Origin of the sequence: Staphylococcus felis (assembly GCF_003012915.1) — a bacterium.
Taxonomy (GTDB): domain Bacteria; phylum Bacillota; class Bacilli; order Staphylococcales; family Staphylococcaceae; genus Staphylococcus; species Staphylococcus felis.
Map to the genome: position 1 here is coordinate 692,059 of NZ_CP027770.1, position 57,671 is coordinate 749,729.

At 37.6% G+C, this 57,671-nt stretch carries 50 protein-coding genes (2 of these 50 only partly in view); 39 read left to right on the forward strand and 11 right to left on the reverse strand.

Annotation, left to right across the window (positions count from 1 at the left end):
* The 7 genes from C7J90_RS03355 to C7J90_RS03385 form a co-directional block, all read left to right on the forward strand.
* On the forward strand, positions 1-539 hold the 3' portion of the coding sequence (locus tag C7J90_RS03355) for an extracellular solute-binding protein (protein WP_103208374.1). It extends 1,153 nt beyond the left edge of the window; 539 of the gene's 1,692 nt are visible here — the last part of the coding sequence; its start codon lies off the left edge, out of view; it ends in the stop codon at positions 537-539.
* A 13-nt stretch (positions 540-552) separates the two neighbouring features.
* Positions 553-1,449, forward strand: a complete 897-nt coding sequence (locus tag C7J90_RS03360) for a carbohydrate ABC transporter permease (RefSeq protein WP_103208376.1) — start codon at positions 553-555, stop codon at positions 1,447-1,449.
* A 13-nt stretch (positions 1,450-1,462) separates the two neighbouring features.
* Entirely contained in the window at positions 1,463-2,323 is an 861-nt protein-coding gene (locus tag C7J90_RS03365; RefSeq protein ID WP_103208377.1) for a metallophosphoesterase family protein, read from the forward strand.
* Positions 2,307-3,647 carry an MATE family efflux transporter gene (locus C7J90_RS03370; RefSeq protein WP_103208379.1) on the forward strand — a complete coding sequence of 447 codons (1,341 nt, stop codon included), beginning with the start codon at positions 2,307-2,309 and terminating at the stop codon, positions 3,645-3,647. The genes C7J90_RS03365 and C7J90_RS03370 overlap by 17 nt, the downstream gene beginning before the upstream one ends.
* A complete protein-coding gene (locus tag C7J90_RS03375; RefSeq protein WP_103208381.1) occupies positions 3,640-4,404 on the forward strand; it encodes a DeoR/GlpR family DNA-binding transcription regulator in 765 nt (254 codons plus the stop codon). The genes C7J90_RS03370 and C7J90_RS03375 overlap by 8 nt, the downstream gene beginning before the upstream one ends.
* A gap of 253 nt (positions 4,405-4,657) precedes the next feature.
* Positions 4,658-5,719: an NAD(P)H-binding protein gene (locus C7J90_RS03380; RefSeq protein WP_103208383.1), complete on the forward strand. Its 1,062-nt coding sequence runs from the start codon at positions 4,658-4,660 to the stop codon at positions 5,717-5,719.
* A 354-nt stretch (positions 5,720-6,073) separates the two neighbouring features.
* The gene (locus C7J90_RS03385; protein ID WP_103208385.1) at positions 6,074-6,646 is read left to right on the forward strand and encodes a helix-turn-helix domain-containing protein; all 573 of its coding nucleotides are present in this window, start codon (positions 6,074-6,076) and stop codon (positions 6,644-6,646) included.
* Between the two features lie 110 nt (positions 6,647-6,756).
* Here C7J90_RS03385 and C7J90_RS03390 read toward each other — a convergent pair whose 3' ends face one another.
* Both C7J90_RS03390 and uptA read right to left on the reverse strand, forming a co-directional pair.
* Complete coding sequence (locus C7J90_RS03390) at positions 6,757-7,491, reverse strand: glucose 1-dehydrogenase (RefSeq protein WP_103208387.1); 735 nt, start codon at positions 7,489-7,491, stop codon at positions 6,757-6,759.
* Between the two features lie 179 nt (positions 7,492-7,670).
* Positions 7,671-8,285 (reverse strand): undecaprenyl phosphate transporter UptA, encoded by a 615-nt coding sequence (gene uptA, locus C7J90_RS03395; protein ID WP_103208388.1) that lies wholly within the window; start codon positions 8,283-8,285, stop codon positions 7,671-7,673.
* Positions 8,286-8,452: 167 nt separating this feature from the next.
* Between uptA and rbsR the strand changes: the two genes are divergently transcribed.
* The 6 genes from rbsR to C7J90_RS03425 all read left to right on the forward strand — a co-directional run bounded on the left by rbsR (position 8,453) and on the right by C7J90_RS03425 (position 15,295).
* Positions 8,453-9,445 carry a ribose utilization transcriptional repressor RbsR gene (rbsR, locus tag C7J90_RS03400; RefSeq protein ID WP_103208390.1) on the forward strand — a complete coding sequence of 331 codons (993 nt, stop codon included), beginning with the start codon at positions 8,453-8,455 and terminating at the stop codon, positions 9,443-9,445.
* 135 nt (positions 9,446-9,580) lie between these two features.
* Positions 9,581-10,462 (forward strand): ribose/proton symporter RbsU, encoded by an 882-nt coding sequence (gene rbsU, locus C7J90_RS03405; RefSeq protein WP_103208391.1) that lies wholly within the window; start codon positions 9,581-9,583, stop codon positions 10,460-10,462.
* A gap of 17 nt (positions 10,463-10,479) precedes the next feature.
* A complete protein-coding gene (gene rbsD / locus C7J90_RS03410) occupies positions 10,480-10,884 on the forward strand; it encodes a D-ribose pyranase (protein ID WP_103208393.1) in 405 nt (134 codons plus the stop codon).
* 14 nt (positions 10,885-10,898) lie between these two features.
* A complete protein-coding gene (rbsK, locus tag C7J90_RS03415) occupies positions 10,899-11,816 on the forward strand; it encodes a ribokinase (protein ID WP_103208394.1) in 918 nt (305 codons plus the stop codon).
* Positions 11,817-12,112: 296 nt separating this feature from the next.
* Positions 12,113-14,152 (forward strand): esterase/lipase family protein, encoded by a 2,040-nt coding sequence (locus C7J90_RS03420; protein ID WP_103208396.1) that lies wholly within the window; start codon positions 12,113-12,115, stop codon positions 14,150-14,152.
* Positions 14,153-14,335: 183 nt separating this feature from the next.
* Positions 14,336-15,295 carry a zinc-binding dehydrogenase gene (locus tag C7J90_RS03425; protein WP_103208397.1) on the forward strand — a complete coding sequence of 320 codons (960 nt, stop codon included), beginning with the start codon at positions 14,336-14,338 and terminating at the stop codon, positions 15,293-15,295.
* Positions 15,296-15,702: 407 nt separating this feature from the next.
* Here C7J90_RS03425 and fabG read toward each other — a convergent pair whose 3' ends face one another.
* The gene (gene fabG, locus C7J90_RS03430) at positions 15,703-16,461 is read right to left on the reverse strand and encodes a 3-oxoacyl-ACP reductase FabG (protein ID WP_103208399.1); all 759 of its coding nucleotides are present in this window, start codon (positions 16,459-16,461) and stop codon (positions 15,703-15,705) included.
* A 238-nt stretch (positions 16,462-16,699) separates the two neighbouring features.
* On the opposite strand from fabG, the gene C7J90_RS03435 reads away from it, so the two are divergent.
* The 4 genes from C7J90_RS03435 to C7J90_RS03450 all read left to right on the forward strand — a co-directional run bounded on the left by C7J90_RS03435 (position 16,700) and on the right by C7J90_RS03450 (position 21,293).
* Complete coding sequence (locus C7J90_RS03435) at positions 16,700-17,905, forward strand: PrsW family glutamic-type intramembrane protease (RefSeq protein WP_103208400.1); 1,206 nt, start codon at positions 16,700-16,702, stop codon at positions 17,903-17,905.
* Positions 17,906-17,929: 24 nt separating this feature from the next.
* The gene (locus C7J90_RS03440; RefSeq protein ID WP_103208402.1) at positions 17,930-18,622 is read left to right on the forward strand and encodes a zinc-ribbon domain-containing protein; all 693 of its coding nucleotides are present in this window, start codon (positions 17,930-17,932) and stop codon (positions 18,620-18,622) included.
* Positions 18,623-18,813: 191 nt separating this feature from the next.
* Positions 18,814-19,923, forward strand: coding sequence for an NAD(P)/FAD-dependent oxidoreductase (locus tag C7J90_RS03445; RefSeq protein WP_103208403.1), 1,110 nt, complete (start codon positions 18,814-18,816; stop codon positions 19,921-19,923).
* Complete coding sequence (locus C7J90_RS03450; RefSeq protein WP_103208405.1) at positions 19,917-21,293, forward strand: nucleoside recognition domain-containing protein; 1,377 nt, start codon at positions 19,917-19,919, stop codon at positions 21,291-21,293. Before C7J90_RS03445 ends, C7J90_RS03450 begins: the two co-directional genes overlap by 7 nt.
* 253 nt (positions 21,294-21,546) lie before the next feature.
* Here C7J90_RS03450 and adhE read toward each other — a convergent pair whose 3' ends face one another.
* On the reverse strand, positions 21,547-24,150 hold the full coding sequence (adhE, locus tag C7J90_RS03455) for a bifunctional acetaldehyde-CoA/alcohol dehydrogenase (protein ID WP_103208407.1): 2,604 nt from the start codon (positions 24,148-24,150) through the stop codon (positions 21,547-21,549).
* 283 nt (positions 24,151-24,433) lie between these two features.
* Between adhE and C7J90_RS03460 the strand changes: the two genes are divergently transcribed.
* The 10 genes from C7J90_RS03460 to C7J90_RS03505 all read left to right on the forward strand — a co-directional run bounded on the left by C7J90_RS03460 (position 24,434) and on the right by C7J90_RS03505 (position 37,098).
* On the forward strand, positions 24,434-25,162 hold the full coding sequence (locus tag C7J90_RS03460; protein WP_232618897.1) for a GntR family transcriptional regulator: 729 nt from the start codon (positions 24,434-24,436) through the stop codon (positions 25,160-25,162).
* A gap of 478 nt (positions 25,163-25,640) precedes the next feature.
* Positions 25,641-26,348 (forward strand): purine-nucleoside phosphorylase, encoded by a 708-nt coding sequence (deoD, locus tag C7J90_RS03465; protein ID WP_103209617.1) that lies wholly within the window; start codon positions 25,641-25,643, stop codon positions 26,346-26,348.
* 12 nt (positions 26,349-26,360) lie between these two features.
* On the forward strand, positions 26,361-27,707 hold the full coding sequence (locus C7J90_RS03470) for an MFS transporter (protein ID WP_103209619.1): 1,347 nt from the start codon (positions 26,361-26,363) through the stop codon (positions 27,705-27,707).
* A 14-nt stretch (positions 27,708-27,721) separates the two neighbouring features.
* Positions 27,722-28,384 (forward strand): deoxyribose-phosphate aldolase, encoded by a 663-nt coding sequence (gene deoC, locus C7J90_RS03475; protein ID WP_106465087.1) that lies wholly within the window; start codon positions 27,722-27,724, stop codon positions 28,382-28,384.
* Positions 28,385-28,411: 27 nt separating this feature from the next.
* Positions 28,412-29,590 carry a phosphopentomutase gene (gene deoB / locus C7J90_RS03480; RefSeq protein WP_106465088.1) on the forward strand — a complete coding sequence of 393 codons (1,179 nt, stop codon included), beginning with the start codon at positions 28,412-28,414 and terminating at the stop codon, positions 29,588-29,590.
* A gap of 343 nt (positions 29,591-29,933) precedes the next feature.
* On the forward strand, positions 29,934-31,805 hold the full coding sequence (locus C7J90_RS03485) for a BglG family transcription antiterminator (RefSeq protein ID WP_103209581.1): 1,872 nt from the start codon (positions 29,934-29,936) through the stop codon (positions 31,803-31,805).
* Positions 31,806-31,873: 68 nt separating this feature from the next.
* Positions 31,874-33,817, forward strand: a complete 1,944-nt coding sequence (locus tag C7J90_RS03490; RefSeq protein ID WP_103209579.1) for a fructose-specific PTS transporter subunit EIIC — start codon at positions 31,874-31,876, stop codon at positions 33,815-33,817.
* Positions 33,818-33,830: 13 nt separating this feature from the next.
* On the forward strand, positions 33,831-34,766 hold the full coding sequence (manA, locus tag C7J90_RS03495; RefSeq protein WP_103209577.1) for a mannose-6-phosphate isomerase, class I: 936 nt from the start codon (positions 33,831-33,833) through the stop codon (positions 34,764-34,766).
* Positions 34,767-35,357: 591 nt separating this feature from the next.
* A complete protein-coding gene (locus C7J90_RS03500; RefSeq protein ID WP_103209470.1) occupies positions 35,358-36,299 on the forward strand; it encodes an ABC transporter ATP-binding protein in 942 nt (313 codons plus the stop codon).
* Positions 36,286-37,098 carry an ABC transporter permease subunit gene (locus C7J90_RS03505; protein WP_103209471.1) on the forward strand — a complete coding sequence of 271 codons (813 nt, stop codon included), beginning with the start codon at positions 36,286-36,288 and terminating at the stop codon, positions 37,096-37,098. The genes C7J90_RS03500 and C7J90_RS03505 overlap by 14 nt, the downstream gene beginning before the upstream one ends.
* A 181-nt stretch (positions 37,099-37,279) precedes the next feature.
* On the opposite strand, the gene C7J90_RS03510 is transcribed toward C7J90_RS03505, so the two are convergent.
* Positions 37,280-38,014 carry an NAD-dependent protein deacylase gene (locus C7J90_RS03510; RefSeq protein ID WP_174688355.1) on the reverse strand — a complete coding sequence of 245 codons (735 nt, stop codon included), beginning with the start codon at positions 38,012-38,014 and terminating at the stop codon, positions 37,280-37,282.
* 186 nt (positions 38,015-38,200) lie between these two features.
* Here C7J90_RS03510 and C7J90_RS03515 point away from each other — a divergent pair, with 186 nt between their 5' ends.
* On the forward strand, positions 38,201-38,884 hold the full coding sequence (locus C7J90_RS03515; RefSeq protein WP_103209476.1) for a M15 family metallopeptidase: 684 nt from the start codon (positions 38,201-38,203) through the stop codon (positions 38,882-38,884).
* Positions 38,885-38,897: 13 nt separating this feature from the next.
* Positions 38,898-40,061, forward strand: coding sequence for a DUF1958 domain-containing protein (locus C7J90_RS03520; RefSeq protein WP_158701894.1), 1,164 nt, complete (start codon positions 38,898-38,900; stop codon positions 40,059-40,061).
* Positions 40,062-40,515: 454 nt separating this feature from the next.
* Here the strand turns inward: C7J90_RS03520 and C7J90_RS03525 are convergent, their stop codons facing one another.
* The 5 genes from C7J90_RS03525 to bioD form a co-directional block, all read right to left on the reverse strand.
* Positions 40,516-40,899: a (4Fe-4S)-binding protein gene (locus C7J90_RS03525; protein ID WP_103208416.1), complete on the reverse strand. Its 384-nt coding sequence runs from the start codon at positions 40,897-40,899 to the stop codon at positions 40,516-40,518.
* 111 nt (positions 40,900-41,010) lie between these two features.
* Positions 41,011-41,688, reverse strand: coding sequence for a 6-carboxyhexanoate--CoA ligase (locus C7J90_RS03530; RefSeq protein WP_103208418.1), 678 nt, complete (start codon positions 41,686-41,688; stop codon positions 41,011-41,013).
* Positions 41,681-42,814, reverse strand: a complete 1,134-nt coding sequence (locus C7J90_RS03535; protein ID WP_103208420.1) for an aminotransferase class I/II-fold pyridoxal phosphate-dependent enzyme — start codon at positions 42,812-42,814, stop codon at positions 41,681-41,683. The genes C7J90_RS03530 and C7J90_RS03535 overlap by 8 nt, the downstream gene beginning before the upstream one ends.
* Before the next feature lie 14 nt (positions 42,815-42,828).
* On the reverse strand, positions 42,829-44,196 hold the full coding sequence (bioA, locus tag C7J90_RS03540) for an adenosylmethionine--8-amino-7-oxononanoate transaminase (RefSeq protein ID WP_103208422.1): 1,368 nt from the start codon (positions 44,194-44,196) through the stop codon (positions 42,829-42,831).
* Positions 44,189-44,863 carry a dethiobiotin synthase gene (gene bioD / locus C7J90_RS03545; protein ID WP_103208424.1) on the reverse strand — a complete coding sequence of 225 codons (675 nt, stop codon included), beginning with the start codon at positions 44,861-44,863 and terminating at the stop codon, positions 44,189-44,191. Before bioD ends, bioA begins: the two co-directional genes overlap by 8 nt.
* Positions 44,864-45,093: 230 nt before the next feature.
* On the opposite strand from bioD, the gene C7J90_RS03550 reads away from it, so the two are divergent.
* The 9 genes from C7J90_RS03550 to C7J90_RS03590 all read left to right on the forward strand — a co-directional run bounded on the left by C7J90_RS03550 (position 45,094) and on the right by C7J90_RS03590 (position 55,405).
* The gene (locus tag C7J90_RS03550) at positions 45,094-46,632 is read left to right on the forward strand and encodes a bifunctional metallophosphatase/5'-nucleotidase (RefSeq protein ID WP_103208426.1); all 1,539 of its coding nucleotides are present in this window, start codon (positions 45,094-45,096) and stop codon (positions 46,630-46,632) included.
* A 512-nt stretch (positions 46,633-47,144) separates the two neighbouring features.
* Entirely contained in the window at positions 47,145-48,326 is a 1,182-nt protein-coding gene (locus C7J90_RS03555; RefSeq protein ID WP_103208427.1) for a betaine/proline/choline family ABC transporter ATP-binding protein, read from the forward strand.
* Positions 48,323-48,958: an ABC transporter permease gene (locus tag C7J90_RS03560; protein ID WP_103208429.1), complete on the forward strand. Its 636-nt coding sequence runs from the start codon at positions 48,323-48,325 to the stop codon at positions 48,956-48,958. The genes C7J90_RS03555 and C7J90_RS03560 overlap by 4 nt, the downstream gene beginning before the upstream one ends.
* A 16-nt stretch (positions 48,959-48,974) precedes the next feature.
* The gene (locus C7J90_RS03565; RefSeq protein WP_103208431.1) at positions 48,975-49,934 is read left to right on the forward strand and encodes an osmoprotectant ABC transporter substrate-binding protein; all 960 of its coding nucleotides are present in this window, start codon (positions 48,975-48,977) and stop codon (positions 49,932-49,934) included.
* Positions 49,931-50,599 carry an ABC transporter permease gene (locus C7J90_RS03570; RefSeq protein WP_103208433.1) on the forward strand — a complete coding sequence of 223 codons (669 nt, stop codon included), beginning with the start codon at positions 49,931-49,933 and terminating at the stop codon, positions 50,597-50,599. Before C7J90_RS03565 ends, C7J90_RS03570 begins: the two co-directional genes overlap by 4 nt.
* A 13-nt stretch (positions 50,600-50,612) precedes the next feature.
* The gene (locus C7J90_RS03575; protein ID WP_103208434.1) at positions 50,613-51,371 is read left to right on the forward strand and encodes an alpha/beta hydrolase; all 759 of its coding nucleotides are present in this window, start codon (positions 50,613-50,615) and stop codon (positions 51,369-51,371) included.
* A gap of 248 nt (positions 51,372-51,619) precedes the next feature.
* A complete protein-coding gene (ptsG, locus tag C7J90_RS03580; protein WP_103208436.1) occupies positions 51,620-53,686 on the forward strand; it encodes a glucose-specific PTS transporter subunit IIBC in 2,067 nt (688 codons plus the stop codon).
* 754 nt (positions 53,687-54,440) lie between these two features.
* A complete protein-coding gene (locus tag C7J90_RS03585; protein WP_103208705.1) occupies positions 54,441-55,052 on the forward strand; it encodes a LysE/ArgO family amino acid transporter in 612 nt (203 codons plus the stop codon).
* Positions 55,053-55,204: 152 nt separating this feature from the next.
* Complete coding sequence (locus C7J90_RS03590; protein WP_103208704.1) at positions 55,205-55,405, forward strand: cold-shock protein; 201 nt, start codon at positions 55,205-55,207, stop codon at positions 55,403-55,405.
* A 334-nt stretch (positions 55,406-55,739) separates the two neighbouring features.
* Here the strand turns inward: C7J90_RS03590 and C7J90_RS03595 are convergent, their stop codons facing one another.
* Positions 55,740-57,098 carry a dihydrolipoyl dehydrogenase family protein gene (locus C7J90_RS03595; protein ID WP_103208702.1) on the reverse strand — a complete coding sequence of 453 codons (1,359 nt, stop codon included), beginning with the start codon at positions 57,096-57,098 and terminating at the stop codon, positions 55,740-55,742.
* 332 nt (positions 57,099-57,430) lie between these two features.
* Between C7J90_RS03595 and C7J90_RS03600 the strand changes: the two genes are divergently transcribed.
* Positions 57,431-57,671: the start of an ABC transporter substrate-binding protein gene (locus tag C7J90_RS03600; protein ID WP_158701895.1), read on the forward strand. Its footprint extends 686 nt past the window's final position; the window shows 241 of its 927 coding nt (coding positions 1-241); its start codon is at positions 57,431-57,433; the stop codon falls past the right edge of the window.

Here is a 57,671-nt window from a genome sequence, read left to right on the forward strand (position 1 = left end):
GAAAATTACTAGGCCAGTACGGTATTGAAGGTCGAGACTATACGTTAGATCAATCGGGCAATCCTATTGTCAAACAAGAAGTTCTAAAAGAAATTGAAGAAAACCCAGATCAAGCGAAAAAGAGAGGATTCCGAGGGGCTGGGTCGTACTGGGCGGACCATCTCGGTCTAACAGATATTGATAATAAGGCAGATTTTGGTGAGAGAGAGTACGGTGATAACGTCCGTAAACAACAAGGTGAAACAAATCCTGAAAAAATGGCAGATGCATGGCACTATGATGAGAAGTTAAAAGACGCAAAAGTGATTGATGGCCTAACTGTCAAATCCTTCCTACAGAAATTCGAACGAGGCGAAGATTTAGAAATCGCATTAGATGAGTATGATGAAGCGATGCAACGTGCTTATTATGCCAAGTCAGATCACGAGTCGAAACACATATTAGACGATGCGAAAAAGAAATTAGATCAAGCGGGGTTACCAGAATTTGAAAAAATGATTGATCAAAACATTAAAGATGGCGAAAAAATTAGATTCTAAAGGATGAAAAGCGATGAAAATCAAGCAAGATATGAGTAGTGTAGTGATTCGCACTATTTCCTGGGTAATAATTATATTTCTGACGTTAACCATTCTTTTGCCGATGTTTCATATTATTGCGCTCGCTTTTAATAGTGGCGCTGATGCCCAAAGAGGGGGCATCACTTTTTGGCCGAGGCAGTTTTCATTAGATAATTTTAAAGAAATTTTTAGACAAGGGACGATATTAAATGCCTTATGGATTAGCTTAGGCAAAACGATTCTTGGCACTATTTTAAGTGTGATATTAACTGCCATGGCGGCTTACGCGTTAACGATTAAGACACTTCCTTTTCGAAGAGTAATCACATTTGGTCTTGTGTTTACGATGTTATTTAGTGCAGGCGTTGTTCCATTATATATTTTGCTTCATCAACTCAGTCTGACGGATACGTTTTGGGTGTATATCATTCCATCACTGTATAGTGTTTATCATATTTTAATTATGCGCACATTCTTCAATCAAATCCCGAATAGTGTGATTGAGGCAGCACGTATCGATGGCTGTAATGATTGGCAAATTTTTTGGAAAATTATCTTACCCATGAGCAAACCTGTTATTGCGACTATTACGCTATTTAATGCGGTAAGTCAGTGGAATGATTGGTTTACAGGGGCATTTTTTGTGAGAAATCCACAGCTAAAACCGTTAGCTACTGTTTTACAAGATATGTTAACAAGTCAGGAGTCGATATCGCATGCATTGAAACAAAAGGCGGGCGCCTATCAAATGATTGAACGTATGACTATTACGGGTGATTCGCTGCAAATGGCGATGATTGTGTTATTGATTATACCTGTTTTGTTTTTATTCCCATTTGTACAAAAGCACTTTGTCAAAGGGGTTAACATTGGTTCTACTAAAGAGTAAAGGAGCGTTCACGATGTCATCATTCAAAATCATGCAGTTGACAGATTTACATTTAGGTCCAAATCATGACGAAAAAGATCAACAAACCTACCAATTGTTAGAGCAGCTCATCACAACATACCAGCCGGACTTGTGTCTACTGACAGGCGATCAAATATGGTCTCAAGGTGTGTTGGATTCAGATCGTGTCTATCGGGAGTTATTTCAATTTTTGAATCAATTCAATACGACGATAGCGACAACATTTGGTAATCATGATACAGAAAATCAGTTTCGTCGTAGTGACTTAAGAGCGATTGAAAAAGAGGTGGCAACGCATTATGTAGATAAAAAACATGCCAAAATCATTGATGATAAAGAGGCTTATGTCATAGAAATTTATCAAAATCAAAATTTAACGCATCTCATTTATGTGATTGATGGTGGAGACTATAGTGAGTCAGCTATAGGAGATTATGCCTACATCCACCCTGGACACGTTGCGTGGATTGAAGAGGTTGAATCAAGTTATCGTCAAAAGGGTATCGTTTTGCCAGGTCATAATGTGTTGTTTACACACATCCCTATCCCAGAATACCAAGCTATTGAGCATGTTCAAAACTTTCATGGTATCTATCAGGAAACAATTGGTTGTGCTCAGGTCAACTCAGGCTTATTTGCGCAAATGTTGCATACTGGAGGAATAGAGGCCATGTTTTGTGGTCATGATCACGATAATGACTTCGGTATCAATCATTATGGCATTGATTTAAATTATGGACGTGTGAGTGGATTTAATTGTTATGGAGAGATACAGAGAGGGGCACGATTAATTGAGTTAATACCGAATCAACCTTACCGTACAAAGATTGTTGAATATGATCAACGTTTCTAAAGTACGTTTCAATCAAATTTACGTGCCGATTTTAATTGAGCAGCTTTTTATGATGTTGATGAATCAAGCAGACGTGATGATGTTAAGTGCTTATGATACAAAAGCGATTGCAGTGTCTGGGATTAGTACACAAATGATGACAGTATTGACCTTTTTAATTACGATTGTGCATGTCGGCGTGTCGATTCGACTTGTTCATCAAAAAGAGCACGAAGTCCACGCTATCAAGTCAGAAGTATATCATAGCGTAACTTTGAATATCGTTCTTTCGATAGGTGTATGTATCGTCGCGATGATGAGTTATCATTGGATACTCCTATTTATGCAAGTACCATCATCTATCTTTGACCTGACTTATCAATTTGGCATGATATTTTTAGTTGGATTTACGATGACGACGACACAAATGCTTGTTGGAAGTTTATTAAGGATTTTAGGTCTTGCTCATATTGCAGCGATGACAACAGTTGGCATTAATATCATCAATGTCATATTGAATGGTAGTATTTTATTTATCTTTACAAACTGGTTTGAGTCACCTATTTTAGCTGTGGCCATCGCAACGCTGTTCAGTCGCTTTATAGGATTGATGTATGGCAGCTATCATTTAATCAAAAAGTATCAACCTCGATTGAGCTATTTTAAGTTAAAGCGGTATATGAGCCACAAAGTCATTGTACTCGGTTTGCCTGGCGCAGGTGAACAAATCTCATACAACGTGGCTCAGACGATAATGACAGCCTTTCTCATCATCATGGGGACAGAAGTAATAGCAGCTAAATCACTCACAGTTGCTCTGAGTAATCTTTCATTTTGTGTGGCAATGGCATACAGTTTGGCTAGTCAAATTTATTTAGGCAAGTTCATCGCACGGAGAAAGTTTAATATTTTGAGTCATCATGTGTACAGAGGGTTACGTCAAAATATATTACGTTCGGTGCTCATTATGAGTATAGTCGTCATAGGATTTGTTATTGCAGGACGCTATATTACAAGTGGTGAAGAGGTCTATCATTTAACGCTGTTTTACTTATGTTTGTTTGTAGGGTTAGAACCGATACGTGCGATGAATAATTATATGGTAGATTTATTGAATGTTGCAGGGGATGTACGCTATCCAGTTTTAATTAATGTAGTCACTACATGGTGCTTGCTTATTCCATTATCATACTTGACTGCTTTTACGTTGGGATGGGGGTATATCGGTATGATATTAATGAATATGATTGAGGAGGGTATACGGTTTATATTGATGATGCGCAGATGGCAGCAAGGCATATGGAAATCTAAGTTAACGCAGATAGGGGTTCGTTTGGATGTATAAAAAGAAATCAAGGTTAGATGTTATCTGTCAACGTGTGGCAAATCACGGAAAAGTGTGTGTGAATGATTTGGCAGTATACTTTGAAGTCACACCTGAAACCATACGCAAAGATTTAGAGCTATTAGAAGCAGATAAAAAAATCACACGTGTTCATGGAGGTGCGGTGAAATACAATTATCTCAATAAAGAGCAATCATTTAGTCATAAATGGCAAAAGCAAGCACATGTCAAAGAACGATTAGCTAAACGTGCAGCACAATTCATACATAATGCGGAAATAATCGCTTTGGATGGTGGTACGACAGTGGGCCGTATACCTAAATATTTAAATCATCTTTCGAATTGTACCTTTGTTACGCATTCATGGATGACTATGATGGAATTGAATAAAGCGGTAGAAGAACAGCGCATTGAGGCAGAAATTATGATGCTACCAGGCAAGGCGAATACGGAACAAGACGTCGTACGAGGGCCTTTGACCAATCAACTACTTCAATCATTTAAATTTGATAAAGCTTTCTTATCTTGTGGTGCTTTTGACACAACACACGTATATGAATATGACTTGGAAGAAGCATTAGTGAGTCGTACCATGATGCAACAAAGTGCCGAAACGTTATTAGTCACAGACAGTACAAAACGTGATAATACAGCCTCATTTGTGATTGATTCATTACAGGAGATAGATTACATCATTACAGATTATGCTAAACCAGAAATAATCGAGTTTGATCCTTCCCATTGGCTACAAATGTGAATTCCTTAAAAATGATGATAAAGAGAAGCAGTAATGAAAAAACGTTATACCGTGATATGGACAAATCCTCTTTAATCAAAAATGCCAAATCCAAGTCCCGTCTGACGCTCTCCTAACATGCTTAGCAATATAACAAGCGCTTTTCTGATATGATTAAGGTAAAATAAAAAATGAATTGAGATGAATGTGGATAAAGATGAGTGCAGGGAGATAGGTTTGTGCTCATTTTTTTGACAAATGGAGAGGTGACATCATGCAAAAAGTCTTATTAACAGGGGCTTCGGGCTATATCGGCGGTCATTTAATAGAAAAGTTAAAAACGGACTATGACGTGATTGCCATATCGAGAAATATAGAGAATAAAAAGAATGAGCGTAACGTGACATGGAAATCAGCAGATCTTTTTGATTTGAATAAGATTACTGAAGTGATGAGAGATATTGACATTGCGATATACCTTGTACACCCAATGATGTCATCTGCTAAGTTAACACAAGCTAAATTTGAAGACATGGATGCACTACTGGCTGATAATTTTGGGCGTGCGGCACAGAAAAATAACGTCAAGCACATCGTATTTTTAAATGGTTTGATTCCTGAATCTGACAACGTATCCATACATTTGCGTAATCGTTTAGAATGTGAAGCTATTCTAGGTTCATATGGCGTGCCAGTGCGTACATTACAGGCTGGGCGTATTATTGGTGGGGCTATTGACTTTAAAGAGAGCATTCGTAGTGCGTTTAAAAAGGAAAAAAAAGTATCAAAACATACTATTAAAGATGTTAGAGCCATTTCTCGTGTAACATTTCCGAATGACATGACAATGTCGAATTTAGTGGAGGTCTATGCTAAATTCTTGAATAATATGACCCTCCATGTCATCAATTGTCATTTGGATGATAATCATTTTACGATTACAGTACCTTTTTTAAATAAAGAGTTGTTGTTACTCCAAAAAGATCATGCCGTTTCAGATTATGATTATGTCTTATACCGTATTGTGGGTGGTGACCTTGCGCGTAATTCTAGTAGAGGTAATGCAAGACTCGAATTTAGACGACTACCGGATAGTGACGAATGTATTATTGCATTACAAGAATATGAGCCGACACTCCCTTGGTGGGTGTATAAACACACTCAAGCCAAAGTGCACGAAACCGTTATGAACTTATTTGCGTGCAAACTTCAAATGAGGTATCACAGTCAAGGAAACTATACCGTGAAAAAGTTAATTGTTCCTGCCTTTGTTGTAATGGGTGTGATTTTACTCAAAAAGAAGTGGCGCAAAAAAGCTATGTCTAATGTAGAATGATAAAAGTTTAATAACACAAAATAAGGCGACGAAAGACAAAGCATTTCGTCGTCTTATTTGATACTATAGGCATTGCAGTGTCATTTTATAACAAACTGAACAGCAAGCAACCGGTACTTGAACTAAAGAGTCTCCAGAGAATATAAAAGAATTTAAGACAGACGTCAGACTCACCAATCAAATATCGACAGATAGAGCGATGCCTATGTGATCTCAATGGGCAGTTTCAGTCCTTATTTTGGTTTCATTCGCTACTATAAAAACTTTTATAGAGCTTTATGACAGTATTATAAAGACATTCGATTGTAACGTACATCTTGTTAAGTTAGGTTAAAAGTGAAGGAGCTGTTGGAAATGGATGTAGGACAACAAATTAAACGATATAGGACAGAATGTGAACTGTCTCAAGCAGAATTGGCAGAGAAAATATATGTATCATCTCAAACCATTTCAAATTGGGAAAATGAGAGAAGTTGTCCCGATTTGCATCATTTGATTGTCCTAAGTGCATTGTTCCAAGTTTCTTTAGATCAACTTGTTAAAGGAGATGTAGAGGATATGAAAAATGCAGTCGATCAAAGCAATATGGATAAGTACGGGTGGCTGATGTGTCTATTTATAGCTTTAGCAGCAATATCAACGGGGCCTGCATTAAAATATAGTGAAGGCTGGTTTGGTTTACTAGTGCCAGTCATCCTTTGGGCCATTTCAATGCATTATGCATTGAAAATTGAGCGTATTAAAAAGAAACATGATGTCCAAACATATAGAGAAATTCTAGATTATATGGAAAATGGTAAGAAAACAATTCAAACACCGAGAAATAAAAAGAAGTATGTGGCTGAGAAATTTTTGATTGTAGTGGGATTTGGCGTTGTTGTAATGGCAATCGTATTTATAAGTACGTGGATATTCAGCATGATTTAATATAATACAAAAGTTAAAATACTTATGCGAGAATGCGCATACTATCCCAAAAAAGATGGACGATTGTCAGAGGTTCTTATATGAACACTGAAAATCGTCCATCTTTGAGTTTATAGAGCTGTCATGCCACCATCGATGACGAACTCTGATCCTGTTGAATAAGAGGCCTCATCTGAAGCAAGGAAACATACGAGATTTGACACTTCTTCAGGTTGTGCAATACGTCTCATTGGAATCGTCTTTTTAAATGCATTCACTGCTTCTTTCACGCTATCTTCTTCAAGCATGGGTGTTTGGATGACGCCGGGATGAACAGAATTGACGCGAATATTGTAGGGAGAAAGTTCACGTGCAGCTGCTTTGGTCATCCCTCGTACCGCAAACTTAGTATCAGTATAACCGATTGCACCACCGACAAGTCCATTCATGGAAGAAATATTAATGATTGAACCTAGTTCTTGTTGTTTCATGATTGGAGAGACGACCTTGATACCTAAAAATACAGAAACTTGGTTAATATTGACAATCTTCATATAGTCTTCTAGGGAAACGTCGTCAATTGATTTGTGATAAGTTATACCGGCATTATTGATTAATACATCGATACGTTCAAAGCGTGACATTACAGTATCAACGACGTGCTGCCAATCTGACGCTTTTGATACATCATGTTGAATAAACAGTACATCCTCGCCTAAAGATTGGGCTGTCACTTGGCCTACGGATTCGTTAATATCTGTAATTACTACCTTAGCTCCCTCACTGAGTGCCCTTTCAGCATGAAGTTTCCCCATGCCTTGTGCACCTCCTGTGATGATCACAACTTTATCTGTTAATCTTTTCATCTAAAACACACCTTTCTGTACCTTTACAAACAATGTCAATGATAGACCTTTATGTTAAGAAATGCGAATGATGCGTTTGTGACACAGGTGGCTCATCCTATTAAATATTAAAAATAGGGATAAGAATAATATGGTGCATGGGGTGACACATTGATTCTTAATGGTGTGTGTCTGAATATCTATTTGACATGACGTCTTTTCCTGAAAATGAGACGATATACAAAATATAATAATGCGATAAATATAACTATATACATGATGTAGGCGTATGTGTGTAGTCCTGTCATCAGTGTATCAAAGCTATCACTCAATAAGCGTCCTAATAAGATTAGGGCAAAATTCCAAATAGTTGTACCAAGCAATGACAAAACAATAAATTGGACGACATTCATCTTATTAATACCTGCTGGAATCGTAATCAGTACACGAAGGACAGGGATAAAGCGGCATAATAACACTGCCCATGCGCCGTATCGCTTAAACCAGTCATTTGCGCGTTTGACATCTTTACCTTTCAATTTGAGCCATTTACCTTGTCTATCAACAAAGCGATAAATACGCTCTTCATGAATCAGACGACATACATAGTACAAAATCAATAAACCGATAAATGAGGCAATAGTTGAAATGATAAATAAAATAGGGATAGAAAGCCCCGATTTCACAGACATTAAGCCAGCAAATGTCAGAATGATTTCAGAAGGGACAACAGGTAAGACATTTTCTAGTAAAATCAAAATGAAAATAGCCATATATCCCCAACGGCTAATCAAATCAGTAATTATTTGTTCCATATCTAAATGTATGCTCCTTTATAAACATTTGGATTGTAGTGGATGATAGTATGACTGAGATAAGTATAGTTTACCACGATACGCTTTAATAAATTATATTTAAGTCTCCATCACTTATACATTCAATTTAAGAGGTGTTATGATGAAATGAAAAAGGGGGAGTGACGGTGAAAAAAGTTTCAATCAAAGATGTAGCACAAGCGGCTGGCGTCTCGCTTACAACGGTGTCTCTTATATTAAATGGTCATCAAAGAAGATTTCCGCAAAAGACGATAGATCGTGTGATAGCGACAAAGGATGCGCTAGGATATATCCCAAATCAAAATGCACAACAATTACGCAAAAATTACATTAAGTTGATTGGGGTATTGATTCCAAGTTTAACGCATCCTTTTTTCTCAGCTATGATTCAAAGTATGGCACAACATAAGCGAGATGATGTCGATTTATTCTTTTTAAGTACACCTGAAGCAGAAATAGAGGATAATATTAAACATTTAGTTGCAAAGGGGATGGATGGCCTTGTGATTGCACGATTCATTCATGAACCAGAAGAGATGGACGCCTATTTGAAGAAGCACCATGTGCCGTATGTTGTCCTTGATCAAAGTGAAGATAATGACTTTACGGATATGATACGTACAGATGAATTCGCAGGGGGACGTCTTGCAGCAGAGCATTTAATCCAACGCGGTCATCAAAATCTTGTCATCGTTCACCCTGAACCGATGATGTCCAATATGCAAGAACGCGTCAAAGGATTTGAGCAATATTGTAAAGAGCAGAATATTGTAAAGCCTATTAAAATTGCGACATCATTATCGATGCATGGCGGGAAAAAGATTGCGCAAGAGCTAATCAACAGTAAAGCCACTGCAGCATTTGCTATTAATGACGAGATGGCAATCGGTATGATGCGTGGTCTAGCAGAAAAGGGGATACGTGTTCCGGACAACTTTTCAATTATCGGGTATGATAATATTGATATCGCTCAATTTATGACGCCAGCGTTAACGACTGTAGCACAGCCTATTGAAGATATCGGTGAGAGGGCATTACAGCTCATTATGAAAAAAATAGAAAAGCCCCTATCAAATGTCGAAAAATTGATACTACCTAATTCGCTTGTTATACGGGAAACAACGCAGTTCTTGAAATGATATGAATTGCATCACGAAGGGCTTTATTGTGGCTATAATGTGAAAGCGTATACAAATTTAGCAAAAAATGCTAGTATGATGTTTGGTAAAAGGTTTTACCAAAATTAAATTCAAATAGAGATAGAGGTGTTCACCATGAATATTGTTGCACTCCTAGTGGGATTAGGTCCGCTTTTAGGTTGGGGACTCTTTCCTACAGTTGCTTCTAAATTTGGAGGGAAACCCGTACATCAGATTATCGGTACAACACTTGGAACATTAATCTTTGCATGTGTTTTTGCAGTATTGACCGCACAGCATTTTCCGACAGGGATGAATTTGATGTTCTCCTTATTATCAGGTGCGGGCTGGTGTTTCGGACAGATATTAACATTTAAGGCATTTACCTTGATCGGTTCATCTAAAGCGATGCCTGTAACGACAGCATTCCAATTGCTTGGTGCGTCATTATGGGGTGTGTTTGCATTAGGGAACTGGCCAGGACTTACAAATAAAATTATTGGTTTCACAGCACTGTTTGTAATTTTAATCGGTGCACGTATGACAGTATGGAGTGAAAAGAAATTAAGCCAAGATAGCGATAAACTAAAAAAAGCTGTAGTGATTTTATTAATTGGTGAGATTGGCTACTGGCTGTATTCAGCAGCACCACAAGCGACTGATATTGGAGGTAAAGCGGCATTCTTACCTCAAGCTATGGGGATGGTTATCGTTGCAGTTATCTACGGATGCTTCTTTTTGAAGAAAGACAATCCATTTACACAAAAAGTCACGTGGCTACAAATCATTTCAGGCTTTTTCTTTGCTTTTGCAGCGTTGACTTATTTAATATCAGCACAACCTGATATGAATGGGCTTGCGACGGGGTTTGTTCTTTCGCAAACGTCAGTGGTACTTGCGACATTAACGGGAATTTATTTCTTAAACCAACGTAAAACATCAAAAGAAATGGTCGTTACAATGATTGGATTAGTACTGATTCTAGTCGCAGCAACCGTGACGGTCTTCATCAGATAAATAGGGAGGTCTTGATAATGAAAAAAACACGAGTCCTAAATAGTCATATTTCAAAAGCGATTGCAACGATTGGACATTTTGATTTGTTGACGATTAACGATGCGGGTATGCCTATTCCAAACGATGATCGTCGTATGGATTTGGCTATTACGAAAGAATTGCCACGATTTATCGATGTCCTCGAAGTTGTTTTGTCTGAAATGGAAATTCAAAAGGTATATTTAGCTGAAGAAATCAAGTCCAACAATCCAACACAACTTCAACAAATCAAGAATTTGTTAGATGAAAATGTAGAAATCGCCTACATACCACATTCAGAAATGAAAACGTATTTAAGTCACCCACTTAATAAAGGCAATATTCGTACTGGTGAAGTGACACCATTTTCAAATATTATCTTAGAATCTAATGTTACTTTTTAAAGGAGGCGTTCATCATGACACAAAAGGTAGTCATATTAGGATCAACGAATGTCGATCGTTTCTTGTCCGTCGACCGCTATGCTAAGCCTGGTGAGACATTACATGTCGATCAAGGACAACAAAACTATGGCGGTGGGAAAGGGGCTAACCAAGCAATTGCTACAGCGCGGATGAAAGCTGATACTACATTCATCTCCAAAGTAGGACAGGACGGGATTGCTGACTTTATGTTTGAAGGATTTGCAGAAGCTGGGCTTAACACTGACTATGTCTTAAAGTCAGATACAGCTGATACAGGACAAGCATTTATTACTGTCGATGCAAAAGGGAACAATATGATTTATGTGTATGGCGGTGCGAATATGACGATGACCTCAGAAGATGTTGAAAAAGCAGCATCTGTAATTGCAGAAGCGGATTACATCGTTGCACAACTCGAAGTGCCAGTGCCAGCCATCATACGTGCCTTTGAAATTGCCCGTGAACATGGTGTAACGACAATTTTGAATCCAGCACCTGCAAGTACGTTATCAGAGGAATTGTTGACGTTGATTGATGTTATCATTCCAAATGAATTTGAATCAGAAATTTTGTCAGGGATACCTGTTGAAGATGAGCCATCGATGAAAAAGAATGTAGACTACTTCTTGAACTTAGGTGTCAAAGTAGTGTTAATTACTCTTGGTAAGCGAGGAACGTACTATGCAACGAAAGAGACATCAGGTCTTGTTGAGGCATACCGTGTTAAAGTCGTCGATACGACAGCAGCTGGCGACACCTTTATCGGTGCATTCGTCAGTCGTTTTGATATAGCAGCGATGAATATTGAAGAAGCGATAGACTTTGCAAACAAAGCAGCATCCTATACAGTTCAAAAGTCAGGCGCACAAATCTCAATACCTTGGTTAGATGAAGTGGAGTCAAAAGAGTAAAAGGGCAAACCTTCATATTGCTTTTGAGCATATTCATAATAGTAACATTTGAAACTGACGGTTTGACAACTTTGGTAATTCATTTTGTCAAACCGTTTCATTTTTGTATAAGCATATAACGCTCTTTAAGTCGTAGTATCTTCTTCTAAATATCAGTTGGGTATCGTTAAGTGTTGTTAAAGTATTATATTGCAACATTTAGGAATATAATAAATTAAGTTAAGAAAAAAAGAACTAATTATTTTAAAGTTTGTTAGCATAAAAATTGAAATTAAAACTTTATAAGGAGGATTTTTATGCTAGATTTTAGAAAGAAATTAACGGTATTTACTTCGGTAACAATTACGTCTCTTGCATTTTTATCATTTACACATACATCCTCAGTCTTTGCAGATGAAGCGACTGACTCAGCTGTCGTTCAACCTCAAAAATCCCAAGCACCTACTACAGAATCTCAAAATACAGAAAGTGATAATATTTCAACGCAAATGCCTCAAGACATGGCTACAGAAAATACAGAATCTTCATCAGAAAACATTGAGGCAGCAGTGGAAGCAACTCCAGTAGAAGAAAATGAAGCAACGGAAGAAGAAACAGCGACAGAAGGTAACGAAGCAACGGAAGAAGAAACAGCGACAGAAGGTAACGAAGCAACAGAAGAAGAAACAACAACAGAAGAAAACGAAGCAACGGAAGAAGAAACAACAACAGAAGGTAACGAAGCAACGGAAGAAGACACAACAACAGAAGAAAATGAAGCAACGGAAGAAGACACAGCAACAGAAGGTAACGAAGCAACGGAAGAAGAAACAGCGACAGAAGGTAACGAAGCAACGGAAGAAGAAACAGCGACAGAAAGTAACGAAGCAACAGAAGAAGAAACAGCGACAGAAGGTAACGAAGCAACAGAAGAAGAAACAACAACAGAAAATAACGAAGCAACGGAAGAAGAAACAACAACAGAAAATAACGAAGCAACAGAAGAAGAGACATCGACAGAAGATAATGAAGCAACAGAAGAAGAAACAACAACAGAAAATAACAAAATGTCAGAAGAAGTAAAAAAAGAGGACAAGGAAGCAAAAGCTGAGCCTAAAACAGGTGAAAAGTCATTACTTCATGATGAAAAGCCAACAGTTCCTAAAGGGAATCAAGGCCACCCAAAACCGACAAAGTATCCTACGATTTTAGTCCATGGATTTGCTGGTTTCCCTGATGAAAAGAAACCTTTCTTCTTCCCATCTTATTGGGGTGGTAACAAAGTGGATCTAGATAAGGAACTCAAAAAACAAGGTTATGATGTACGCGAGGCAGGTATGAGTGCATTCGGTAGTGACTATGATCGTGCTGTTGAGTTGTACTACTATATTAAAGGTGGACGCGTTGACTATGGTGCATATCACGCTCAAAAATATGGTCATGAAAGATATGGTGAAACGTTCAAAGGTATCTACCCTGAATGGGAACCAGGTAAAAAAGTTCATTTAATTGGACATAGTTTAGGTGGACAAACAATTCAAGTGTTAGAAGACATGCTACGTAATGGTGTACAAGAAGAAATTGATTATCAAAAACAACATGGTGGTACAATTGCACCACTTTTCCAAGGAAACTTTGACAATATGGTAGCGTCTGTTACGAGTGTTGCGACACCTCATAATGGTACATATATCTCAGACAAACTGGGTAACAGACCAATTGTTCGTAAGTTATTCACAGATATTGTGAAATATGCAAGCAATAAACATGCATCTATTGACTATGGTTACGGTATCTGGGGATTAAAACAACGTGATGATGAAACATACTTACAATATTTACGTCGCGTACGAGATAGCAAAGTATGGCAAACAGAAGATAGTGGTTTCTATGATGGATCGTTAGAAGGGTCTAAACGTATTAACGATAGATTAACATTAAGTGATGATGTGGCGTATACATCTATTACAGGTAGAGATACACATTCAACATTATCAGGTAACCAACGTCCAAACTTACACATGTTTGCACCATTCAAAATTCTTTCTAACTTAAACGGTCACCAACAACCAGATAGTTGGAAGATTAATGATGGTCCAGTACCGCTTGGTTCAGGTTTATATCCATACAACAAACCGCACTATGATACAACATTTGACGGCACTCCTAAATTAGGACAATGGGGTGTGATGCCAACACTTAATAACTGGGATCACATGGACTTTGTAGGATGGGATGTTCTAGACACAAGAATTAAACCAGACATGGTATTACATTTCTATGAAGACATTATGAACTACCTATCAAGTGTTGAACAAGTACAAGAACAAAAGGAAAAAGCAAAAGCAAGTGCGTAAATGATAACTCAATAATATATCGTTTGAGACACCATTCTTAGGATACTTCGGGTTCTTGGAGGGTGTCTCATTTTTTTGATTTGTGTGCTCAATACGTATCGCTTTTCTTTAAACGAAGTGCCTATTAAGATAATGATAAGCAACGTTGTCATTGTTCAAATCATGTTAATGAGGAGTGAGAGTATGAAAGCTGTCGTTATAAGTGAAGCTGGATCAGCTCAAAATTTAGAATATCGTGATGTACCAACACCAAAAGTGAAAAAAGGTTGGTCACTTGTAAAAGTGAAAGGGTTCGGCATTAATCATTCTGAAATCTTTACGAGAGAAGGTCAGTCCCCCTCTGTTGTCTTTCCAAGGATTTTAGGAATTGAGTGTGTAGGTGTGATTGAACAAACGACTGATGCGTTACGTTTACCTATAGGACAAAAGGTTGTGTCAATAATGGGTGAAATGGGTCGAGCGTTTGATGGTAGTTACGCTGAGTATGTCCTTTTACCTAACGACCAAATTTATCCTATTGAAACAAAGCTAGAGTGGGATGTATTAGCAAGTATTCCAGAGACGTATTATACAGCATATGGCTCTTTTCGCTCTTTAGATATTACAGATAAGGATGAGGTTTTAGTTAGAGGGGCAACGAGTAGTTTAGGGATTGCCTTTATGAAAATTGTGAAAGGACTTTACCCGTCAGTAACTGTAACAGGGACAACAAGACGTTTACATAAAGCGGAAAGATTACGTCAGCAAGGATTTGATGACGTTATAGTAGACCAAGACGGAAAGCTCCAAACCAATAAAGTTTATACGAAAATTATTGACTTAGTTGGGCCAAAGTCAATTAAAAATTCAATTTCGCATTTAGCACAGTACGGAACAATTTGTAGTGTAGGTCAATTGGGAAATGAATGGTACTTGAATACATTTGACCCTATTATTGAGTTGAGAGGTTTTAAAAAACTTACATCCTTTTATTCTGGAGATGTTGATATTCAATTGTTGAATCATATCATTCGGTTAATTGAAAAAGGTCATATTTCAAATGTAGGTCCTGTTAAAGTGTTTGGATTAAATCAAATCGTTGAAGCACATGAATATGTCGAAAATGAACAAGAAAGTTTTGGTAAAGTTGTCGTTATACCATAAGATAAACATTAGAATTTGATAGTGGATGCTATAGGATGCCGTTGAGCCGGTCTCTTAAAGCATCCATTTTTGTATTGTATGAAGCCAAAACTTTAGAAAGTCATTAAAAAATTTTTAATAAAGTGTACATTGAAAAAAAGAAAAATGCTTCATTTTAATTGTGTTACAACGTGTGCAGTAATTCTTTTAGAAGTATGTTCGAATTATCGAGATGAACATCAAACTAGGTAGCCACTACCAACAACAAGTTAAAATCAATCAATTATCATCTCACATGACCCCTATGTGATACAATATTTTGACGGACAAATGATAGATTTGGATATCAAAAAATAGCATTATTTTAAAAGCTGTCTCGAATGAAAATGAATGTTTTCAAACGAGACAGCTTTTTTATAGTAACGTAATTAGTCTTTGATTGCATCTGGTTCTTCAGGTAAGAGTTGTCCGCCATCAATGACAAGACTTTGACCTGTAATAAACTTTGATGCAGGTGATGCAAAGAAAGCAACAGCAAAGCCGATATCAGCAGGTTCACCTAATTCATGTGTAGGTATAATCTTACGCGTACCTGCTAAGTAAGATTCTCCTTGTGCTTTTAAGCCTTCTGTTAAAACGTTGCCTGGCTGAACGGCATTAATCGTAATACCATATTTAGCATATTCAAGTGCTGCACTTCGCATAAAGCCGAGTTGTCCAGCTTTTGTTGCACCATAATGTGCCCAACCTGGATAGCCCGTAATGGGACCAGTCACAGAGGACGTTATAATCACACGACCATAGCGTTGTTTTTTCATATATTTTAAAACAGCTTGAGTGACGAAAAACATCCCTTTAAGATTGATATTTTGTATTTGATCCCAATCATCTTCTGTTAGATTTTCAATCTCAATTTGAGGATAGATGCCTGTATTTGACGCGAGAATATCAATTTTGCCATGCGTATGAACGATTTGATCGACAACATCATGCACGTTCTTTTGATCTGATACATCTAGAGGATAAAATGCACCACCTAATGCTTTAGCCGTTTGTGTGCCATTTTGTTCGTCGATGTCCCCGATGATTACTTTAGCACCTGCTTTTGCCAAAGATTCTGCAATCCCTTTTCCAATTCCATTTGCGCCACCAGTTATCAGTGCAATTTGATGAGATAAATCAATCATATGTTATCTGCTCCTTTCAGTTCTTATCATTATTTATATGCCCTTATTTAACAAATGTGTAACGTACCATTTAAAACAAAAATGAAAATAATGTGAATGTTTGATGTATAGTATGTATTGACGGCAATTCGCGCTAATGATTATTAAAATAAAAAATATTTTTGATAGTGAAATGGAGAGTGTAGTTGAAGTATAATACTATTGTTATAGAGTTGTTTAAAGGATAGGGGAGAAACATATGGTATGTAGTCAATGTGGTCGTACAGTGCATGATCATGATCGATTTTGCATGTATTGTGGTCATGCGTTAACGAATAATAAAACATCTGTAGAAAGTCGAATGAAAGAAGATTCTCATATTGAAGAGATACGAGACGAGAAGCAATCGAAAAGAAGTGCTGTTAATCATGTTAATTTAAAGCACGAAGCCAAAACATTATTTGATCATACGACGAAATCTATAGGTAAGTTTGCTGGCAGTGAAGAAGTACTGAATTTGAATTTAAAAGATATGTTTTCAGAAGTATTTAAGTTTCATTCTAGAGATGAATCCGAAGAAATATTTATAGCGGGAACGAAAAAAACAACGCCTCTGTTGGAAGAAGTATCTGAAGAGTGGGGAAAACCTTGGTTATTTTCAAGAGTATTCGTGGCGTTTGCTATTACATTTTTGGCTTTATGGATATTAAGCAGTACATTTGAGAATGAGTTGGCGATACCGGGCTTAATATTTATAGGTGCGCTAACAGTTCCGCTCACAGGCCTCATATTTTTCTTTGAATCTAATGCTTTTAAGAACATGAGTTTATTTGAAGTTTTAAAAATGTTTTTTGTAGGTGGCGTGATATCTTTAATAAGTACCATGATATTGTATCACTTTGTCACATTTAGTAAGGACTATTATGATTATGGTGCAATGACCGTGTTTGATGCGCTGATGGTAGGATTAGTAGAGGAAATGGGTAAGGCACTGATTATTATCTATTTTGTAAACAAAAATAAAACGTATAAGATTTTAAATGGGCTGTTGATTGGTGGCGCTATCGGTGCAGGCTTTGCTATGTTTGAGTCGGCAGGATACATCTTAACATTCTCTCTTAACTATGATGAATCTATTATTAATTTAGTCTTTTTAAGGGCGTGGACAGCTATTGGAACACATTTAGTATGGTCAGCGATTATAGGTGCGGCTATTGTAATTGCAAAAGAACATAACAACTTTGGCTTTCGTAATGCTGTTGATAAACGTTTCTTATTTTTCTTTTTGTCATCAGTGATTTTACATAGCTTTTGGGATACATCGATTACTTTTTTTGGAAGTGATAATGCGAAGTTTATACTATTAAGTGTGACGGCATGGTTACTTATTTTTATATTGATGAAGGCAGGATTGAAGCAAGTTAATATTCTGCAAGAAGAAGCGCGACAAATGAAAGAAATATAATGTTTGCTGAAGGAGGATATGACAATGAAATATTGTAGTCAATGTGGCCATCCTTTGCGTGAAAATCAAAATTTTTGTCATCAATGCGGTCAACGTGTAAGACAATCGAATCATCAACTATCGAATATGAGCAGAACAGAACAGCATTATCAGAAAGTTGTGGCGAAGGAAAATAAAAGTAAGCTCCCTTTGATATTGTTGAGTATATGTACTTTTATTGTCTTGATACTTGGACTGTTGTTCGGAGTGTATCAATTATTAGGCAAAAATGATGTTCCTATTACAAACCAAAAATCAACGACCTCATCTTATGAGACACCGACAATCAATGTTTTATCGGCACAATTTAGTGCGCAATTTATGCATCAAGATCGCCGAAATGGATATGATGGGGTCCAACTAGGTATGAGTCGCAATCAAATTGAGAGTGATTATGGTGAACCGGAAGAAACGCTTCACATTGCAGGTGTGTCAGCTGAAAAATATGGAGACATCGCCGTGAATTATGAAAATGATAGGGTGCATCGTTATTTTGTAGTACCAGAAAATACAAGTGTTTATCAGTATGAGAATTATCATGGTACGCCTACGATGAAAGCCGATGAAGGTGGACTCATTTATGATGATCAACCCAATAATGACTTTACAATTAAAGTATATGTAGACGAAAAGGGTCAAGTTATCGGTATTGAAAATGTAAATCAAATTGATCGTTAATATGTGAGAGGTTATACAGATTTAGGTCTAAGTTAGGGCAACATAGCGCCTACGACAACCTAGTTTGTAATAACCTCTTTTTGATATGTTTGAGGCATGCTTTGACACTACATTTCCATTGAAACCTTAGGACAATAGCGTTATAATTATAAATCGTAATTATTACGTTTTATAAAGAGAGGATGTTTCATATGGAACAACATCATCGCATTGTAATTATTGGGGCTGGTGCTGCGGGCATTGGGATGGCTGTTACGTTGAAGACTTTGAATGTTGAAGATGTCCTTGTGATTGAGCGCGGAACGATTGGCCATTCATTTAAGCAATGGCCTCAAACGACACGAACAATTACGCCATCATTCACATCGAATGGATTTGGTATGCCAGATATGAATGCCATTTCAATGGATACGTCACCTGCATTTACATTTAATACTGAACATTTGTCAGGCGAGACTTATGCTGAATATTTAGAGGTTGTAGCAAAGCATTACGGGCTGCATATTTCGACTCAAACTGAAGTGGAAAGTGTGTCGTGGGTAGATGCGTCGTATGAAATCAAAACATCACAAGGTACAGTGATTGCAGATTATATCTTTGTGGCGACTGGTGATTATGCTTTTCCGCATAGACCTTTAGAGCATGGGCTTCACTATAGCGAGATTACAGACTTTAGTCAGCTTGAGGGAGATGCGTTTGTCATTATAGGAGGAAATGAGAGTGCTTTTGACGCGGCCATTCATCTTGCTAAAAAAGGTGCTGATGTATCGATTTATACGACATCGACTGGACTGAAGCAATCAGATGCAGATCCAAGTATACGATTGTCACCATATACACGACAACGACTAGCAGAAGCGGTTAAAGAGGGGGCTCACATTGAGATGAATGTGCATTATAAAGCCATCGCCACACGACGTTCTGAGTCAGGATATGAGATTTTGTTTGAAGATGGAAAAGTCGTCCATACCGAAACACAACCGATTCTTGCGACTGGTTTTGATGTGACACAAAATCCACTCGTACAACAGTTATTCACGGTGCGTCATAATGAAGTGCTGTTATCGGACTTAGACGAATCGACACGTTATCCTAATGTTTTTATGATAGGGGCAACGGTGCGTCATGAATCAGCCATACTGTGTTATATTTACAAATTTAGAGCACGATTTGCAGTTCTTGCACGAGAAATCATTGAACGAGAAGGGCTTCCTTTAGACGCATCAATTATTCAAGAATTTAAAAATAATCACATGTATCTTGACGATTATAGTTGTTGTGAAGTGGATTGCTCATGTTAGAAGTGATATTTGATGTCAAAACTGGTGATATGTCAGAGATTCCGGAGACACCGCATCAATTTAAGTTAAAAAACGTCAAAAAATTGACGAATAGTCAGTATCGATTACTGAGACAATATATTATGAAATATCAACTTGATTTATCATTACAACAAAGTGTGTCGTCAACAAAAGATAAAAGTCAAAGGTTATCACAATGTTTATCGCAATTTGTCTCTGAAAGTCTAAATCATATCCCGCGTAAAAGAGAGACATTACTTGGATGGCTGATTATTTTAGTGATGTTTGCGTTACCGATTTATATTGCATATCATTTTTCAGATTGGTTGCAATCCCACATTGCTATGCCAGTATTAAGTGGGATTTCTAAAGGGTCGTTATTTCACATTGAATGGCTACACCACATTTTCTTTGGAGATTATGGCGTGATGTCATTAGGGACATATTCTTTAGTCTGGGCGTTACCAGTTGTAGTGCTGATCAGTTGTGCTACAGCATTGATTGAACACACACATGTTAAAGACTATGTTATCTGGTCTATTGAGCCTTCTATGAAACGCATTGGTCTTGAAGCTATTGATATTGTACCGGTATTAGAGGGATTTGGATGTAATGCAGCTGCTGTTGTACAAGCCGATCATCAATGTCATATCTGTACAAAAGAGAGATGTATGAGTTTGATTAGTTTTGGGTCATCCTGTAGTTATCAGATTGGGGCAACGTTATCGATTATGAATACAGCACATGTGTCATGGCTGTTTATGCCTTATTTGTTGATGGTGTTTTTAGGAGGCATTTTGCATAATTATCTATGGCAAAGTAGGATGAGAAGTATAAGGCTAGTAAGTCAGTCTGAAATGCACTTTTATGTGACTCAACCGCCTGCTCATATTGTGCGGCCGCTTCAATGGCCATCTTGGCAAAAATTAGGTCAGCAAATCACTGACCAAATTAAAATGTTCTTATATCAAGCGATGCCCATTTTTATCGGTATTTGTCTCATTGTGAGTCTACTATCATTGACGCCACTATTAATCACGTTATCACAAGTATTTACACCTATTTTAATGTTACTGCATATCCCAACCGAACTTTCACCAGGGATTTTGTTCTCAATGATTCGTAAAGACGGTATGCTCTTGTTTAATGTTCAAAATGGGCAGGTACTACAATCCCTTTCGACAATACAAGTTTTAGCACTTGTATTTTTGAGTTCGACTTTTACTGCGTGTTCCGTGACAATCACAATGATGATACGACGACTAGGGTTAAAAGAAGGGGCTAAAATAGTTGGCAAACAAATGGTGACATCATTATGTTGTTTAATTGTATTAGCGATGATAGTGGGAGTAAGTCGTATGTTCTTTTAAACTTTCAATATACCGTTTGAGGTATTTTACCTTAAAGTTTCGCCTGACGGATTGAATGCACGCATACTTAAAAAATCAACCGAGCATGCTATCGTTGTCATGCTCGGTTTTGATATTTTGATTAGAAGTGAATGGTTATAGTTCAATCAAAGGTGTTTCACAAGTAGGATTCTCGACAGAATATCATGACTCGGCAAAATTTGGGGAACAATTTTGCTCGTCATTCCATTCTGCTTGAATCCTGACCACTTGTTCAACAACCTTGATAGTCATATGCTGTTTGGATGATGTTTTTAAGTTCACTGATGAGGGGTTCTTTTGGGTTGGCTGTTGTACATTGGTCTTCATATGCTAATTCTGCCATTCGGTCGATTGTGTTGTTAAGGACTGCTTCTGTGACACCTTGAGATTTCAAGTTCATCTCGATACCTACAGAGCGACCGAGTTCATAGACTGCTGTTGCTAAAGCTTCGACAAGTTCTTCTGTTGTGTTGCCTTTTAATCCTAAGTAACGCGCGATGTCTGCATAATCTGTATGTGCTCTGAAAAATTCGTATTTAGGAAACAATGCATGTTTTTGTGGATCTTTTGCATTATAGCGAATAACATGTGGTAACAATATGGCATTTGTACGTCCGTGTGGAATACCGTATTCGCCACCAATTTTATGTGCGATAGAATGTGAAATACCTAAGAACGCATTGGCAAAAGCCATACCAGCCATTGTTGAAGCGTTATGCATTTTTTCACGAGATACAGCATCACCTTGTTCGACAGATTGGTTTAAATAATCAAATGTAAGCTTAATTGCTTGAAGGCTAAGGCCACGCGTATAATCTGAAGCCATCACTGATACATAAGATTCAATAGCGTGAGTTAATACGTCCATACCTGTATCAGCTGTAACACTTTTAGGAACACTCATCACAAACTGTGGGTCAACAATTGCGATATCAGGTGTTAAGGCATAATCTGCTAGCGGGTATTTTACATGTGTTTCGCTATCTGTAATTACTGCGAAAGGTGTTACTTCTGAACCTGTTCCAGATGTTGTTGGAATACAGATAAATGTCGCATTTTCGGGTTTGCCAATTTTGTAAGTCCGTTTACGAATATCTAAGAATTTTTGTTTAGCGCCAAAGAATGATGTTTCAGGGTGCTCAAAAAACATCCACATTGCTTTTGCGGCATCCATTGCAGAACCACCGCCTAACGCAATAATCGTATCTGGTTGGAAGTCAACAATCATTTCCAATCCTTTATAAACAGTGTTTGTTGATGGGTTTGGTTCTACGTCACTAAATACTTTAATTTGTGGTTGCTTATGGCGTCGTCTTAATACACTTTCAACGCGTTCAGCGTATCCAAATTCGACCATACCTGGGTCACAAATGAGCATGACTCGTTCTACTTTTTCCATTTCTGTTAAATAAAGTAATGCATTTTGTTCAAAATATACTTTGGGTGGAAGTTTGAACCATTGCATATTATTACGACGACGCGCAATGGTTTTGATATTGATAAGATCTGTAGCTGACACGTTATGTGATACAGAGTTTTTACCGTAAGAACCGCACCCTAATGTTAACGATGGAATTAATTCATTGTACATATCACCAATACCTCCAGCAGCTGATGGTGTGTTTACAAGAATACGACACGCTTTCATTCTTAATCCAAATTGTTGTTGCAATTGTGTATCTTCTGTATGAATGACTGCAGTATGTCCAAGACCACCTAAATCAAGCATACCTTCACATAATGTAAGCGCATCTTCTGTTGATTTGGCTTTAACCATCGCTAAGACGGGTGATAATTTTTCGCGAGAGAGCGGGTAATCTTTACCGACACCTTCTAATTCAGCAATTAGCAATTTTGTACCATTTGGGACTTTAATATTGGCCATTTCAGCGATTTCCATTGCAGATCGTCCAACGATATCTGGGCGCACTGCGTATTTATCTTCATTCATAACGGCATTTTCAAGGCGTTCAAGTTCTTTAGCTGAGACGATATAACATTGATGCGCTTTGAATGCTTGTTTGACTTCGCTATATATTGCTTTGTCAACGATAACAGCTTGTTCCGAAGCACAAATCATACCATTATCAAATGTTTTAGATGCGATTACATCATTGACTGCGCGTTTGATATGTGCTGTTTTTTCGATATACGACGGTACGTTACCAGGGCCAACGCCAAGTGCAGGCTTACCTGTCGAATAAGCTGACTTCACCATTCCAGAACCACCTGTTGCAAGAACCAATGCGATATCTTTATGATTCATCAATTGTTTAGTCGCTTCGACTGAAGGGTGTTCAATCCATTGAATCGCATGAGCAGGAGCACCAGCACGAATCGCTGCTTGTAAAACCACTTCAGCAGCTGCTTTTGATGATTGTTGTGCACTTGGGTGAAAAGCGAAAATAATAGGGTTTCCTGTTTTGATAGCAATCAGCGCCTTAAAAATAGTCGTTGATGTTGGGTTTGTTGTAGGTGTGACACCACAAATCACGCCAACAGGTTCAGCGACATAAGTTAATCCTTTTTGAGTATCTTCACCGATGACACCAACTGTTTTGTTGTCTTTAATCGCATTCCAAATATATTCAGATGCATATAGATTTTTGATCGCTTTGTCTTCATAAACACCGCGACCTGTCTCTTCATAGGCATGTTTAGCGAGAGACATGTGATGATCTACCGCTGCCATACTCATTTCATGTACAATACGGTCTATTTCTTCTTGAGATTTTGTTGCGAGGGCTTTCAGGGCAATTTGTCCATTGGTAGCGAGTGTGTTAATCATTTCTAAAACGTTAACTTCTTGAGACTTTTTTTCTAAAACAGATGACATAATGCATACCTCCAACCATTTGTGATTTTTTTCACAATCAGTATAGTATAATTTATGAGGAAGGTAAAGTAATTTTGGTAGCCTTTTGAATCAATTGCGTCTAAATCGTGAACAAAATCATCCGAGGCTTTGATGTCAAAGCATTTTGAAAAAGGAGCGTTTTAGAATTAAGATTCGGATAGGATACTGTTAGCGTTTATTGTATGATAGTAGAAGATAATGTTATGCATCCACTTTTCGGTGTATGAACGATTTTGAATTAAGAATGATGGGAGGTTGTTTTGTGACTCAATCACAGCCCAAATTTTTAAATATTTATAATACATTATATAAAGAAATACAGCTAGGGAAATTTCCGGGAGGGGCCGCATTGCCGACTGAAAAAGTGTTGTGTGAACGCTTTGGTGTGAGTCGCATGACTTTGCGTCAAGCAATTAAGTTACTCGTAGAAGATGGTGTAGTCGAAAGTGTTCGGGGAAAAGGGCATTTCGTGATTTCAAAGTTACATGAACGTCACGCTTCAAGTGTAACGACTTTAGCGCATCCGTTATATCAAATGGCGCGCTTTCCTATGACTCTTCAATCCGTGAATTATCGAGTTGATTTGGAGAGCGACTATACAAATTATTTATTTCCACACCATCCATCTGCTGTGATTGCAATGGAACGCTATTATGCGCGAGATGATAACTCAAACGCCGATGCTTTATGTTTTACATTTATTCCATTAAATGTCATCGATACTTTTGGTATTAAGACTCAAAATGAAACGGAAATGATTACATTTGTAGAAGAAACGGTCTATCAACATGCATATCAATCAGACTTGAAGTATGCTATCACACACAATCCACACTTTAAGCATGATAAGAATGTTTTTGATGGAGGTCAGCAATGTTGGCTTGTAATGGAGTCCCTCTATAGTAATCATGACAGCCCAATTATCATTAATAAATGGTACCTCCCACAAGATAATGCAGAAATTAAAGTAACACGAATTCGTGACAATTAAAATAATTCCATCATTGAAGGAGATGGGACATAAATATCTCAGTAATCGAGGCTGGGCCATAATCCCAAAATATAGCGTAGAGATGATTCATGATTGAATCATCTCTACGCTTTTCCTTTATCAATCATTCGTATTGTTTGGCTCGCATTTCCTAGGGGGATGGGTCGAGCCCCAGTCTCGACGCTCATCCTATTCCCTCAGGCGTCTCGCCAACAATACGTCGTTTATGCATGTCATGATTCACTGTTATACTTTAAAAAATAAGGACTGAGATATTTATGTCCCAGTCCCCTTTTAGCGTTATTTATTTTAAGCGTTATATCCTAGCCTCTTTTTTGACGGTAAAGATGTATCTTTTAGAAGAAAAAGTTCTTAAAGATGTCATAAATCATGGATTGAAAGCGTTATCTTTTTGTTGTAATATATAAGTGGTTAGACAATTAGACAAATAACTATACAACATAGGGAGGTTGTTAAGATGAAAACAACACCACATATTAAACCAATGAATAACGTCGAGATTGCAGAAACGGTATTATTACCGGGTGATCCGTTGCGTGCCAAATTTATAGCGGAGACGTATTTGGAAGATGTACAACAATTTAACACAGTTCGTAATATGTTTGGTTATACTGGGACGTATCGCGGGCAGAAAGTATCAGTGATGGGTTCGGGTATGGGTATCCCTTCTATAGGTATCTATTCATATGAATTAATTCATACATTTGGGTGCAAGAAGCTGATTCGCGTTGGCTCTTGTGGCGCGATGCAAGACGATATCCAACTGTATGATGTGATTATTGCTCAAGGTGCTTCAACAGACTCAAATTATGTTCAGCAATATCGCTTACCAGGTCATTTTGCGCCTATCGCTTCATACCATTTATTAGAAAAAGCAGTAGACAAAGCGCGTGAAAAAGGCGTTTCATATCATGTAGGTAACATTTTATCGAGTGATATTTTCTATAATGCAGATAGCACAGCAACAGAGCGCTGGATGCGTATGGGTATTTTAGGTGTAGAAATGGAATCAGCAGCATTATATATGAATGCGATATATGGTGGGGTTGAAGCATTAGGTGTCTTTACAGTGAGTGACCATTTAATACATGATCAATCAACAAGTCCAGAAGAGAGAGAACGTGCATTTACAGATATGATTGAAATTGCACTTTCACTTGTGTAGGAGTGAGGATGTATGGCGTATGCAAAAGTAAAAAGAGCAGTGCCGATTTTACTATTTTTATTCGTGTTTAGTTTAGTTATTGACAATTCGTTTAAGCTGATTTCAGTTGCGATTGCAGATGATTTAAACATATCTGTGACGACAGTGAGTTGGCAAGCAACATTAGCAGGTCTTGTCATTGGGATTGGGGCAGTTGTCTATGCCTCTTTATCAGATGCAATTAGTATTCGAACGTTATTTATTTATGGTGTCTTTTTAATCATTATAGGTTCATTGATTGGCTATATTTTTCAACAACAGTTTGCACTTGTTTTAGCAGGACGCATTATCCAAACTGCAGGACTTGCTGCAGCCGAAACGTTGTATGTGATTTATGTGGCAAAGTATCTATCTAAAGAGGATCAAAAAACGTATCTCGGATTGAGTACGAGTAGTTATTCCCTTTCACTCGTTATCGGTACGTTGTCTGGCGGATTTATTTCAACATATCTGCATTGGACAAATATGTTTTTAATTGCATTGATTGTCGTATTTACTTTGCCGTTTCTCTTTAAGCTATTGCCTAAAGAAAATGGAACACACAAAGCACACCTCGACTTTATAGGTTTGGTGTTAGTTGCGACTATCGCGACAACAGTGATGTTGTTTATTACAAACTTTAATTGGCTTTATTTAATCGGTGCATTCGTTGCGATAATGGTATTTGCACTTTATATCAAAAATGCGAAGAGACCGTTAGTTGATAAGACATTCTTTCAAAATAAGCGTTATGCGTCGTTTTTATTTATCGTATTTGTGATGTATGCGATTCAGTTAGGTTATATTTTTACATTTCCATTTATTATGGAACAGATTTATCATTTTAAATTAGACGTGACGTCTTTATTACTAGTGCCGGGTTATATCGTTGCAGTGATTGTAGGTGCGCTAAGTGGTAAAATTGGGAACGTTTTGAATTCAAAACAAGCGATTATCACAGCGATATGTCTTATTATAATCAGTCTGTTTTTACCTGCATTAACAGTAGGTCAAAATGTGAGCATTTTTGTCATTTCTATGATTTTATTTGCAGGTAGCTTTGCTTTAATGTATGCACCATTGTTAAACGAAACGATACGTACAATTGATATGCATATGACGGGTGTAGCAATTGGTTTTTATAATTTAATTATTAACGTAGCGGTGTCGGTAGGTATTGCAATAGCAGCAGCACTTATTGATTATCAACCGCTTAATTTCCCGGGTAATACTGCCCTTGCAACACATTTCGGTGTCATTTTAAGTCTACTAGGAGTGATGAGTATAATCGGTTTAATTCTGTTCCTCATCCTGAATCGATGGACGCAATCAAATACTTAAAGGAGTTATTTATGATGAATTATGAAAAATATATAGATCATACACTTTTAAAACCAGAAACAACGCGTGATCAAATCGATCGTATTATTGAAGAAGCGAAAACATATCACTTTAAATCAGTGTGTGTCAACCCTACTCATGTTGAATATGCTGCCCAACAATTAGAAGGGTCTGACGTTTTAGTGTGTACGGTTATTGGCTTCCCACTCGGAGCGTCAACAACTGAAACGAAAGCATTCGAAACACGTGACGCAATCGCAAAAGGTGCAGATGAGATTGATATGGTGATCAACATCGGCGCATTAAAAGACGGGCGTGATGACGATGTGCAACGTGATATTGAAGCTGTAGTTGAAGCGGCTCAAGGTCACACAGTCAAAGTCATTATCGAAACAGTTTTATTAACAGATGAGGAGAAAGTGAAAGCGTCAGAACTTTCAAAAGCAGCAGGGGCGCACTTTGTGAAAACATCTACAGGCTTCGCTGGTGGTGGCGCAACACCTGAAGATGTGAAGCTCATGAAAGATACTGTAGGGGATGCATTAGAAGTGAAAGCATCAGGTGGCGTTCGAAACTTAGATGACTTTAAAGCAATGCTCGATGCAGGTGCTACGCGTGTAGGCGCAAGTGCAGGTGTACAGATTATGCAAGGATTAGAAGCAGACACAGACTATTAATGACTCGGCGAAGAGGAGTGAAGGAGTATGGCAAGACCATTTCAACGTATTCATATCATCGTAATGGACTCAGTCGGCATCGGTGAAGCACCAGATGCCAAAGACTTTAACGACGAAGGTTCACATACGCTCAAACATACATTAGAAGGCTTCAATCAAACGTTACCCGCGTTAGAACGTTTAGGCTTAGGTAATATTGATGATCTACCAGTGGTCAAGCGTGTTGAAGACCCACAAGCGTACTATACAAAACTGAGCGAAGCGTCAGTAGGTAAAGATACGATGACAGGACATTGGGAAATAATGGGACTGAATATTCACAAGCCATTCAAAGTTTATCCGAATGGCTTCCCAGATGAACTTATCGAACAAATTGAATCGGTGACAGGACGCAAAGTAGTCGCTAACCGTCCAGCATCAGGCACACAAATTATCGATGAGTGGGGCGAGCATCAGATGAAAACAGGCGATTTGATCGTCTATACATCGGCGGATCCAGTTTTACAAATTGCAGCACATGAAGATATTATTCCACTCGAAGAACTGTATGATATTTGTGAAAAAGTACGTGAGATGACAAAAGATCCGAAATATTTGATCGGTCGGATTATTGCACGACCATACGTCGGGGAGCCTGGCAATTTTACCCGCACAAGCAACCGTCATGACTATGCGCTAAAGCCATTCGGCAAAACAGTGATGAACACATTAAAAGATGAAGGCTACGATGTGATTGCGATCGGTAAAATTAATGACATCTTTGATGGAGAAGGCGTGACACAAGCGGTTCGTACGAAGAATAATATGGACGGCATGGATCAACTCATGAAAGTCGTTGAGCAAGACTTTACAGGGATGAGCTTTTTAAATCTCGTTGATTTCGATGCGTTGTATGGACATCGTCGTGACAAACCAGGGTATGCGCAAGCCATTAAAGACTTTGATGAGCGCTTACCGGACTTGCTTGAAGCATTGCATGAAGATGACTTACTCATCATTACAGCTGATCACGGTAACGATCCAACAGCAGAAGGAACAGATCATACACGTGAGTACATTCCAGTCTTAATGTACAGTCCAAAATTCAACGGAGGTCAAGCGCTGGAAGGTGATACGACCTTTAGTTCGATCGGTGCGACCATTGCGGACAACTTTGGCGTAACATTACCTGACTATGGCCGCAGTTATTTAAAAGCATTAAAATAACATAGCTTGACTATAAGAGATTAGGGTTCAGAGCTCTAATCTCTTTTTATGTGATAAGCGCAAACACATGCACAATTTGAAGAAGTATCCTATAGTTACGAAGAATGCGGATGACGCAACATATTGAAAAGGATTGTTTTGGTGAATAAGGCGATTGATGCGATTAAAATGGGTTTATTACTGTGTTGGTGTATTTGGCTATGCGATAAATCTATTCTGTAATTTTGGAGCTAGTCGTTTATTTTTATTTGGAAATGCCAAAAAATGGAAGTGTACGCTTAATGCAAATTGTATATATTGTATAATATAGGCGTCTATATATGAATGAAGTGAGGTGAGTTTTATGATTGGAAGACAAATACAACTGGTTCAATTTTTTTTAAAACAACAAAGTGCCTATTTAACGTCTGATGAAATTTCGAAAAAACTTCAAGTTTCAAACCGTACAGCGCGCAGTGATATTCAAGTGATTAATCAATTGTTTTTAAAAGATGTAATCGTGAGTGTACCTGCGAAAGGATACCAATTCAATCTGAAGCGATATGATATTGAAACGATAGCATCCCAGTTAGAACATCATCTTCAGCGAGATGCAAAGTTATTAGTTGCAGTAGGTTATCATTTGTTGATGTCAAATGAGGTCAGTACCATTCAAGACATCGTACAGCACTTTAACTTCACTAAAAAAGAAGCCATGGACTATGTAGAACGAATTCAAGCTTGGTGTGAAACATTTCATATTAAATTGATGATAAAGCAACGAAAGGGGATTGTGGTAGAGGGAAGTAAGACTCACCTCACTAATGCGATTTTGCATTTGAATCAATTGGCCGGAGACTCACATCATGTGGAGACGCTGATTTTGAATGAGTTACCTAAAGCCCATGTCCAAACGATAAGACACCTTTTAAAACAGCAATTAGATGAATATGACATGAGATATGCATCGATACAAATAGAACAGTTACTGATACATTTAATTTTACTCATCAAACGTCCACAACAAAAGGGCGATACGTTATTTATCAATACGAAAGCGAAACAAATTGCACATGATGTCATCCAAGCAGTGAATACGAAATTAGGCTATCATCTCACTGAAGACACTGTGACGTTGTTTTCATTTTTAATAGGGTATCATTTTAATCAGTTTGATTTAGGCTTCCAGAAGCATTTTATTGAAAGTTATGTCAATCGATTAATTGAAGATGTTGAAAAAAGAGTAGAGATGTCGTTTTCACACGATGCACTATTACAAGAAAATCTGTATTCGCATTTTAGTCGAACATATTTGAGAGTTACACAGTCTATGTCTTTAATGAATCCTTTAACACAAGATATTAAAGCAAGGTATCCATTTTTGTTTAATATGATTTATGAATCGATTCAACATTTGGCACAATATACAGAAATTGTTTTGTCAGAAGATGAGATCGCTTTTTTAACGATACACTTTCAAGCAGCGGTTGAACGATTTGATGTTCAAACGGTGCGCGTTGCGATTGGGTGTTATTACGGATTAGGTGTATCCCAATTGTTAGAAACGAAAATAGCACAAATGAATCAAAATATTCGAGTGGTTGATACGTTTAAGTATAATGAGATAAAGCACTATGATTGGAATCACATCGATGTTTTAATTACGACACATGATGTGGAAAGGGATTCTATCCCAAGTCATGTTGACGTCTTAAAAGTATCACCATTTTTTTCAGAGGAAGATCAACAGCGATTGTTGGAGAGATTACGCAATCAACTTCAAAAGCATAAAGGTTATGAGATAGATCGGGTGAAGTTACATGTTGTTTCAACTGATGAGTCATTCAGGCGTTTGTCAGATGTTTTTGAAATGGCACAAGACATTTTAAATACGTATCAAGCGATTCATACATCTTATATGGAGACAGCGCTTGAGCGTGAACGTATGGCGTCAACGTATATTGGTCAAGGCATCGCAATTCCACATGGTGACCCTGATAAAGTGGCGCAATCCTATGTCTTGATATTTAGGAGCAGGAGAGGGATTTATTGGAAAACAGATAGAGCGCATCTTATTATTTTTCTTGCTATTGCAGATACAGAAATACAACAAACGCGTCATATTATGCAAACTATTGCAAAGATGGATAAACAAGACGTCGAGTCCTTTTTAGAAATGGATGATCATCAATTCGAAAAACATATGTCAAACCTGTTAAGAGATAATTGCCACTAGTAGCGGTAATTATCTTTTTTTATTACATTTGAAAGCGATTACAATGAAGGTGAGGAGTGTGAGAAAACATGAAAATAGTAGCAGTAACGTCTTGTCCAAACGGAATTGCACATACGTATATGGCTCAAGAAAAACTTGAGCAAGCTGCACAAAAGTTGGGAGTCACTATTAAAGTTGAAACGCAAGGTGGTGTCGGCGCTGAGAATGTTTTAACTGCAAAAGATATAAAAGAGGCAGATGGGGTCATCATTGCAGCCGACCGTCAAGTGGATCTGTCACGTTTTGATGAAAAACGGCTTATCAACGTCAATGTGCGAGAAGGGATTCATCATCCTGAGACATTAATTCAACGTATCATCGATCAAGATGCGTCAATTTATCATTCAAAAAATGTAAGTAAAGAGACACGCACTGAAGAAGCGCAAAAAAGTGGTATACAAATGGTCTATCAACATTTGATGAATGGTGTATCATTTATGGTCCCCTTTATCGTTGTAGGTGGATTGCTGATTGCCATTGCCTTAACGCTTGGTGGAGAACCGACAGAACAAGGTTTAAAAATTGCAGATGGCACATTCTGGAAGTCTATTGAAGATATCGGAGCGTTGTCATTTAGTTTTATGGTGCCGATTTTAGCAGGCTATATTGCCTATAGTATAGCAGACAAACCGGGACTTGTACCTGGTATGATTGGAGGAGCTATTGCCGCAGATGGCAGCTTTTACGGGAGTGAAGCTGGTGCCGGATTTTTAGGTGGTATTGTAGCAGGATTTATCGCAGGTTATGTTGCAAAATGGATTAAAAATGTCAAAGTGCCTAAAGCGATGGCGCCGATTATGCCTATCATCATTATTCCTATTTTAGCTTCTTTAGTTATAGGATTGATTTTTATATTTATTATTGGAGGTCCTATATCAAGTATTTTCGTTGCGTTAACAGCGTGGCTTAAAGGAATGCAAGGTGCTAATATTGTGATTTTAGCGCTGATTATTGGGGCTATGATAGCCTTTGATATGGGTGGGCCAGTGAACAAGGTTGCATTTTTATTTGGTGCAGCACTTATTGCAGAAGGAAATTATGCCGTTATGGGAATGGTTGCAGTTGCAGTATGTACGCCGCCTATTGGATTAGGGATTGCTACAATGATTCAGAAGCGTAAATTTAATGTATCCGAACAAGAGATGGGAAAAGCCTCATTTACGATGGGATTGTTTGGGATTACTGAAGGGGCAATACCATTTGCTGCACAAGACCCACTACGTATCATTCCAGCCAATATGATTGGTGCGATGGTTGCAGCAGTGATAGCAGCATTGTCAGGTGTCGGTGATCGAGTGGCACATGGAGGTCCGATTGTAGCTGTACTAGGTGGTATTGATCAAGTGCTATGGTTCTTTGTTGCAGTCATAGTAGGTAGTTTGGTTACAACAGCAACAGTCCTGTTATTCAAAAAGACAGCGCCTACTGCAGTGATACAAGGTATAGGAGGTCAAAAGTTAGCAACAGATGAGATGGAAGAGACAGGTCAAACACATTCTGAAACAGTGTCGTCTCAAGTAGAAAGAAAAACAGATGACGTTTTTCACCTTGAAACCATTGAATTAATAGAAAAGCCAATGAATCGAGATGAGGCGATTGATCATTTATTACATCAACTTGAAACACATCGCTACATTAGAGATTTCAATACAGTCAAATCAGCTATTTTAAAACGTGAAGCAGAGTCTACAACAGCGATTGGTATGAATGTTGCAATCCCCCATGCCAAGTCAGATACAGTCACAGAACCCGTTGTAGCAGTATTACAAAACAAAATAGGTGTCAATTGGGAGAGTTTAGATGGTACAGCACCTCAAATCATCTTTTTAATTGCTGTACCAACCAAAAGTAACGACACACATTTAAAACTATTACAACGATTATCGCGTCAATTAATGGATGATGCGACACGAGAAAACTTGATAACAGCTGATTCTAAAGACGATATTTATGACATATTAAAAGAAATATAAAGGATGATCGCAAATGGTATTATTTTTAAAACCAGTCTTTCAAGAACGAATATGGGGAGGTACAGCACTACGTCAATTTGGCTATGATATTCCAAATGAAAGAACAGGAGAGTGTTGGGCGATATCAGCACATCCTAATGGCCCTAACATTATAGAAAATGGTCCACATCAAGGTGAAACATTGGATGTGGTTTGGCACAAAGACCGAGCTTTATTTGGCAATGATGCACGTGAAGCATTCCCCTTATTGACGAAAATTTTAGATGCCAATGACAAACTTTCTGTACAAGTTCATCCGGATGATGACTATGCACGTAAACATGAAGGTGAATATGGCAAAACTGAGTGTTGGTACATTTTAGATGCGAAAGAAGATGCGGAGATTATCTATGGGGTGAATGTTGAGCATTATGATGATTTGAATCGTTTGATTGACTCAAATCGATTTGATGATTTATTTAAGAAAGTCAAAGTAAAAACAGGGGACTTTTTCTATGTACCCGCCGGCACTGTGCATGCTATTGGAGAAGGGATACTCATCCTTGAAACACAACAATCTTCAGATACTACTTATCGTATTTATGATTACGATCGAACAGATCAAAATGGGAAAAAGCGTGAATTACATTTAGCACAGAGTAAGGACGTCATTGATATAAAGACCTCGAATCCCAACACTCAACCCGTACATGACAGACGTGACGGACATCGTCATACGCAATTTGTATCGAATGCCTTTTTTACGGTGGAAAAGTGGGAGATTGATGGACAACTTGATTTTGAAAAGCCGCATGATTATTGTTTGGTGTCAGTTATTGAAGGAACAGGTCGTTTAATTGTGAATGGCAACATATATGAAGTGAATAAAGGGCGTCACTTTATATTAACGACTGATGATCAAGATATACAATTTGAAGGCACACTGACTTGTATCGTGAGCTATTCTTAGTTCAAAGCGTATTGGGATAGCATAGCAACAAACTCAACAATCTTGATAGACGGTGTTTCGCATGCAGAGTTTTCGGCATAACTTCGCAATTCTTCAAAATTTGAGGAACAATTTTTTGAATTGCTCGAGTTATGCTCAAACTCTAAGCGCAAGCTCAACAACCTTGATAGACGGTGTTTCGATTGCTGACTTCTCAACAGAACTACACAGCTACACAAAATTTTGAGGGTTGGTTCTTGAACTTGTCTTGTGGGAAGTGATAAACGGTGTCCCAAAAGCAGGATTTTCGGCAGAACACCATAGCTCAGCAAAATTAAAAAACAATTTTGTTCGCTATGAGGTTCTGCTCAAATCCTAAGCGCTTTTGTCCCAACCTCCACACTCAACAACCTTTTTTCCCTTTCCTCGATGTAATGAGGAAGGGGATTTTTGACTACTATAGTATATTAAAATGTTACTGATATACACTTATGGTTGTGCGAGTGGCTCAAAAAGAAGATATGTTATAATGAAAGCGATTTATATATGAATTAAGATATATCGATTTAACGTAGGATAAACACATCAAAATAAACTGTAAAGGGTGGTAAGATGATTGCCAAGGTTACACATTTACATAAAACGTTAAATGGTCGAGAGATTATTAAAGATATTTCTTTTACACTCGAAAAGGGGACGATTCATGCGATTTTAGGGCCTAATGGTGTAGGTAAAACGACCACAATACGGTTGTTAACAGGGTTACTAAAGCCTTCTGAGGGTGCGATACAAGTGTTTGATATGGAAACGACAGATCCCCATTTCGACGGTATTCGCCAGTATATTGGTGTTCAAAATGATGGGAACCTTTATGAAAGTTTAACGATACGAGAGAACTTAGAGATATGGGCACAATTTTACAACATGACAAAAATGGATAGCGAAAACCGTATGAATGAGTTGTTGGCGCACTTTAATCTATTGGATCGAAAAGAGAGTAAGGTCGGATCATTGAGTAAAGGGATGAAACAAAAAGTTGCGATTATTCGAGCGTTGTTACATCACCCACAGCTATTAATTTTAGACGAGCCTACATCTGGATTGGATCCATCTGCTTCAGAGGATTTGATTGCCATTTTGCAACATTTTGTAAAGCATGAAGGCATGACTATTTTTATGTGTACGCATCAATTACAAGGTTTGGAACAGATTGCAGATCATCTATTGATTATGTATGATGGGCGCTTCATTGCGTCAGGTCAAGCGTCGGGATTACTAAGAGAAGAATGGCCTGAGACGTCATTTGATATACGTACAGTCGATGCACATGCGACATTAAAAGTGATGAAAGAAAAGTTAGCCATTGATGCTCAATTGCATAGTGAGGACGGCCAATTGGTACGTGCTACAGTACCAGAACGGGGAATGATTTCACGTGTGATTGAAGCGCTTGTGCAACACCATATCGATATTATAACGGTGACAGAAGTGAAGCATACGATTAAAGAACTATATTTTAAAAAAATAGGAGAGGTTCAAAATGCTAAAGCTTAGAAATGTCATGACCATTGTTAGAAAAGATTTGCTCGAAGCGAAAAATGATCAAGGTGCACTCGTCTCAATTATTGTTGTTCCTTTCATTTTGGCTGTAATGCTTCCAATACTCGTCGTTCTAGGAGGTACAAGTCATGTACTTGTTCATTTAATTGGAGGTCTAAATGCATTTATCGAGCAACTTCCAAAACAAGCTTTACCATCAGGTTTGAGTCGTAATGATGCGATTGGGTATGCCATTTTGATGTATTTCTTTGTTCCATTTTTCTTACTTATTCCAGTGATGATTGCAACTATTTTAGCGAGCTCGAGCTTTACAGGTGAAAAAGAGCGTAAGACTATTGAAGGCTTATTGTATACGCCGATTACCAACCAAGAGTTAATGCTCGGCAAAATATTAGCTTCAGCTATTCCGTCTATACTCGTGACTTGGATTGCGATGCTTGTTTACGGTATTATTGTCGATATTTATAGTGTAAATGTAATGAATCAAATTATTTTTCCTAACTTCAACTGGATTGTAATCGCAGTTTGCATCATTCCGTTAATTACATTTTTAGCTATTTCACTAATAGTCTCTATTTCACACCGGGTGAAAACGAGTAAATCAGCACAATCTATTTCAGTGTTGCTAATTTTGCCCATTATGGGTTTTTTAACTTCACAATCGAGTGGGATTTTTTTATTCGGCATCAATGTCTCCCTTATTTTAGTCGTCGTGCTTATTATCATTGATATACTCGTATATATGTTTATCGTCAAAACGTTTAATCGAGATGTATTTATCACTCGAACGTAATAGCGTGAAGTGAAAAGGGGTTCACAGTTGCAACGTTTGTTGTATTTTCAATTGAATGATGGGGAAACATGGGGGATCAATATAGGATTTTCGACAGAACTTGGCGAATCTTCAGTATGCAAAGCAAATTGAATCGCTTGAGTTCTGTTGAGAATCCTTATTTGTATCATTTATTTGAAATTTATGATTTGTCATTAAGTGCTTCAATGACTGCCACCATATCATCATGAATGACTAAATCAGCTTGATGATCATAAGGTGTCGGTGTTTGATTGATGATGACTAAGTTTTGACCGTTAAAGTTAGAAATCAAGCCAGCTGCGGGTTGGACAACAAGTGAAGACCCAAGTACGACTAGTGTATCAGCATTCGTTATTTTATACAGTGCATTCATAATTGTACCTTGATCTAGCATCTCGCCATATAGAACGATATCTGGTCGAATAGGGCTATTACAATTGTCGCAGCGATAAAGTTTTCGTTTAATAACTTCAGCTTTAGTATACGTTTGCGCACAATCTAAACAATAAAAGCGATTTAACGTACCATGTAATTCGTCTACATTGAGACTTCCTGCATCTGAATGTAAGCCATCAATATTTTGGGTGACAACACCGAGAGAACGGCCTTCATTTTCAAGGTGTGCAATCCACTGATGGACAGGATTAGGTTTTTTATCTGCAAATAATAGATATTGGTGGCAAAAATCCATAAAACCTTTTGGGTCAACATTTAAGTAATCGGAACTTAAAATATATTCAGGTGAATAGCCACTTTTTGAAATTTCGTCATTGAGACCTCCAACAGAACGGAAATCTGGAATGCCACTTGCTACAGATATACCAGCGCCAGTAAAAAAGGTTATACGTTCTGATGATTCGATGATGTTTTTGAGTTGTTGAATATTATGATTCAAAACGCTCACTCCATTTGAAAATAATGAGAAGTATTAATATGATATATACTATTATTTTAGGTTTTAAGTACGTTTTACGCAAATACCTTAAAATGATGTCATTTATTAATTAATAATCACTTCAGAAAAGCGGTGCTACATTTGATACACTATGATATATATAGTCGAATTGAAGGTGGAATTGTAATGTATCGAAAAGTGATTATTACTATAGGTTTATGCTTTCTACTAGGAGGGTGTTTGGGAGATAATAGAGATAGTCATGTGCCAACAGATCGCTATGATGGGGAAGTACAAAAGAATAAAAAGCATGTAAAAAAAGTGGCTAAGGGTGTGACATATATTGATGGTATACTTATAGTCAATAAACAAATTGAACTTCCAAAAACGTTCAATCCTGGTGAAAACCAGACCGCAAAAAGTGCGTTACAAACGCTTTTGAAGGATGCTAATCAAGAAGGATATCATTTATCAATGGCAAGCGGTTATAGAAGTTATGAATTACAAGAACAGCTGTTTAATGATTATGTTGAACGAGATGGCAAAGCGAAAGCAATGACATATAGTGCGCTTCCTGGTCATTCTGAGCACCAATCTGGATTGGCCTTTGATATTGTTTCTGAAAATACGGACACCAATTTTACTGAAGCATTTGGAGAAACTGAAGCGGGTCAGTGGATAGAAAGGCATGCGTCTGACTACGGCTTTATCATTCGTTATCCAAAAGGGAAGTCGGATATCACAGGATACCAATACGAACCTTGGCATCTGAGATATGTAGGTCAATCCGTTGCGCAAAAAATAAAGTACGACAATACAACGCTAGAAGAGTATTTAGGTTTATATGCTAATACATCAAAAGATGAATAAGGAGGTGTTTGATATGAAGTCTAAATTAATCAATATCCTTGCGATTGGCATAATGATTTTGATGATTATTTCTCCTGATAGCGAGGGGGCACAGGCGTCTAGCTTGGACAGAGAAATCAACACTATATTAAACAAACAAAAGCTAGAATCAGTAATGATTACAACGCAATCTGGTCAAATTTTGTATCAGCACTGTCCAGACTTTGAAACGGATCCCGCCTCTTTGACTAAAATGATGACCATTTATTTAACATTAGATGCGGTCAAAGCAAACAAAATCAAACTGAATGATAGGATTAAAATTACGCCGACTTACGAAAAAATCTCTACAATGCCATCACTATCCAATATACCTTTACACACGGGTCAATCGTATACCGTTGAGCAGCTCATTTTACAAACGTTATTAGAATCTAGTAATGTAGCCACTCTGATTTTGGGTGATTATATTGCGGGAGCATCATCAGATTTCACGAATCAAATGAATACAAAAGCGAAACATATAGGGATGACACATACATATTTTGTAAATCCAACAGGTGCAAGCAATGCATTGCTTCAAAATTTTGCGCCATCTCATTACAATCCAAAAGGGCGTACACATACAACAGCAGCAGATATGTCACAATTAGTGCATCACTTAATTGAAGTACATCCAGAAGTATTAAAATATAGCTCTATAACGACAGATAAACAGTATGGACAAAAGCTTAAGAACAAAAATCAATCGCTCAAAGGACAACCTCATGCATTAAGAGGAACGGATGGGCTTAAAACAGGTACAAGTGATAAAGGGTATAGTTTGGCTTTAACGAGGAAGGTCAATCATTTACGTTTGAATGAAATTGTACTGAATGTGCAGCCGTATTCAAGTGAGAAAGCTAAACAAAACTTATATCATATCGCAAATCAGGCGATGATAAAGGCATATGAACAATATGAATATCGAAAAGTCATCTCAAAAGGAAAGCAAGAAATTAATGGAAAACTGTATGATGTCAAAAAAGACTTATATGACGTCGTACCTAAAGGTGAAAAGTTAAAATATATTGTGACAGATGACAATAAAGTACATGTTGACTACCGTCGTACATTTATCAAAAATACAACCGCTCCGAGTGTGACAGTTGAAAAGAAAAATATAATTGAAGCCTTTTTTTATCGATTCAATCATTAAGGTATCAAATAAGACTTTGCTTGAGAAAGAACCATTTTTGAATTGTACGAGTGATGCTCGAAGTCAAAGCGTAAACGCAACAACCTTGTGATAGACGGTGTTTCGCAAGTAGGATTCTCGACAGAATATCATGACTCGGCAAAATTTGGGGAACAATTTTGCTCGTCATTCCATTCTGCTTGAATCCTGAGCACTTGTTCAACAACCTTGATAGACGGTGTTTCGCATGCAGAGTTTTCGGCATAACTTCGCAATTCTTCAAAATTTGAGGAACAATTTTTTGAATTGCTCGAGTTATGCTCAAACTCTAAGCGCAAGCTCAACAACCTTGATGAACGGTGTTTCGCAAGTAGGATTCTCGACAGAATGTCATGACTCGGCAAAATTTGGGGAACAATTTTGCTCGTCATTCCATTCTGCTTGAATCCTGACCACTTGCTCAACAACCTTGTTTTCAATTGTTTTTGGTGTAAAATGGGTATTCTTTTGTGTTTGCATCTCCTTTTAAGATGGCGCGATTGACGTAAATGGTCTCATCGTTCCACTTAATGGTTGCTTCACCACGTAAATAGATTTGATTGTCGTCTCCTATTGTCACTTCGGTGTGATCATGGTGTTCGTTTGGGGCGCCGTCTTTTCGATTATAGGTTAAAGCGCCACTTGGACATAGTTCGACTACACGTGCAATTGTATCAGCATCTGATTGGCTTGGGTCTACCCATGGTCGTTTGCTTGTATCAAAAACTGAAGGTAAATTTTTAACACATTCAGCTGCGTGGATGCATCGTTTCGGTTCAAAGAATACATCAATATCGTTACCAGTGTATTGTTTAGCCAAAGTTCTCAATCCTCCTTAATCAACTGTATCTCAAAAATAGCACAACAATTTGTTTTTAAAAAGAATTGTGAACTGGTATAAAAAATAAATCTAAATCCATCAAGTGTAAAGTTAAGGGTTATATATAATTCGCTTCGGTGTCTTCTCTAAAAACGCAATATAGCTGTCTAAATGAATGGTGTCATCTACAAAAATAATACGTCCACCCTCACGACTGTTATTGGCTTTCATATGATGCAAACGATGATAGCCAAGAGGGGTGGCATAATAACCTGTTGTATATGATAAGTCATCTGAAATACATAGCTCGCCTTTGACATGTGAATGATGACTAATGCATGTCGCAATTGCAAGCGCATCTTGGACTCGTTCACTTAACGCTGAGGTGCTATGATTTTCAAATGCAAAGTGTGTGACTCTAACGCCTCGCTCTTTTGTAGAGTCTAAGCGACGACCTGTCTTAGCACATAATATAATGGCCCCACGGTAATTGATCTCATTTTGAATATAATGGCGCCCTTTGTTAAGTGCTGCACGAGAGACACCACTTTGTTGAATGAGCGTATTCAACGTGTGATTTTCGTATATATTAAGTGCATTGAGTGTTTGAATAGGTTGTGTGACTTTTTCAATTTTTAAATTTAAAAAATCGACCTCACCATTTTCGTGAAAAAATCCTTTTTTGAAATAGTTTTGAATAGTTTTTTCAATATCTTTCATATCACATATCGTTTCAGCACCACTAATGTGAGAAGTGTTTTGACTAGATCGCATTTTAACACTATACATATTTGACCTCCTTCATCGTATCAATCATTGCTTTAAACAATGTATCGATATCATCTTTGTCATGAAAATAGGACAAGGAAATACGGAGTGTGGGGTTCTGAACAGTTGGGTAACGTAAGTAACTGACGAATAACTTTTGATTATAGAGTCTACGATAAATGCGCTCGGCGTCATGCAGCGACTCAAAAACGATATTTTTAATGGGTGACATGGAAATCGACTGATTCGGAAAATATATTTGAAGTTGTCGATTAAAGTAATCACTCAATCCGAAGAGCTTCTTCCGTCTTGTGTCGGCGTGTTGTATATATTCAAATCGATGTTGGATAAAGTATAGTTGATATGTTGGTAGGCCACTCGTATAAATGAGTGATCGTCCTTTATTAATGATGAGTTCCTTGACTGTATGACTACATAATATAGCGCCGCCATGTGCACCCCAAGCTTTTGATAAGCTTGAGGTCACTATGTCAATCTCAGTGTAGTGTTCTAAAGTATGAAGTCCTAAACCATGTGAGTCATCAATAATCAACCATGCATCATAACGTTTTTTGAGTTCGATTAAGCGCTGAAGGTTGGCTATACTGCCATCTGTTGAAAAAATACTATCTGAAACAATGACTTTAGGCATGTCAACACATTGATACAGTGCTAAGTGTTCTTCTAGTTCGTCATAATCTAGGTGTTTGAATATCACTTTTTCGATACTGCTTAGTTTGATGCCATCAATCAAACTGGCGTGATTCTTTTGATCTGAAAATACTAAGATATTTTGGTCTTTGAGGCTATTAAATACTGCCAAATTGGCGTCGTAACCACTATTTAATAAGATGCACGCTTCAAAGCCTAGCCATTGACTGATACGAGATTCTAACGAGTGATAGACACTAGAATTGCCACTAATAAGTCTAGAACTAGAGAGATGATGACCATATTGATTAAGAAATCTAGCATAATCTTGAGGGTCAAAATCGAGTTGCCCAAGCCCTAAATAATCATTTGATGTAAAATTAATATAATGTTGCCCTTCGATTGTCAGCCATTTACCAGAGATGGATTCGATATTAATCAATTGACGATATAATCCTTTTTCTTTTAAATCTGTCAAAGTTTGCTCTAAATTCATATTGTCAATCTCCCTTATCGATTTGAGTGATTCTTGTCTAAAACGTCTTTTAAAGCGCGTTTGAAAATTTTAACCATCTTTTTAATTTCCTTATTTGACATACTTAGTACTGGAACGAAAGTAATGACATTTTCTAAATTTCGAATCATCAGTCCATAATCTTTACAAAGACGAATAATGCCTTCAACTGTAGGGATGTCTAATGGTGTTTTCGACTCTTGGTCTTGAACGAGTTCAACGCCGAACATTAAGCCGCGCCCTCTGACGTCACCAACATTGGGATGTCCTTTAAGTTCAGAAAGTTTTGTCTCAAGAGTGCGGGAAGTCTTCTGGATGTGTGGTAGCAGTCTGTCCTCTTCATATAAGCGAATATTTTCCAGCGCTACTGAACACACAATTTGGTTTCCTGTATAAGTATGACCATGGAAAAAGGTGTTCACACCATGTGAATCACTTAGGAAAGCATTGTAAATTTCTTGAGATGTGAGTGTCGCTGCTAAAGGTAAATAGCCACCTGTAATGGCTTTGCCGAGGCACATAATATCTGGCTGAACATCCTCGTGTTGGCATGCAAACATCTCACCCGTTCGCCCGAATCCAACTGCGACTTCATCACAAATAAGTAAAACATTGTACTTTCGACATAATTGTTCTACTGCTTTTAAAAAGCCAGGCGGGTGCACGAACAATCCTGTTGCACCTTGAATGAGTGGCTCTAATATAAAGCCTGCCACCTCATCATTTTGTTCTGATAAAATCGTTTCAATACGCTCTAAAATATGAGCAAGCATCTCTTTTTCGTCTTTATAATGACTACGGTAAAGCGAAGGACTTTCAAGTTGAATGTTTTCAAAGATTAAGTGTTTGAAAATTTTATGAAATGTATCGATGCCTCCTACACTGACAGCGCCAATCGTATCTCCATGGTATCCATGTTTCAGTGTCAAAAACTTATTTTTATGCGCATATTTTTGAGGGTTAATATTTTTCCAATATTGATATGCCATCTTAATCGCAATCTCCACAGAGGCACTACCTGTATCTGAGTAAAATACCTTCTGTAAACGATCCGGTGTTATTTGAATCAGTTTTTCTGCTAATTCAATTGAAGGGATATTTGAAGACCCTAGTAGCGTTGAGTGTGCGATTTGATTCAGTTGTTTGTGAATCGCTTTATTGAGCTTTTTGTTTCGGTGTCCGTGAACATTGACCCATAAAGAAGCATAGCCGTCCAAGTATTTGTTGCCCTTCGTGTCATAGAGGTAACTACCGCGTCCTTTTTCGATGATAATAGGTTCATCTTTCGTATAAACACCCATTTGTGTGAATGGATGCCACACGTATGTATGATCTTTTTTGGTTAATTGTTGTGTTTTACTCATGATTTTGTCCTCCTAATATCTGTTGAATAAACGTATTTGAAAAATCTTCAGGCTTGCCCTCTTTTTTAAATGTAAAGACGGGTTCATTTGTAAATTTTTCAATTGTCGTGTGATTGTCTTGTTCCAGTGCAGTATTCGTAAATTGATTCATCAAAAGTATGTGTGGGGGTAGGTTCATATGTTTTAAATAGTGATGGTGAACGATAGCATCACTAATTGCGCCAAGTTGAGATGGCAAGACACTGATGACCTTGTCCGCTGTATCTTTGATGAGATCGGTGGTCATATAAAAGTGTGATTCATATTCGTAAATCGGCACCGCAATCCCACCAGCCCCTTCAATCAACACGAAATCAAATGTCCTATCAAGTAGTGCCAAACGGTTTAACACTTTGTTGATATCAAAGGGTTGGTCCGGCTCTCTCTTAAACGCGAGATGGGGTGATACAGGATCTTTGAAGGTATAAAGGGATGTGAGTTGATACGTCAACTGACATTCATTGCGATATACTTCTAAATCAGGATAGGTACCATCTGGAAGCATCTCTGTTTGAAAGGGTTTGAAAATACAGACGTTATATCCTTCACTTGTTAAACGCTTGAATAAGTTCTGAGTGACGTAGGTTTTCCCTATATCTGTATTGGTACTTGTTATAAATAATTTCATCATAGACCATCCTTGCATCATAAAAATTATCACTTTCTGTATTAATGATAAGGGCAAGGGGTTATCATTGTAAACCATTATAATCTATAAGTTTACAATATGTTTATTAGTGCGATAAGCTGTATTTGTAATGTGAATTGCAAAGGGGTTAAAAGATTTATATTAAGGTTTAACAGAAGTTAAAAAATGTTTACTATAAATATAAGGGTAGATAAGTTAGGGGGATTATGATGACAGAGATATGTATATTAGAAATTAGTGATGTGCATGGCTATTGGTATCCAACAGATTACCGTAAACGTCACCAAGATATGCCAATGGGATTGTTTCAATTACAATCATTACTGAATCAAGAAAAAGCGAATCATCCTCATACGTTGCTTGTGGATAATGGTGATTTTATACAGGGGTCGCCGTTATGTTATTATTTAGCGCGCATGAAAGATTATCAGACCTTCACTGATATATACAATCGAATAGGTATAGATGTCGGTGTATTAGGCAATCACGAATTTAACTATGGATTAAGTTATTTGGAAAACATCATCAATGGGCTGAATTATCCGGTGCTCTCTGCGAATATCCTTAAAGGCAATCAGCCATTTACAGGAGATGGTGTTGCTTGGTTTGAATTTGAAGGTGTATCACTAGCTGTGATTGGCTTGACAACTTCAAACATTCCGATATGGGAAAAGCCAGAATATATTGAAGGGCTAACTTTTAATGATGCTGTGAAGACACTTGAAGAGCGTTTGTCTAAAGTGACAAAACAAGCAGACGTTATTGTGGTAAGCTACCATGGTGGCTTTGAAAAAGATTTGCAAACAGGAGAAGCGACAGAAGCGTTAACGGGTGAAAATGTGGGATATGAGCTGCTGACACAATTTCCTGAAATCGATGTGTTACTCACAGGACATCAACATCGCCGAATTGCGACAACGATGAATGGAACGGCGGTTATACAGCCCGGTGCTAAAGGAAGTACGTATGGCAAGGTGATACTTGATTATCATTCTGAGACAGAAAAGGTCTCAATACGTCAAACGACTTTAGTTGATGTGCCAGAGTCTATGCCTGAAGTAGTATTGTCGCAAGAGGATATGGCGTTAAAGCATAAAGTTGAAGACTGGTTAGAAGAGCGCATTGCCTATGTGGAAACGTCGATGATTGTGAACGATCCTTTTGAAGCACGTCGTTCACCCCACCCGTTTACCAATTTACTCAATTTGATTCAAATGGATTTGAGTGGCGCAGAGATTAGTTGTACAGCATTATTTGATAGTGGGAACGGATTTGAAGGAGACGTGACAATGCGAGATGTGATTGCTAATTATCCATTTCCTAATACTTTTAACGTTTTAGCGTTGACGGGTCAAGATATTAAAGATGCTTTAGAGGTGAATGCAACTTATTTTGAAGTTGTAGACGGTCAATTAACGGTTGCCAAACCATTTTTAGAACCTAAGCCTCAACATTACAACTACGATATATACAGTGGGATTACATATCATTATGATATTTCAAAGCCTATCCATCAACGCGTGGTTGAACTTAAATATCGAGGACAACCCATGAAAATGGATGACACCTTTCATGTTGTTATGAATAACTATAGAGCAGGTGGTGGCGGAGGGTACTCGATGTTTTCAGCAGATAAAATCATTAAGGATATTCCTGTCGAAGGGGCTCAAATGATAATAGATTATTTCAAAGCGCATCCGTATCTTGAAGTTCCAAATGTAACAGATTTTCAAGTGAAGTATTCATAATCGAATCAGCATGATGGATAGAGGATCCATTACCGGTATGCTAAATTTTTAATTAAAAGGACACCGTTGATTTGGCATTGCAGACGATGTCGGTATTATTTTGATTGGTTTAGTGTTGATATAAAAGTAAGATGATTTGTACCCATATGAACTTGAGGGGGGCGCTTTATGAAAAGATATAATATTCCAAGGTGTCTTCTAAAGTGATACAATAGACGTATCGCACTGTAGTTAAAAAGGATGGATTTATATGATGCGCAAGGCTGTTGAGTGATGTTTATGCTCATTGCCTAACAAGATGATTCAGCGTAAAAATGTATCCATGAGATGAGAAACCAAAGTAACTAAGGCATCAGATTGTAGTACGACATAAATTAAAACATGTAAAAGCACACTTGAAATGGTTGGAAAGGCTTCAGGCGATGACACCATACATGAAGTGTGTTTTTTGTTTGAAATGATGAGTGTGTAGGCGCATCTACTATTTAATCTTAAGCAAAGGACTGACTTTTATGTTAAGTATTAAAAATTTAACGAAAGTTTATGAAGGTGGGAAGAAAGCTGTCGATAATATGAATATTGACATCGAATCAGGTGAATTTGTCGCTTTTATCGGTACGAGTGGAAGCGGTAAAACAACGGCACTTCGTATGATTAACCGGATGATTGAAGCGACAGAAGGCGAAATTGTAATTGACGGCAAAAATGTACGTCATATGAACCCTGTTGAGTTAAGACGAAGTATCGGATATGTGATACAACAAATCGGGTTGATGCCACATATGACAGTAAAGGAGAATATTGTTCTCGTTCCTAAATTATTAAAATGGTCTCAAGAGAAAAAAGACCAAAAAGCGAAAGAACTCATTCAACTTGTGGATTTACCAGAATCTTATTTAGATCAATATCCATCACAATTATCGGGAGGGCAACAACAGCGAATTGGTGTTGTTCGTGCCTTAGCAGCGGAACAAGATATTATTTTAATGGATGAACCGTTTGGCGCATTAGATCCTATTACAAGAGATACCTTGCAAGATCTCGTCAAAAAATTACAAAAGCAGTTAGGTAAAACCTTTATTTTTGTGACACATGACATGGATGAAGCGATTAAACTAGCAGATAAAATATGCATTATGTCAAATGGACGTGTGATTCAGTATGATACGCCTGATAATATTTTAAGACATCCTGCAAATGATTTTGTGAGAGACTTTATTGGACAAAACCGCTTGATACAAGACCGACCGAATATTCGAACGGTTGAAGACGCTATGATTAAACCTGTAACGGTCAATATTGACCACAGTTTAAATGATGCTGTAGCGATTATGAGAGACCGACGAGTGGATACTATTTTTGTGATTGATCACCATGACCAATTATTGGGCTATTTAGATATTGAAGACATTAATCAAGGTTTACGTTCGCGGCAGTTATTAATTGATACGATGCAACGTGATATTTACACGGTACGTATTGATAGTAAGTTGCAAGATTCTGTACGGACGATTTTAAAACGGAATATACGGAATGTGCCAGTTGTGGCAAGCGATAATAAAACGTTAGTGGGACTAGTGACGCGTGCGAATTTAGTTGATATTGTGTATGACAGCATATGGGGAGAAGCAGATGAGGCACCATTAGAAGAAACAACAGTATCGCATCAATCTACAGGAGATGATGCATCATGATGAATTACTTACGAGAAAATGGTACTGAACTTCTGTGGAAAGCGTTAGAGCATTTGTATATTTCGGTTATCGCGCTCATTATTGCCATTATCGTTGCAGTGCCATTAGGGTTACTCATTTCAAGAGTCGAACGACTATCAAAAATTGCACTCACAGTCGCAGGCATTTTACAAACGATTCCTACTTTGGCAGTGTTAGCGCTCATGATTCCTTTATTTGGAGTGGGGAAAACGCCTGCTATTGTTGCATTATTTATGTATGTCTTACTGCCGATTTTAAACAACACCGTAATTGGGCTTCAAAATATCGATCCAAATGTGAAAGAAGCTGGGAGAAGTATGGGAATGACTCATTTTCAACTCACAAAAGATGTGGAGTTGCCGTTGTCTTTGCCTCTTATTTTAAGCGGTATTCGACTATCATCGGTTTACGTGATTAGTTGGGCTACGCTTGCAAGTTATGTTGGTGCAGGTGGATTAGGTGACTTTATCTTCAATGGTTTGAACTTGTATAAGCCAGAGATGATTATTAGTGCAGCAGTATTAGTCACGCTAATTGCATTACTTGTGGACTTTGGTTTATCACGTATTGAGCATTGGGTCTTACCCAAAGGTTTAAAAGTTTCCAGATAATGAGAAGGAGGACATTATGAAAAGGATTAAAAAAAGTTTAATTGTTGTAATAGTGTGTCTAACGGTATTATCTGGATGTAGTTTACCAGGGTTAAACAATAGTCATTCAGATGGTGACGTGAGCATTACTGCATTAGCAACGAGCGAATCACAAATATTATCACACATGTTAAGGCTATTAATTGAACATGATACAAACGGTGAAGTTAAACCCACATTGATTAATAATTTGGGATCAAGTGTTATACAGCATAATGCAATTGAAAGTGGAGATGCTAACATATCGGGTGTTCGATACACGGGTACAGAGTTAACGGGTGCACTGAATCAAGATCCTATTAAAGATCCGAAACGTGCGATGACGGTTGTACAAAGCGAATTTGATCAGCAATTTGATCAAACCTTTTTTGACTCATATGGCTTTGATAATACGTATGCATTAATGGTGACAAAAGATACAGCAGAAAAGTATCACTTAAAAACGGTGTCAGATTTAAAAGCGCATGCCAATGAACTTAGAGTAGGGATGGATAGTTCTTGGATGAGTCGTGAAGGAGACGGTTACAAAGCATTCCAAAAAGACTACGATTTGAGTTTTGGTACGGTTAGACCTATGCAAATCGGACTTGTTTATGATGCGTTAGACTCAGGCAGCTTAGACGTTGCAGTGGGCTATTCAACGGACGGGCGCATTGCCGCTTATGATTTGGTTGTTTTAGATGACGATCATCAGTTTTTTCCACCCTATGATGCCAGTCCGCTTGTTACAAATGCGTTACTGAAAGAACATCCTGATTTAAAACCAATTATAGAAAAGTTAGAAGGTCAAATTTCAACAGAAGAGATGCAAAAGTTGAATTATCAAGCTGATGGTCAAGGTCAAGAGCCAGCCATTGTGGCACAACAATTTTTAGAAAAACATAACTACTTCGATAAGAGGGATACTAGGCATACTAAAGGGGGTCAAGGTGAATGAAGGGAAATCTCTTTCAACAGCTTATTGAATATTTTCAAACCAATGCGGGTTATCTATGGGAATTATTCTTAAATCATTTGCTGATGTCAGTATATGGCGTATTGTTTGCGGCTATTATTGGGATTCCAATAGGGATCATCATTGCCAGATATAGTAAGTTATCAGGTGCAATGATAACGATTGCCAATATCATTCAAACTGTACCTGTCATCGCAATGCTTGCTATTTTAATGTTAGGCATGGGACTTGGCATGAATACAGTCATCTTTACAGTGTTTTTATACGCATTGTTGCCTATTATTAAAAACACCTATACAGGCATTACAGGTGTCGATAAAAATATTATTGATGCTGGAAAAGGAATGGGCATGACGCGGAATCAGATTCTACGTATGATTGAGTTACCATTGTCATTGTCTGTCATTATTGGGGGGCTTCGCATTGCGTTAGTTGTTGCAATTGGCGTTGTTGCAGTAGGGTCTTTTATCGGTGCACCGACGTTAGGAGATATTATTATTCGCGGCACGAATGCAACTGATGGAACGTTGTTTATTTTAGCTGGTGCGCTCCCTATCGTTGTCATCGTTGTTATTGTTGATATTCTCTTACGGATACTTGAAAAACGATTAGATCCTTCAAACCGCAAGACCATTCAATCATCATAAGGAGTTGTTGTACATGGCTGTGATGCATATGAATTATATGTCCAAAACAATTGGCATGCATCAATCATTTGTAGTGATATTACCAGAGGATACAACCTATTTTGATACATCTAAAACACCCAAACGGTTAAAGTCATTATTATTACTGCACGGATTATCAAGTGATGCAACATCTTATTTGCGTTATACGAGTATCGAACGCTATGCAAATGAGCATCAACTAGCGGTTATTATGCCCAATGCCGCTCACAGCTTTTATACGAATATGAAGCATGGTCATCGATACTATGATTATGTTTTAGAAGTTTGGGACTATGTCCATCAAATTTTACCTTTATCAGCAGCGCGTGAAGATCATTTGATTGCAGGTCATTCTATGGGCGGTTATGGGGCGCTCAAGTTTGCATTAACACAAAGCGAACGATTTGCCAAAGTAGCACCATTGTCAGCTGTTTATGATGTCCATTTGTTAAAGCATTACGAATGGTATGATTTTTCGTTTGACGATGTTGTAGATGTTGATGACGAAGACGCATTCAAAACCTTTAGTCCATATCATCTTGTCGAAGCGGCATTAAAAGAGGGGCGTGACATTCCAGAGCTATTCATCATGTGTGGCACAGAAGACGAGCTTTATCAAGATCATATTCGTTTTACGCAATTTTTAACAGAAAAGCAAATTCCATACACTTTTTTGGCAAGCGAAGGGAAACATGATTATGCGTATTGGGACAAAGCCATCCAAATCGTAATTGAACGGTTGACGTCATAAATCATCTGAGCATGACACCTGACTATAGGGTGAGTAAGCCATGTATACAAATAGACTGATAAAAGATAAACGATGAGTTAAAAATATATTAAAAATGGTATTGTCATATGAGGATGCTTTATGTATAATGAAAACGGTTAATTAAATAGCGTGTTACTGTTTAATGCAGGCATGAGCAAATTGAAACCATATTCTGTGATGGTTCTATTTGTTCATGTCTTTTTATATTGAGAGGAGTGTTTATAGCGATGTTTAAAAAGTTTTTTGGCCAATTACAACGAATTGGTAAAGCGTTAATGTTACCAGTAGCCATTTTACCAGCAGCTGGTATTTTGCTCGCACTTGGGAATGCGATGCACAATGATCAATTAGTGCAATTAGCGCCTTGGTTGAAACATGAAGTATTCGTCATGATTTCATCAATTATGGAATCTGCCGGACAAGTTGTGTTTGATAACTTGCCGCTTTTATTTGCAGTCGGTACAGCATTAGGTTTAGCAGGTGGAGATGGTGTTGCAGCGCTTGCAGCATTAGTAGGATATTTAATTATGAATGCCACAATGGGTAAAGTCATGAATATTACAATTGATCAAATTTACTCATATGCAGACGGTGCGTCAGCATTAAGCCAAGCCGAAAAGTTACCACAGCACGCCCTGATTTTAGGGATACCGACACTTCAAACCGGGGTGTTTGGAGGTATCATCATGGGTGCACTTGCAGCATGGTGTTATAACAAATTCTATAATATTACGTTGCCACAATTTTTAGGATTCTTTGCAGGGAAACGATTTGTCCCTATCGTAACATCAGTGGTTGCAATTATTGCAGGGGTGATTTTAAGCTTTATTTGGCCACCTATTCAAGATGGACTGAATGGTTTATCAAACTTCTTATTGAATAAAAACTTAGTCTTAACGACATTTATTTTCGGTGTGATTGAACGTGCATTAATTCCATTTGGATTACACCATATCTTCTATGCGCCATTCTGGTTTGAGTTTGGCAGTTATGTCAACCATGCGGGCGAGCTTGTTCGTGGTGACCAGCGTATTTGGATGGCTCAGATGAAAGATGGTGTCGCATTTACTGCTGGTGCATTTACAACTGGTAAATACCCATTCATGATGTTTGGTTTACCGGCGGCGGCTTTTGCGATTTATCGTCAAGCGCGTCCCGAACGTAAAAAAGTAGTTGCAGGTTTGATGTTATCAGCAGGATTAACTTCATTCTTAACTGGTATTACAGAGCCTTTAGAGTTTTCATTCTTATTCGTAGCGCCTATTTTATATGTTGCACACGTATTTTTAGCAGGTACATCATTCTTAGTGATGCACTTATTAGATGTTAAAATCGGGATGACATTCTCAGGTGGCTTCATTGATTATGTCTTATATGGTTTATTAAACTGGGACCGTACTAATGCTTTACTTGTGATTCCAGTAGGTATTGTTTATGCATTGATTTACTATTTCTTATTTACATTCTTAATCAAGCGTATGAACTTAAAAACACCAGGTCGTGAAGATAAAGCAACTGAAGCACGTGAAACGTCAGTGCAACGTTTGCCGTTTGATGTATTAGACGCAATGGGTGGTAAAGAGAACATTAAGCATTTAGATGCTTGTATCACAAGATTACGTGTTGAAGTCAATGACAAGTCAAAAGTAGACGTCAATGGACTGAAGGAGCTCGGAGCTGCTGGAGTACTTGAAGTCGGAAATAATATGCAAGCTATCTTTGGACCGAAGTCTGACCAAATCAAACATGATATGGCGCGTATTATGTCAGGCGAAATTACAAAACCGAGCGAAACGACAACAACAGATTCAGTTGAAGATAATGTTGTACACGTTGATGGTGAAAGAGCGATTACTGTAGCTGCACCAGGTGAAGGTGAAATTATTCCATTAGCTGAAGTACCAGATCAAGTTTTCTCAGGTAAGTTAATGGGAGACGGCGTTGGATTTATTCCACATAACGGTGAAATCGTTGCGCCATTTAACGGTGTGGTTAAAACTATCTTCCCTACAAAACATGCCATTGGCTTAGAATCAACAGATGGATTGGAATTATTAATCCATATTGGTATCGATACAGTGAAGTTAGAAGGTAAAGGATTTGAAGCGCTCGTTAATGTTGATGATGAAGTGATTGAAGGCCAACCATTAATGAAGGTTGACTTGGATTATATTAAAGAGAATGCACCAAGTATTGTGACACCACTCATTGTGACGAACTTAGAAGATCGTACAATTGAATTTGAAGATGTACAAAAGGTCGATAAAGGATACAAAATCTTTACAGTCAAATAATTAAAGTCAGTTAAGCGTTCGGGACATAACCCCCAAAATAATAGCGTAGAGATGATTCATGATTGAATCACCTCTATGCTTTTCTTTTAGGCTCTCAGTTAAATTGGACTGGTCGCATTAAATTAAGGCGTTATGCAATAATGGATTGCTTAACGCCTTTTTCGTTGTGTGATCATAAAGTCTTGAACATTAATGCCTCTTTTAATACAACATAAATCAGTAAAATCGAGTTGGTAAAACACACTTTATAACTTAGGGGTGTGAATAAATATAGCACATTTGATTGATTACTAAGCCGAGACTTCTGAGGCATCTTGCCGTAACCGAAAATCCATTTTAAGATTGGGTGAGTTCAATCTTAAAATAAGTTGGGGTGAGGCGCCTAGAAAAGCGAGGCTTTATGGAACAATCAAATAAATGAAATTATTTATACACCAGTCCGATTTACTATAGAACCTTCTTTTATCAATCATTCGTATTGTTTGGCTCGCATTTCCTAGGGGATGGGTCGAGCCCCGGTCTCGACGCTCATCCTATTCCCTCAGGCGTCTCGCCAATAATACGACGTGATATGCATGTAATTTTACATTAAAATACTTTAAAAAAAGACCCTTTCGTATCATTGAATGAATCATCTCATGATAAGAAAACTTCGAGATATTTATGCCCCAGCCTGTTTTGTTAGATATATACCAATAGTGAAGGGTTTGTTATAATTTAGAAAATATAATAGAAGTATTAATGGGGTGTTGAGATGTTTCAATCGATTATTCATGGTTTATTGCTTGCACTAGGGTTGATATTGCCGTTAGGTGCACAAAATGTATTTGTCTTTAATCAAGGTGCGAATCATAAGCGTCTAAAAAAGACATTACCTGTCGTAATCACTGCAGGTCTATGTGATACGTTACTCATTTTGCTTGCTGTATTAGGGGTGTCGCTTGTTCTTGCGCAATATCCGTCCTTGCAACTTGCAATATACATAGTTGGTTTTATTTTTTTAATTTATATGGCTTGGTCACTATGGAATGAAAAACCACAAAGTGCTGAAGAACAACCACCTATGTCTGCGGCCAAACAAATTAGCTTTGCGCTATCGGTGTCATTGTTAAATCCACATGCAATTATGGACACGATTGGTGTAATCGGGACGAGTGCTGCAGTATATACAGGGGCAGAAAAAATAGCATTTACTCTTTCAACAATAGGCGTATCCTGGATTTGGTTTATCGGTCTTGCATGTGCAGGTAAACAAATTGGCAAGATGGATACATCAGGGCGCTTGATTGTAGTACTCAATAAAATCTCGAGTATCGTTATTCTCATTGTTGCTTGTATCATTTTAAAAAATATATTTTTTAAATAATCCTTTACTTATTTAATCATAAGGCGTATAGTTAACCTAACGTAATAAACACTCGTGAATTGAATTGCAGTATATTTCTATAGAATATCCTCTTTTTAAGCTTATGAATGTATTACAAATAAAAAGTGCAAAAGCACATGGAGGTATTCAATATGAATAACGGTACTGTAAAATGGTTTAACTCAGAAAAAGGTTTTGGATTTATTGAAAGAGAAAATGGCAATGATGTTTTCGTGCATTTCTCTGGTATAGCTGGAGAAGGCTATAAATCATTAGAAGAAGGCCAAAAAGTTGAATTCGATGTTATCGAAGGTCAACGTGGTGAACAAGCTACAAATGTTGTCATAATGTAAGGTTAAGACAATTGAATATATGGGAAAAAGTCTGGGACATCAATCCCCAAATAATAGCGTAGAGATGATTCAATCATGAATCATCTCTACGCTTTTCCTTTATCAATCATTCGTATTGTTTGGCTCGCGGATGGGTCGAGCCCCGGTCTCGACGCTCATCCTATTCCCTCAGGAATCTCGCCAACAATACGACGTGATATAAATGTAATTTTACATTAAAATCCTTTAAAAAAAGTCACTTTTGTATCATTTAATGAATCATCTAAATATAAGAAAACTTCGAGATATTTATGCCTCAGCCTGTTTTTTGTTAGACCTATCCAATAATGAGCGACTAGAGTGACTCAGTCATCATCGCTTCTTTTAACAGATCAATGACGCCACTTGAAGCACCTGGAAAAGCGAATATCATTTGATTGAGGTCTTGTGCTTGTAATTTTTGATTGATGATGAAGACAAGTATATTAATAAGGTCAGCAGCATCATCTGCATAAATTGCAGCACCTACTAAATGATTTGCTTCATCTAAAGCGATGGTCATTTGGGCATCGGTTTCATTTTTATATTCGAAGGCCATCCGCTGACCAAATGGAATATCAACGACACGATATTTGTCATTTTGAATAGCTTCTTCAATGCTGACACCAATATTTGCAAGTCTAGGTAATGTATAAAGTACAGAAGGAATTGCTGGATAAGTGATGGGTTGTTGGTCAGGATTGAGTATATGAGATGCGATATAGTTTGATTCAAATGTTGCGGTAGGTGTCAGTTTTGGGATCGTCTTATCCACCACATCTCCACTGGCATATATATGTGGTACAGAAGTACGCATATATTCATCTACTTGAATGCCTTTTTTGGAGTATACAATGCCGACTGTATCTAAGCCAATAGACGCTACATTAGGTATTCGACCAGTTGCATCTAATACATAATGTGTTTGAAGGTTAAGCCCAGATGCTGTAGTGACTGTGTAGGATTGTCCGTGTTGTGTTATAGATTGAGTAGATTCATTCATATGAAAATGAACACCTTCATTGGCTAATTTTTCGATGAGCTTTGTGACATGTTTATGATAAAAGCCTTTAACAGGTCGGTCGTTGTGATGAATCATATGCACTTCTGCACCTGATTTGATGGCTATTGAAGCAAATTCAATACTAATAATACCGATACCAAGAAAAGTGATATGTTTTGGCATATGTGCTAATGATAAAAAGTCACGGCTATCATGTGTTAATGCTTGTCCTTTGATGTCTAATTGATGACTACGTTGCCCCGTGGCAATAACAATGTGTGCACCATAATATAAGGTATGATCAACTTGAATTGTATGTTCATCGACGAGTTGACCAGAGCCGCGTATGATATCGATACCATTTTGTTCAAAAAGGTGCTGTAGATGACCCGCTAGAGGATCGATGACTCGGTGTTTATGTTGCATCAGTGTATCCCAATCGACTTTAAGGCGAGTTGTATTAATCATATTTGGATAATGTGATGCTTGTTCTAGAATTTCAAAGGGATATTCAAGCACAATTTTGGCATTGCATCCATAGTTCGTACACGTTCCAGCAATGCGATCTTTCTCAATCATTGCTACAGACTTACCTGCTTTACTTAGGGTGAGTGCAGCGTGCCAAGCAGCATGGCCACTTCCTAAAAATAATACGTCATATTGTTTCGTCATAAAAACATCATCCTTTAATCAGTATAGTGGATCCACTTTCACAGTCTTATCACTTTTAACTGATTTAAGAATAATGAATTTCACTGCGCTACTCAACTGATTGACTCAAAGCAAGATGTCAGCCATAGAGAAGAGGTCAGTGTGAAGGTTGACTTACGGTTAGTCTAACCGGTGTCTTGAGTTAATGGTATTCTTGTATGGATGTGAAAAAGTAATTGTGTCATATCTCGTATGATGAGACATGTCGAAAGTGTACGTATTGATTTTTATTGAAATGATAATCATTCTCATTTATAGTAATGATAGACAATTTCATAAGGATGGTTTTAATCATGAAAAAGATTTTAGTTTTAGCTTTAACGTTTCTGGTCTGCCTAGCAGCGTGTGGTACACAAAACAATGAATCAAAACAAAACGTATCAGATAAAGAGACGACGATATATACAGATGCCAAAAATGATAAAGTCGAAATCCCAAAAAATCCAAAGCGTATAGCGATGTTGAACTTTCATTATGTTGGTAACTTCATTAAATTAGATAAAAAACCGATACTCATCAACGAATTTGCTAAAG

What these genes read in the sequence shown, in the direction of transcription:
- C7J90_RS03360 (WP_103208376.1), top strand. Translation starts at nt 553, where the DNA reads ATGAAAATCAAGCAAGATATGAGTAGTGTAGTGATTCGCACTATTTCC.
- C7J90_RS03365 (WP_103208377.1), top strand. Translation starts at nt 1,463, where the DNA reads ATGTCATCATTCAAAATCATGCAGTTGACAGATTTACATTTAGGTCCA.
- C7J90_RS03370 (WP_103208379.1), top strand. Translation starts at nt 2,307, where the DNA reads ATGATCAACGTTTCTAAAGTACGTTTCAATCAAATTTACGTGCCGATT.
- C7J90_RS03375 (WP_103208381.1), top strand. Translation starts at nt 3,640, where the DNA reads ATGTATAAAAAGAAATCAAGGTTAGATGTTATCTGTCAACGTGTGGCA.
- C7J90_RS03380 (WP_103208383.1), top strand. Translation starts at nt 4,658, where the DNA reads ATGCAAAAAGTCTTATTAACAGGGGCTTCGGGCTATATCGGCGGTCAT.
- C7J90_RS03385 (WP_103208385.1), top strand. Translation starts at nt 6,074, where the DNA reads ATGGATGTAGGACAACAAATTAAACGATATAGGACAGAATGTGAACTG.
- C7J90_RS03390 (WP_103208387.1), bottom strand. Translation starts at nt 7,491, where the DNA reads ATGAAAAGATTAACAGATAAAGTTGTGATCATCACAGGAGGTGCACAA.
- uptA (WP_103208388.1), bottom strand. Translation starts at nt 8,285, where the DNA reads ATGGAACAAATAATTACTGATTTGATTAGCCGTTGGGGATATATGGCT.
- rbsU (WP_103208391.1), top strand. Translation starts at nt 9,581, where the DNA reads ATGAATATTGTTGCACTCCTAGTGGGATTAGGTCCGCTTTTAGGTTGG.
- rbsD (WP_103208393.1), top strand. Translation starts at nt 10,480, where the DNA reads ATGAAAAAAACACGAGTCCTAAATAGTCATATTTCAAAAGCGATTGCA.
- rbsK (WP_103208394.1), top strand. Translation starts at nt 10,899, where the DNA reads ATGACACAAAAGGTAGTCATATTAGGATCAACGAATGTCGATCGTTTC.
- C7J90_RS03420 (WP_103208396.1), top strand. Translation starts at nt 12,113, where the DNA reads ATGCTAGATTTTAGAAAGAAATTAACGGTATTTACTTCGGTAACAATT.
- C7J90_RS03425 (WP_103208397.1), top strand. Translation starts at nt 14,336, where the DNA reads ATGAAAGCTGTCGTTATAAGTGAAGCTGGATCAGCTCAAAATTTAGAA.
- fabG (WP_103208399.1), bottom strand. Translation starts at nt 16,461, where the DNA reads ATGATTGATTTATCTCATCAAATTGCACTGATAACTGGTGGCGCAAAT.
- C7J90_RS03435 (WP_103208400.1), top strand. Translation starts at nt 16,700, where the DNA reads ATGGTATGTAGTCAATGTGGTCGTACAGTGCATGATCATGATCGATTT.
- C7J90_RS03440 (WP_103208402.1), top strand. Translation starts at nt 17,930, where the DNA reads ATGAAATATTGTAGTCAATGTGGCCATCCTTTGCGTGAAAATCAAAAT.
- C7J90_RS03445 (WP_103208403.1), top strand. Translation starts at nt 18,814, where the DNA reads ATGGAACAACATCATCGCATTGTAATTATTGGGGCTGGTGCTGCGGGC.
- C7J90_RS03450 (WP_103208405.1), top strand. Translation starts at nt 19,917, where the DNA reads ATGTTAGAAGTGATATTTGATGTCAAAACTGGTGATATGTCAGAGATT.
- adhE (WP_103208407.1), bottom strand. Translation starts at nt 24,150, where the DNA reads ATGTCATCTGTTTTAGAAAAAAAGTCTCAAGAAGTTAACGTTTTAGAA.
- deoD (WP_103209617.1), top strand. Translation starts at nt 25,641, where the DNA reads ATGAAAACAACACCACATATTAAACCAATGAATAACGTCGAGATTGCA.
- C7J90_RS03470 (WP_103209619.1), top strand. Translation starts at nt 26,361, where the DNA reads ATGGCGTATGCAAAAGTAAAAAGAGCAGTGCCGATTTTACTATTTTTA.
- deoC (WP_106465087.1), top strand. Translation starts at nt 27,722, where the DNA reads ATGAATTATGAAAAATATATAGATCATACACTTTTAAAACCAGAAACA.
- deoB (WP_106465088.1), top strand. Translation starts at nt 28,412, where the DNA reads ATGGCAAGACCATTTCAACGTATTCATATCATCGTAATGGACTCAGTC.
- C7J90_RS03485 (WP_103209581.1), top strand. Translation starts at nt 29,934, where the DNA reads ATGATTGGAAGACAAATACAACTGGTTCAATTTTTTTTAAAACAACAA.
- C7J90_RS03490 (WP_103209579.1), top strand. Translation starts at nt 31,874, where the DNA reads ATGAAAATAGTAGCAGTAACGTCTTGTCCAAACGGAATTGCACATACG.
- manA (WP_103209577.1), top strand. Translation starts at nt 33,831, where the DNA reads ATGGTATTATTTTTAAAACCAGTCTTTCAAGAACGAATATGGGGAGGT.
- C7J90_RS03500 (WP_103209470.1), top strand. Translation starts at nt 35,358, where the DNA reads ATGATTGCCAAGGTTACACATTTACATAAAACGTTAAATGGTCGAGAG.
- C7J90_RS03505 (WP_103209471.1), top strand. Translation starts at nt 36,286, where the DNA reads ATGCTAAAGCTTAGAAATGTCATGACCATTGTTAGAAAAGATTTGCTC.
- C7J90_RS03515 (WP_103209476.1), top strand. Translation starts at nt 38,201, where the DNA reads ATGTATCGAAAAGTGATTATTACTATAGGTTTATGCTTTCTACTAGGA.
- C7J90_RS03520 (WP_158701894.1), top strand. Translation starts at nt 38,898, where the DNA reads ATGAAGTCTAAATTAATCAATATCCTTGCGATTGGCATAATGATTTTG.
- C7J90_RS03530 (WP_103208418.1), bottom strand. Translation starts at nt 41,688, where the DNA reads ATGTATAGTGTTAAAATGCGATCTAGTCAAAACACTTCTCACATTAGT.
- C7J90_RS03535 (WP_103208420.1), bottom strand. Translation starts at nt 42,814, where the DNA reads ATGAATTTAGAGCAAACTTTGACAGATTTAAAAGAAAAAGGATTATAT.
- bioA (WP_103208422.1), bottom strand. Translation starts at nt 44,196, where the DNA reads ATGAGTAAAACACAACAATTAACCAAAAAAGATCATACATACGTGTGG.
- bioD (WP_103208424.1), bottom strand. Translation starts at nt 44,863, where the DNA reads ATGAAATTATTTATAACAAGTACCAATACAGATATAGGGAAAACCTAC.
- C7J90_RS03550 (WP_103208426.1), top strand. Translation starts at nt 45,094, where the DNA reads ATGACAGAGATATGTATATTAGAAATTAGTGATGTGCATGGCTATTGG.
- C7J90_RS03555 (WP_103208427.1), top strand. Translation starts at nt 47,145, where the DNA reads ATGTTAAGTATTAAAAATTTAACGAAAGTTTATGAAGGTGGGAAGAAA.
- C7J90_RS03560 (WP_103208429.1), top strand. Translation starts at nt 48,323, where the DNA reads ATGATGAATTACTTACGAGAAAATGGTACTGAACTTCTGTGGAAAGCG.
- C7J90_RS03565 (WP_103208431.1), top strand. Translation starts at nt 48,975, where the DNA reads ATGAAAAGGATTAAAAAAAGTTTAATTGTTGTAATAGTGTGTCTAACG.
- C7J90_RS03570 (WP_103208433.1), top strand. Translation starts at nt 49,931, where the DNA reads ATGAAGGGAAATCTCTTTCAACAGCTTATTGAATATTTTCAAACCAAT.
- C7J90_RS03575 (WP_103208434.1), top strand. Translation starts at nt 50,613, where the DNA reads ATGGCTGTGATGCATATGAATTATATGTCCAAAACAATTGGCATGCAT.
- ptsG (WP_103208436.1), top strand. Translation starts at nt 51,620, where the DNA reads ATGTTTAAAAAGTTTTTTGGCCAATTACAACGAATTGGTAAAGCGTTA.
- C7J90_RS03585 (WP_103208705.1), top strand. Translation starts at nt 54,441, where the DNA reads ATGTTTCAATCGATTATTCATGGTTTATTGCTTGCACTAGGGTTGATA.
- C7J90_RS03590 (WP_103208704.1), top strand. Translation starts at nt 55,205, where the DNA reads ATGAATAACGGTACTGTAAAATGGTTTAACTCAGAAAAAGGTTTTGGA.
- C7J90_RS03595 (WP_103208702.1), bottom strand. Translation starts at nt 57,098, where the DNA reads ATGACGAAACAATATGACGTATTATTTTTAGGAAGTGGCCATGCTGCT.